Genomic DNA, 56,565 nt, shown 5'->3' on the forward strand with positions numbered 1-56,565 from the left:
GGCTCGCACAAAGCCTAGGATAGGCTCGCCAACAGCGAATCCCGCTGCGCCCGGGAAATGAAGCCGTACTCATGCAGCCGGCGATAGAAGCGCTGCATGCGGCGGTCTATCTTCTGCCGCGCGAACCACGGCCAGACATTGGCCAGGGGCATGAAATCGGGGTTGGAGACACCGTCGATCAGCCACAGCCGGATACTGCCGTCGGCGCGCCGCTGGCACACCACGTTACGATCGTTGATGTCCGAGGGCACGATCCAGTTGTCGCGCAGATAGCGGTAGAGCCGCTCGAGCTCGTCGACGAAGGCCTGGGTCGACAACCAGTCGGCGTCACCACGCTGCTGGAACTGGCGAATATTGAGCGACAGCGAGCCATCGGCATCGGTGACCAGACCGAAGACCAGCCCCTCGCCGAGATCGGTGGTGACCGTGCCGAAGTACTCCGGCACGTAGCGCCAGTCGTGTACGCCGCGCCGCTTGAGCCCCTCGAAGTAGCTCTTCTCGCGCTCGTTCTGGTGGCTGCCGCGGTCGGGGAAGCGCGGTACCTTGATGCAGCGTCCGGCCTCGGCGGGGTGCCGATAGACCGCCCGGTCGTTGCCGTGGGCAAGTTCAGGGGTGAGGGAGAGAGAAACCATGGGGGTCGCTCCAGGGCGCAGGGCAGTAACAGGTATCATCAGCATTTAATCATATCTTAATCAAACGCTGTTTTCCTTAAAGGTCGGCAAAAAAACTTAGCCTGCTATCGCCCTGCTCCGCCAGGCGCCTCACTCGCGGCGCGGTATCACCCCTCCGCAGCGCCCTCCGTCTCGATCCATGCCGCCCATGCCGCCTGGACTCGGGCCCGCTCGGTGTCGAAATCGGCCGCCGGTACGTCGCTGCCGGTCTTGGCCAGGGCGGCACGATGGCTGGCGTCGCGGTAGGCCAGGTAGGCCGCCTGCAGCTCACGCACCTCTTGCTCGGGCAGGCGCTCACTCTGTGCCAGGGCGTCCAGCAGGCGCATGTTGTCGGTGACCTCCAGCAGCGCCGGGGTGGCACTGGACCAGGCCAGCACCGCGTACTGGTTCAGAAACTCGATATCGACCAGACCGCCGGCGTCCTGCTTGAGGTTGAAGGTGTCGGCCTCCCCCGCTGCGCTGCCCAGGTGCTGGCGCATCTTGGCGCGCATCTCGGCCACCGCCCGACGCAGCTCGGCGAGGTCGCGCTCGCGCCCCAGCACCTCACGACGTATCCCCTCGAAGGCCGATGCCAGCGCCGCATCCCCGGCCACCGGCCGCGCCCGCACCAGCGCCTGGTGCTCCCAGGTCCAGGCCTCGCGCCGCTGGTAGTCGGCGAAGGCGTCGAGCGAGGAGACCAGCAGCCCGGCATTGCCCGAGGGCCGCAGACGCATGTCGACTTCGTAGAGCGTGCCGCTGGGGGTGGTCGCCGTGAGCAGATGGATGATGCGCTGGCCGAGCCGGGTGAAGAAGACCACGTTGTCGATCGGCTTGGCGCCATCCGTGGCGCCCTGGGGCGCGGCGTCGTAGAGGAACACCAGATCCAGATCCGAGCCGTAGCCCAGCTCGATGCCGCCGAGCTTGCCGTAGCCGACGATCAGGAATTCGGCCTTCTCCGCCCCCTCCCGCGGGCGCGGCTCCCCGTAGCGCGCGGTGAGCGAGCGCCAGGCGCGCTGCAGCACGCTGTCGAGGATCACTTCGGCAATCGCAGTGAGATAGTCACTGACCTTCATCAGCACCCGTGCCCCGGCGATGTCCGAGGCGGCGACCCGCAGCACCTGGGTCTGCTTGAACACACGCAGGGCGTCGAGCCAGCTCTCCTCGTCCTCTTCGGGAATCCGCGCCAGGGTCTGACGCAGTTCGTCGGCCAGGCGCGCCTTGTCGGCAGGCGAGTAGAGGGTGTCCGGCGTCAGCAGCTCGTCGAGCAGAATCGGGTGGCGCGCCAGCTGCTCGGCGATCCACGGGCTGGCGGCACACAGCCGGATCAGCCCCGGCAGCACCTGGGGATTTTCGCGCAGCAGCGAGAGATAGGCGGTGCGCCGCAGCACCCCTTCGATCAGCGGCAGTACGCGCTCCAGCGCGGTGGTCGGGGTGGCGCTCTCGGCCAGAGCCTCGAGCAGCAGCGGCATCACCGCTTCGAGGCGCTCGAAGCCGATCCGCTGCATCGCCTGCACTCCGCGCGAGTCGCGGAATGCCTTGAGCCGGCGCCAGGCATCAGGCAGCGTGAAACCGGCCGCCTCCAACATCTGCTGGGCCTGGGACTCGTCCAGCTCGTGGCGCCAGAGCTGGCTCCAGCGCTCGAGTTGCGCCTGATCCGGCATCTCCTCGTCGGCGTCCGGCTCCTCCTGAGGGTCAGCCACCACCGCGTCGAAGTGGCCCCGCACACGCTCACGGCAGGCGTCGAGCGCGGCCCGCAGCGCCGTCCAATCGGCCAGGTTCATGGCCATGGCCAGCGCCGCACACGCTTCGGCGTCTTCCGGCAGCTGCTGGGTCTGGCGGTCGTGGCGCGCCTGCAGCGCATGTTCCAGATCGCGCAGGAAGACGTAGTCGTCGCGCAGCTCGTCGACCACCGCCGGCGGCAGCAGCTCCAGCTCGACCAGCCGCGTCAAGGCCAGGCGCAGCGAGGTCACCTGCAGTTCGGTATCGCGGCCGCCGCGGATCAGCTGGAACGCCTGGACCACGAACTCCACCTCGCGAATACCGCCGCGGCCCAGCTTGATGTTGTCGTCGCGTCCCAGCCGCTTCACCTCACGGTGGATCATCGCCTTCATCTCGCGCAGCGACTCGATCGCCCCGAAGTCGAGATACTTGCGATAGATGAACGGTGACAGCGACGCCAGCAGCGCCTGCCCCGCCTCGCGGTCGCCGGCGACCGGGCGCGCCTTGAGCATGGCGTAGCGCTCCCACTCGCGCCCCTGATCCTGATAGTAGGCGGTGAGCGTATTGAAACTGCCGACCAGCGGCCCGCCGTCGCCCAGCGGACGCAGGCGCATGTCGACCCGGAAGGCGAAACCGTCGGCGGTGATCACGTCGAGTGCCGCGATCAGCTTCTGCCCCAGCTTGGTGAAGTACTGCTGGTGATCGTAGGCGCGCTCACCGCCCTGGGTGGTGCCCTTCTCGGGAAAGGCGAAGATCAGATCGATGTCCGAGGAGAGATTGAGTTCACCGGCGCCGAGCTTGCCCATGCCCAGCACCACCAGCCGCTGCGGGGTGCCGTCGGCGCACGCCTGTGGGGTACCCCAACGTGCCGCGTAGTGCTGCTCGAGCCACTTGAGCGCTCCTTCCAGACAGGTTTCGGCCAGATGCGAGACCGCCTGCGCGGTCTGCCACATCTCGGCCCCGGCGAGGTCACGCCATACGATCGCCAGCATGCGCGCCTGGCGGAACCGGCGCAGCGCGGCGTGCAGCGCGTTCTCGTCCGCCGCAGCCGCCAACTGCGTGGCGAGCGTCTGCATCAGTGCCGCTGGCGACAGCGGCGCTTCGAGCTCGCCGCTGTCCAGCCACTCGACCAGGCGTTCGGGATGCGCGCACAGCCCCTCGCGGAAGAACTCGGAGAGCAGGCAGGTGCGTACCAGCGTGCGCCGCTGGTCCTCGTCGAGGCCCAGCCAGGCCTCGCGGCAGGCCGCATCACCCTGCGCATAGGCAGCCTCCAGCGCACTCAGCACCTGGGCATGGGCAGCGCTCAGCGCTTCCGGGATCGGCTGAGAGGGGAACCAGTCGGCGGGCAGGGACATGACGAAACTCCGGTGGAAAGCGGGCCCGCCCAGCATAACCGCAGCCGGCGCCCAGCCCAATCGGAGACGCGTCAGGCCATTTCCCATAGGCAAAGGTTATCGACACCGTTTCAGTATTTAATTTCTGTTATCGAATTAGCCATCGTAATCTCGACGTCAGCCCGAGCCGAGGCACAGCGGCGGCGACGACCACGCCGGGCAGCGATAGCGCGACCGACAAGACCAGAGAGGTGAGAGAAGCGATGTCACAACAAGCCGAATCCAAGTGTCCGTTTTCCGGCCAGTCCGGGACCACCGTCAGCGACGGCGGCGGTACCACCCAGGCGGCCGGTGGCGGCACCAGCAACCGTGACTGGTGGCCGAACCAGCTGCGCGTCGACCTGCTCAACCAGCACTCCGAGCGCTCCAACCCGCTGGATGGCGATTTCGATTACCGCGAGGCGTTCGCCAAGCTCGACTACGCCGCGCTCAAGGCCGATATCGAGAAGACCCTGACCGAATCCCAGGCCTGGTGGCCGGCGGACTGGGGCTCCTATATCGGCCTTTTCATCCGCATGGCGTGGCACAGCGCCGGCACCTATCGTCTGGTCGACGGCCGCGGCGGCGCCGGACGCGGCCAGCAGCGCTTCGCCCCGCTCAACAGCTGGCCCGACAACGTCAGCCTCGACAAGGCGCGTCGCCTGCTGTGGCCGGTCAAGCGCAAGTATGGCCAGCACATCTCCTGGGCCGATCTCATCGTGCTCGCCGGCAACGTGGCGCTGGAGTCCTCCGGATTTCGGACCTTCGGCTTCGCCGGCGGCCGCGAGGACGTGTGGGAACCCGATCTCGACGTCAACTGGGGTGACGAGAAGGCGTGGCTGACCCATCGCGATCCGGCGACCCTGGCCAACAACCCCCTTGCCGCCACCGAGATGGGGCTGATCTACGTCAACCCCGAAGGCCCCAACGCCAGCGGCGATCCGCTCTCGGCGGCGCCGGCGATTCGCGCCACCTTCGGCAACATGGCGATGGACGACGAGGAGATCGTGGCCCTGATCGCCGGCGGCCATACCCTCGGCAAGACCCACGGTGCCGGCCCCTCCGAGGCCATCGGCGCCGATCCGGAAGCCGCACCGCTGGAGTCCCAGGGCTTCGGCTGGCACAACGCCCACGGTAGCGGTGTGGGTGCCGACGCCACCACCTCCGGGATCGAGGTGGTCTGGACCCAGACGCCGACGCGCTGGAGCCACTACTTCTTCGAGAACCTGTTCAACTACGAATGGGAGCAGACCCGCAGTCCCGCCGGTGCGATCCAGTGGGAAGCCAAGGATGCCGAGGCGTCGATCCCGGACCCGTTCGACCCGGCCAAGAAACGCAAGCCGACCATGCTCACCACGGATCTGACGCTGCGCTTCGACCCCGAGTTCGAGAAGATCTCCCGGCGCTTCCTCGAAGATCCGCAGGCGTTCGCCGACGCCTTCGCCCGCGCCTGGTTCAAGCTGACCCACCGCGACATGGGGCCCAAGGCGCGCTATCTCGGCCCGGAAGTCCCGCAGGAAGAGCTGGTCTGGCAGGACCCGCTGCCGGCCCCGAGTCACCAGCCGACCGCTGCGGACATCGACGCGCTCAAGCAGCAGATCGCCGACGCCGGGCTGTCGGTGGCCGAGCTGGTCGGCACCGCCTGGGCCGCGGCCTCGACCTTCCGCGGTGGTGACAAGCGCGGCGGCGCCAACGGCGCACGCCTGGCTCTGGCCCCGCAGAAGGATTGGGCGGTCAATCGCATTGCCGCCGGCGTTCTGCCCAAGCTGCAGGCGATCCAGGCAGCCTCCGGCAAGGCCTCGCTGGCCGACGTGATCGTGCTGGCCGGTAATGTCGGCGTCGAGCAGGCGGCCAAGGCGGCCGGTATCTCGCTCAGCCTGCCGTTCGCCCCGGGCCGGGTCGATGCCAGCCAGGCGCAGACCGACATCCACGCCTTCAGCGTGATGGAGCCGCTGGCCGATGGTTTCCGCAACTACAAGCGCGGCAAGCTCAACGTGCCCACCGAGACGCTGCTGATCGACAAGGCCCAGCAGTTGACCCTGACCGCACCGGAGCTGACCGTGCTGATCGGCGGCCTGCGGGTGCTCGGCACCAACCACGACGGCGCCGACCACGGCGTGTTCACCCAGCGCCCCGGTGTGCTCAGCAATGACTTCTTCGTCAACCTGCTCGACATGGGCACGGAGTGGACGGCAGTCGATGCCGAGGCCGAGCTGTTCGAGGGCCACTCGCGCAGCGACGGTAGCCTGACCTACACCGCCACCCGCAACGATCTGATCTTCGGCTCGCACTCGGTGCTGCGGGCGCTGGCCGAGGTCTACGCCAGCGAAGATGCCCAGGAGAAGTTCGTCCACGACTTCGCCGCCGCCTGGACCAAGGTGATGAACCTGGACCGCTTCGACCTCGCCTGACCGCTGCTCATAACTGTTCCTGCGTACTTTGCCGCCGGCTAAGCCCCGGCGGCTTTTTTTGTGCCCGCCATCCCTGGCGGACACCCTCCGGGCCGTCGCTGCGCGACGTTGAAAACCGCTCCCGGCGGTTCGTTATGCCCGCCATCCCAGGCGGTTACGCTTCGAGCCATCATCTCGGAAGCCGGTGAGAACACAGAGTGTCGCTCACATCGGGTGTCGCTTTCGGTGGGCCAGTCGTCATTGCCGACATCGCGGCGACAAGGAAGACTGGGCATTCACCGCCAGGAGCCGTCGATGACCCATACGCTCGATCTGTTCATCTATCCCGACTGCCAGCTACTGGATGCCAGCGGCCCATGGCAGGTGTTCGCCAGCGCCAACGAGGCTGCCGGCGAGCCGCGCTATCGGCTGCGCCTGCTCGCCGACGAGCCCGGGCCCGTGGTCACCAACGGCGGCATGACGCTGATCGCGACCCACGCCCTCGACGCCACCCCCGCTGGCGACACGCTGCTGATCGCCGGTGGACATGGCGTGCATCGACTGAGCCCCACCACGCTGGATACGCTGGCCGCCCGCGCCGCGCGCACCCCGAGGGTCGGCTCGATCTGCACCGGCGCCTTCGCCCTGGCCCGGGCGGGGTTGCTCGACGGGCGCCAGGCCACCACCCACTGGCGCCATGCTGCGCGGCTGGCCGCCGAGTTCCCCACCATTCAGGTACGTGCCGAGGCACTCTATCTCTGCAGCGGCGGTATCCACACCAGTGCCGGCATCACCGCGGGGATCGACCTGGCCCTCGCCCTGGTCGCCGCTGACCAGGGCGAGGCGCTGGCCGGCCAGGTGGCGCGGGAGCTGGTGATGTTCCTGCACCGGCCCGGCGATCAGGCCCAGTTCAGCGAAGGCCTGCGCTGTCAGCTCGACAGCCACGGGCGCCTGCGCCAGGTCGTCGATGTGGTACTCGGCGACCCGCTGGCGGCGTGGGACACCGAGACGCTGGCCGCGCGCATGGCGGTGACCCCGCGCCACTTCCAGCGCCTGTTCCGGCGCCAGTTGGGGATGACCCCAGGGGACTTCCTCACCCGCCTGCGGCTGGAGGAGGCGCGGCGCCTGCTGGCCGAGAGCGCGGCACCGCTGCCGCGTATCGCCGAGCACTGCCGGCTGGGCGGCGGCGAGCAGCTCCGGCGGCTGTTCCAGCGCCACTACGGCCTACCGCCGAGCCTCTATCGCGCCCGCTTCGGCCCCGGTGAGCGCAGCCAGGCCTCGTAAAAGGCAGTTCACGTAACAGCCGAGGTGCCGTGTGAAAAGTCGACGAGCGAAGGCCAGGCAAGGCAAAAATCGGCGAAAACGGACCGGGCTGGCGCTCCAGTTTACGGAGTGTAAATGAGCATTTTTGACCGGGCTGGCGATCCAGCCGATTTTTAACGCCGCATGGGCGAGCGCAGTACTTTTCATGCAGTGCCTAGAAGCTGACCTGAACCGTGGTCCCCAACACCCAAGCGTTATCGACCGAATCCACCGCCGAGGGCGAAACCACATACTGCAGGTTGGGCCGCAGGCTCAGATAGCCGGTCAGATTGACGCTGTAGTAGAGCTCGGCGTCGTACTCGTGGCCCTGGCGCGGCAGCGGCGTGAGCGAGCCGGCGGGGGTCGCGTTGTAGTAGTCGATGTAGTCGTTGACGTCGTCGTTGACATGCAGATACGCCAGCCCGATCCCGGCGTCGTCCTGGGGGCGGGCATCGAACGGCCCCTGGTAGGTCGCGCCGACCGAGAGATAGCGATCGATCCCCGCGGTGTCGCCATGGTTGACGTTGCCCATGCTGAACAGCGTCAGGCCGCGCTTGGCGTCGCCGCCGCGGGTCGTCACCCGCTGCTGGGCCACGTAGTAGAGCCCGTTGTTGGTATCGCTGGTACGCGTCGCGGGGCCATCGCCATAGGCGCGATTGTCGACGTCGTGGGTATAGAAGCCGAGCTTGTAGCTGCCGGCCATGCCGTCGACCGTGGGCGTAAAGCCCAGCTCGATGGGGTACATCGTCCCCTGAGTGCCGCTGTGGTGCAGGTCCAGGCCGTGGCCGTTGTCGAGGTTGCTGTCGTTGAGATTGAACACGCCGGCCTGGACGTACCAGTCGGCGGCAAGATTGGCGCGGACCACCGCCGCCCACTGGGAGATCGGCCAGTTGTAGATGTCGTTGCCCCAGTTACCGGGCTGGGCACCGCCGAAGGCCAGGTTCTGGAAATGGCTATCGATGGTGGCGAAATCGTCGCCGAAGGGGATGCGCCCCAGCTTGATCGAGAGCGCATCGTCGAAGAAGCGCTGGCGATACCACAGCTGGGTCAGGCGCGTGACCGGGCCGCGCCCCTGGACCTCCTGCACGCTGGAGCCGCCCACCGTGGCGCCGGGATCGCTCAGGCGATCGTTGACGCTATGGCCGTTGCGGTTGGTGAGGGTCACCTGGAACTCGGCATCGGGGATACTCAGCAGGCGCTCGAGATCGAGATGCGCGCCCAGCGCGAACTGATCGGCGTACTTGGTGACATGGCTGTCACGGTAGCCGCCATCGAGAATGGTCGCCGCCTCGCCCACATAGTCGAAGTCGAAGCTGACCCCAGCCGCTTCCAGCGCCGTGCGCTGGCCGCCCCAGTCACCGAACATATGCGGCGAGTCCGCGGCGAAGGCCGAGTAGGCCTGGGCCGCCGGTGCCCCCGCCATCAGCGCCACTGCCGCCAGCGGCAGCCGCCAGCGCCGCCCACCGGCTTGCAGTCTCTCCCTGGCGAACGGCACCCTCATCGCTTCGCCGCCGGCCGTGCCCCTGATGCCGCCCATTGCTCCGTCCATGATTCGCCCTGTCGTTGATTAGCGTGTTATCGATAAGCGATTTATCATAGTCCTAGGAATAGGCAACGGAAATACCCTTGTAGTCGAATAAACCGGCCGAATACACCGATCAAATAAACCGGCCGAGTAGCCGTAGCGCCGAATCAGCGCCGCCGAACAATCTCAGAGGAATGGTCACGAAGGCATGTCCCAGGCCGTATCGCCGCTGGCGAGCGTGGGCATTCTGTCCGGGGAGAGGCGCGGTCGTTTTTGGTGGTACGGGGGTCATTGTGGACCCAGCGCGGGTATCGAAGACTAGCAGTAGAGCCCGCGCGTCAGGAGACACTTATGCGACCCACCTCCCGCTTCTCTTCTCCCCCCTCTGCTCGTCATCCGCGTCTGCCGCCCACCGTGTGGGGGCTGACCCTGTGTCAGGCGCTGCTGATCAGCGGCAACGTGCTGCTGATCGCTACCTCGCCCCTGATCGGGGCGCGCCTGTCACCCAGCGCCGACTGGAGCACCCTGCCGGTGGCGCTGCAACTGCTCGGGCTGACCGCTGCCACACTGCCCGCCGGCTGGCTGACCGCGCGTCTGGGACGCAAGCGCACTTTCGTACTCGGCAATCTGGTCGGGCTGGCGGGCATCGCCGCCTGTCTGCTGGCGCTGGTACAGGCGCACTTCGGCCTGTTCAATCTAGGTACCTTCGCCATCGGCATGAGTATCGGCGTCGGCATGCTCTATCGTTTCGCGGCGCTCGAAGCGGCCCCCGAGCCGTTGCGCGACAGTGCGCTCAGTTGGGTCATGGCGGGGGGCGTGGTGGCGGCGCTGGCCGGGCCCTGGCTGGCCGAACACCTGCGGGACGCCCTGGCGACACCCTTTCTGGGCAGTTTTCTCGGTCTCGGGGGGCTCTATCTCGCGGCGCTGGGGCTACTGGCGACGCTGCGCTTCGCACCAGTGACGGCACGGGCCACACCGCTGCCGCCGCCACGGCCAGTGGGCCAGCTGCTGCGCCAGCCGCTGCTGCCGGCGGCGATCGCCTGCGCCGCCCTGGGCTATGCGGTGATGAACCTGGCGATGACCGCGACGCCGCTGGCGATGAGCCACGCCGGGCACGATTTCGGCGCCGTCGCCGGGGTCATCCAGTGGCATATGCTGGCGATGTTCGCGCCCTCGTTCATCACCGGCCGCCTGACCCGGCGCCTGGGCCATGCGCTGATGATCGCCATCGGCGCGCTGTGCCTGTTCGCCAGTCTGCTGTGTGCCTGGCTGACCCCGGCGGTGTGGGCCTTCACACTCGGCCTGGGGCTGCTGGGCCTGGGCTGGAACTTCACCTTCCTGCCCGCCAGCGCCTGGCTCACCACCCACTACCGCGCCGGCGAGGCGCCACGGGTCCAGGCCATCAACGACTGCGCGGTATTCGCCCTGACAAGCCTCTCGGCGCTGGCCGCGGGCCCGCTGAATGCCTGGCTCGGCTGGCAGCGGCTCAACCTGTGGCTGCTGCCGGCGGTCTTGCTGCTGCTGGTGATCGCCCTCCGTGCGGCGCGGGTACGCCACAGCGACTCATGAGCGCGTACCATTCGCCGCGGCCAGGAACGCCTGCGCGCGCTCGCTAGGCGCGCGACTCAGCAGGCTCACCCCGATGAACAGCGCACTCGCCAGCGGCAGTGCCCAGATCCCCGGCGGCAGCCCCAGCGGCTTGGCCCCGCTGAGGTAGAGCGCGATCACCGCCAGCCCGCCGATCAGGATGCTGGCCAGCGCCCCAGCGGCGGTACCGCGCCGCCAGTAGAAGGCGCCGATGATCGCCGGCACGATCACTACCAGGCCGGTGGAAGCGGCCACCGACAGCACCGCGATCAGGCTCAGCTGCAGCTCGGCGAAGAGAAACGCCAGTACCGCGATGAGCGGCAGCACCCACTTGCCGACACGCAGCTGGCGCGCCTCGCTGGCGCCCTCGGCGAGGTTGGCGTAGACATCCCGCGAGAGCATCGAGGAGAGCGTCAGCATGATCGAGTCGATGGTCGACACCGCCGCCGCCAGAATGCCCACCATCACCACCACCCCGAGCAGCGGTGGCACATGGCTGGAGGCCAGCAGCGTCGGCGTGGCCAGATCCGACTGGCTCAGGTCGGGGAAGGCGACCAGTGCGGAGAAGCCCCACAGCACCGAGACCAGGGTGTAGATGAAGCCGAACACCAGAAAGCCGATCAGCATCTGACGCATCGACTTGAGCGAGGCGGGCATGAACAGCCGCTGGCTCACCTGCGGGTTGGAGAGGCTGAAGAAGAACCACGGAATGGTCAGCCCGAGGAAGGTGGTCAGGCTGAACAGCCCCGGCCCCGGAACCGTCAGCGCCGCCGGGTGCTGCGCCGCCAGGGTGTCGAACAGCGTGGCGAAGCCGCCCAGGGAGTGCACCACCAGCAGGGCCACCAGGGTGGAAGCGACGATCATGAACAGCGCCTGCAGCGAGTCGGTCCACATCACCGAGCGAATGCCGGCGATATAGGAGAAAAGGATCGCCAGCAGCGTCGCCACCACCACGCCGGTGGTGAACGGGATCGCCCCACCGCTGATGCCCGCCAGCAGATAGCCGACCCCGGCGAGCTGTACCGCGGCATACGGAATCAGGAACAGGCAGCTGGCCACCGCGGTGACCACGGCCACCCGGCGATCGGCGTAGCGGTGACCGAGCATCTCGCTGGGGGTGACATAGCCGAAGCGCTTGCCCACCGCCCAGAAGCGCGGGCCGAAGATCGCCACCAGCGAGACCCCGGCAAAGTAGACGATCTCGAAGCCGAAGGCGCCCACGCCACCGGCGTAGGTCAGCCCCGCCAGCCCCACCATCATGAAGGCGCTATAGGTAGTGGCGCTGTAGCTGAGCGCCGAAACGAAGCCGTTCATGCGACGGTTGCCGAGGAAGTAGCCGCTCATATCGACGCCGCTGCCATTGGTGGCGGCGCTGCGCGACAGCCAGGCGATCGCCAGCCCCGCGATCAGATAGACCGCCACCGCCGTCCAGATCAGTTGCAGGCTCATGCTCACGCCTCCGGGCCGTCATGAAAATCGCGGGTCATCATCACGTTGCAGACGATCACCGCCACCCCCACCAGGACCCAGAAGAGAAAGCTGCCGTACCACGCCTGCACCCCGCTGAGCAGCCCATAGGGCACCACGTAGCAAGCCAGTACCAATCCCCAGACCACCCATTTCCAGCCCCGTGCGCGCATCGCGCCTCCTCGTTGTCATTGTGTCTGTCGAGTGAATCAAGCGTGATATTACCCGGAAACCCCCGCCCCGAGTGCGCTACCCTTGGCGACAGCTTGTGATATGCCGCATCTGCCCAAGGAGACTACCGCATGACCACGACGCGGGCCGACCAGCCCCTCGGCTGGCAACTCGACCCCCTGCGCCTGGAGACCCAGCTGCGCGCCTTTCTGACGGAGGATATCGGCCACCTGGACCTGACCGCGACGCTGATGATCGACGCCGACGCCAGCGGCCGCTTCGTCATGCGCGCGCGCGAACCGATGCGCCTGGCCGGCGTCACCGCCGCCGCCCGCGCCTTCACCTGCTACGACCCGCGCATCGCGGTCACCCTGGCGGCCGCCGACGGCGAGCGCGTCGACGCCGGCGCGCCCCTGATGCACGTGGCCGGGCCGGCACGCAGCATTCTGACGGTGGAGCGCACCGCGCTCAATCTGATCCAGCATCTGGCCGGGATAGCCACCCTGACCGCGCGCTATGTCGAGCGGATCAGCGGCACCGGCGCCCAACTGGTCGACACGCGCAAGACCACCCCGGGGCTGCGCATGCTGGAGAAGCACGCGGTCGCCTGCGGCGGTGGCCGCAACCATCGTCTGGGGCTGGATAGCGGGGTGATGCTCAAGGACAACCATATCGCGGTGTGCGGCAGTATCGCCGCCGCGGTGGCCCGCGCCCGCGCGCAGCTGCCGGTCCTGACCCGCATCGAGGTCGAGTGCGACCGCCTCGACCAGGTCACCCAGGCGCTGGACGCCGGGGCCGACGTGATCATGCTCGACAACATGCCGCCGGCCGAGATGCGCCAGGCAGTGAGCGAGGTCGCCGGACGCGCCCTGCTTGAGGCCTCCGGCGGCGTGCGCCTGGAGACCATTCGCGAGATTGCCGAAAGCGGCGTCGACTTCATCTCCGTGGGAAGGCTGACGCAGTCGGCGCCGGCGGTGGATATCGGCCTCGACGAAGACACCGCACCCGCAGGGTGACCCGGCGGCCACCCGCGCACGGTTGGCCCGCGCATGGTTGTACAGGACCCCCACGAGCAGACAGGAGGAAGGCGTGCATGGCGAGCACCGGCATCAACAACGCCGACACCGTGGCGGCCTTCGGCCGGCTGATGGACGAGCTGCTGGCGGACGCCAACGGCCCGCGCAAGCCGCCGGTGGTGACCTTCTGGTGCGGCGCTGGCTTCTCCAAGGCGTGGGACCGGCGTTCACCCACCGACGGCGAGCTGTTCGCCATCGATCTCGACGATATCCGCGACTTCCCCAACCTGCAGCACGTGATGCACGTGATCGGCTGGGAGGACTATCGCCATCTCGACTTCGAGCGCTTCAAGAATCTGCGCTACGTGCTCGACATGCAGGTGCGCTACCCCGATATCCGCAATCGCTACTTCGATGACCAGAACCTGCGCCTGAGCATCCATGAGCTGCGTACCCTGGTGATGCGCCGCTTCACCGCCGCCTGCGACATCCACAACGTCGACGACGCCACGCTGCGCTTCAGCGCCACCGGAGTCAGCCCCGAACAGCGCGCGATAACCGACTTCTTCGCCGCCCTGGAGGATCGCGCCGACCGCGCCGGGCTGGGCGACGCCTGGCCGCTCTACCACTTCCTCACCACCAACTACGACTTCACCATCGAGACCATTCTCGAGCGCGTCTACCGCCAGCAGGCGCCGGTCTTCGGCCGTCTCTATCGCGGGGTCACGCCGCAGCGCATTTGCGGCGGCACCATCTGGGAGCACCTGCCGCGCACGGTCGACCGCAACGTGATCAAGATCAACGGGGGGTTCGAGATCCTGCCCACCCTGGAGGGATTCGACTTCGAGTATCGCCAGCGCAGCGACGCCGAGATTCGCCAGGAGCCGCCGCTGCTGATCCTGCCCTCCCAGGTGCAGGACTACGACGAACCCTACTTCCACCAGGTGTTCCCCAAGGCGGTGAGGCTACTGCGCGAGACCGACGTGCTGGTGGTGGTGGGTTACAGCATGCCGCAGGAGGATTCGCTGGTGCGCTTCATCCTGCGCCAGCTGGCGGAAAGCCCCCACGACGCCCGCGGCAAGCATGTCTTCGTCATCGACACCAAGAACCACGCCACCATCAAGTCGCGACTGGAGGAGATGTTCTTCTACCTGCCACGCATCGGCTGGCCGCGTGAGCACTACTACAGCGGCCGCTTCGAGGATTTCTGCGCCCAGGTCACCGGCGGCACTCGAGCGCCGCCGAACACCTGACGGTTGCGACACGCGTCAGTCAGAAAGACAGGACTCAGGCGTTGATCTTGACCAGCAGATGCATCAGCGCCACCCGCTCGGCGGGATTGAGGCTGCCCATGGTCTCCTCGGAGACCTTGAGCGCGCGCGGGGTCATCGCCGCCAGCAGCTCGCGCCCGGCGCCGGTGAGCTCGACGATCACCTTGCGCTGGTCGCGCGGGTCCGAGGTCAGCGTCACCCAGTCACGCCCCTTGAGCCGCTTGATCACACCACGGATCGTCGCCGGGTCGATCCCGGTGACACGCACCAGCTCGCTCAGCGCACTGGGGCCGCGCTCGGCGAGCTTGCTCAGGGTCACGAACTGGATCGGCGTCAGCTGCTCGTCACAGCTCTCGCGCTGAAAAATCGCGGTGTGGCGCTGATAGGCCCGCCGCAGCAGATGACCGACCTGTTCGCAGAAGTCGATCTCCCCCTGGGCACCGTGGGCCTCGTCTGTGGCAATCCCTCTGGTCGCCGAATGGTGATGCAGCATGGCCTCTGGCTCCCCGATTCCCCGATCGTCGCGGCGGGCGCGTCTGGCCGCAGACGACAACCGCCAAGCCTCCCGCGAGGGCCCGGCCCGGCTGCCTGTCACGTTGGCGCCCATCCTTGGCGCTGGCTGCCGCGAGGTCGCCGACATGAACCGACGCCTGACCGCGACGCCAGGATGATTATCGAATACGTGTTTAGCTACGATGAAATCATAAAAGGTTTTTACACCTATTTCTGTAAGCCATCAGCCTGAGCTTTGTAGGAAAAGTCCACGTGCGCGGCGCGTGTCATCCGCCCCCCACGCCACGGCTATTGTGTAAGCTAGGCACCACAACACGCCGCGCGTTGCCCTGTCCACCCCGGCGGTGACCAGGCCCCGCGCCGCGTCTCAAGGAGGCGTCGATCACACCGTCGACGCCAGTGCAGGAAAGGATTCCCCAACGCATGCAACACCTCGATCTACAAGTGCTCGACACTGCCCTGCGCTGGGCCAACGCCGGCGAAACGGTATGGCTCTGCAGCGTGCTGACGACCTTCGGCTCCTCGCCGCGGGAGCCCGGCTCGCTGCTGGTGGCCAGGGCCGACGGCAGCCATGTCGGGTCGCTCTCCGGCGGCTGCGTCGAAGAGGACTTCCTCGCCCGGGTGGCCGCCGGCGAATTCACCGACACGCTGGAGATCGTGCGCTACGGCGAGGGCGCCGACGAGTCACCCCAGGTGAGTCTGCCCTGCGGCGGCATGCTCGACGTGCTGGTGGAGCGGCTGCCGGCGGATGCCGAGAGCCTGACCCAGTTGGAAGTGATGCACGCGACCCTGCTCGGCCAGCGCTCTCTGGTGCGGGTGATCGATCTGCCGAGCGGCCGGCGGCGCTTCACCACCGCCGACGAGAACGGCCCGCGGGTGGCGCGCGAGGGCGACGAGCTGCGCCTGCGCCTGGGCCCGGCGCTACGCCTGATCATCGCCGGCATCTCGCCGGTCTCGCGCTTCTGCGCCGAGTTCGCCCAGGCCCTGGGGTTCGAGGTGATCGTATGCGATCCACGTGAGGAGGCGCGGCGCGACTTCGCCGTTCCCGGGGTCGAGGTGCAGGCGGTACTGCCCTCGCTGTTCATCGCCAGCGGCGCCTGCCACGCCGCCACCGCGGTGGTGGCGCTGACCCACGATCCGCGGATCGACGATCTGGCGATGATCGAATCGGTACGCACCCCGGCGTTCTATATCGGCGTCATGGGATCGAAGCGCACCTCGCACAAGCGCGCCGAGCGTCTGGCCCGCTCCGGCGGGCTCGATGCCGCCGACATCGCCCGGCTGCACATGCCGATCGGTCTCGACCTGGACAGCAAGACCCCGGCCGAGATCGCCCTCTCGGTGGTCGCCGACGTGCTGCGGGTGCGCCGGGGCAAGGCGCGCGATGCGCTCTGAGCCGACGCTGGTGGCACTGATCATGGCGGCCGGGGTCGGCCGCCGCTTCGGCAGTGACAAACGCCGCCAGCCGCTGGCCGACGGCCGCACCCTGCTCGCCACCACCCTGGCTGCAGCGGCCGCGGCCTATCCGCGCCACTACGTGGTGCTGCGCCCGGACGAAACGCCCGCCGCGCTGGGCCTGGCGCCGAACACGCCGGTGCTGAGCGCCCCCGCGGCCGCCCATGGGCTGGGGGCCAGCCTGGGCGACGCCTTTCGTCAGTTGCTGACAGGCGAGCCCGACGCCACCGCTGCGGCGGTGATCCTCGGCGACATGCCATGGCTGAGCGCGGCGAGCTGTGCGCAGTTGAATGCCCGGGCCAGCGCCACGGCGATCGTGGTGCCCAGCCACGCCGGCCAGCGCGGGCATCCGGTGATCTTCGGCCGCCACTGGTGGCCGGAGCTGGCCCAGCTAAAGACCGGCGAAGGTGCGCGCGCCGTGCTCGCCCGGCGCCAGCACGCGGTGCAGACGGTCGAGCTGGACGACCCCGGGGTTCGCCGCGACGTCGACCGGCCCCAGGACCTGCCCGGCTAGGCGGAATCTGAACGGTGCCGCGTGCGTCAGCCGGCGAACTTGTCCCACGCCAGCAGACCCCAGGTGGTGGCGGCCATGCCCAGCGCCAGCATCACCGCGGCGGAGCCGATATCCTTGGCCCGCCCGGAAAGCTCGTGGTGCTCCGGACCGATACGGTCGACCACCGTCTCCACGGCGCTGTTGAGCAGCTCGACGATCAGCACGAACACACAGCTGCCCACCAGCACCAGCCACTCCACCGGGTCCTTGCCGATCCACCAGGCGAACGGCACCAGGACCGCACACAGCGCCAGCTCCTGGCGGAAGGCGGTCTCATTCCGAAAGGCGGCGACCAACCCCTTGAGCGAGTAACCGGTGGAGTGGATCAGGTGGCGAAAGCCGGTCTTGCGCGAACTTGATTTCATCGGAACCTGTCGCGGTCGCCACGACGACCGCCCTCGATCGAGAACGAAGTGAGCGTCGACGCGCTCCGGTGAAGCGGAGTCGGCCGTCGAGAAAAGTGTCGACGATGGTAGCAGAGCCGCATGACGTCGGCACCGGGCGCCTTTCACGGGGTCGAGGGTCTCTGGCCTCTGATCTCTGGCCCCTGGGTCCACCCGCCCCTTATGCTGGCATGACACGCATACCACGATACCGAGACACTACCGCGTCACTCTGCCAACAGGATCCCTCATGTCCGCACCCCACCCGCTCTATCCGGCACTCGAACCCCACGCCAGCGGTCACCTGGATACCGGTGACGGCCACCAGGTCTATTGGGAGCGTTGCGGCAACCCGAACGGCAAGCCGGTGGTGTTCCTCCACGGCGGCCCGGGCAGCGGCTGCCATCCGATCCACCGCCAGCTGTTCGACCCCGCGCGCTACGACATCCTGCTGTTCGACCAGCGCGGCTGTGGCCGTTCGACGCCGCATGCCAGCCTCGACAACAACACCACCTGGCATCTGATCGAGGACATGGAGCGACTGCGCGAGATGATCGGGGCCGAGCGCTGGCAGGTCTTCGGAGGCTCGTGGGGGTCGACGCTGGCGCTCGCCTACGCCGAGCGGCATCCGGCTCGCGTCAGTGAGCTGGTGCTGCGCGGCATCTGCACCCTGCGCCAGCAGGAGCTGGACTGGTTCTACAAGCACGGGACACGCCACATGTTCCCCGAGAAGTGGGAGCGGCTGGTGGAGATCCTGCCCGAGGCGCAGCGTGACGATGTCATTCGCGCCTTCCACACACGGCTGATGGGCGACGATGTCGAACGCCAGCTCGAAGCCGCCCGACGCTGGAGCGTGTGGGAGGGCGAGACCTCGAGACTGGTGCCCATCGACGCCAGCGCGTCCCATGCCGCCGACCACTTCGCCCTGGCCTTTGCCCGGATCGAGAACCACTACTTCATCAACCAGGGCTTCTTCGAGTACGACGGTCAGCTACTGGCCCAGGCCGACCGGCTGGCGGGCATTCCCGGGGTGATCGTCCACGGCCGCTACGACATGATCTGTCCGCTCCAGAACGCCTGGGAGCTGGCCAAGGCGTGGCCAGACGCCAGCCTGGAGATCATCGAGGCGGCAGGTCACGCCTTCAGCGAACCGGAGATCATGGCCGCGCTGGTGCGGGCGACCGATCGATTCGCCGAGCGCCCCTGAGCCGAGGCCACGAGGTGCGACCGTGAAACGCGCTCAGCGCTCGACCTCGGCGGCCAGATCGAGAATCGTCGCCGCCACCGCCTGGGCCCGGGGCACGCAGGTCTCCAGCCGGCAGTACTCCTCGTCGGTATGCATCTTGGCCCCGACCGGCCCGGTGCCACACAGCGTGGGTACGCCCAGGCTGGCGGTGGTGCCGGCATCCGAGCAGCCGCCGGTGAACTCGCCCTCGACGGCGAAGCCCAGCCGTGCCGCCTGGACCTGGTAGCGTGCGAACAGCGCCGCGCTCATCTCCGGCTCCAGCGGCAGGAAGCCAGAGGTCTGGATGAGCGTGGCCCGAGTACCGGGGATCTCCTCCTCGGCGACGATCGCCGCGATGGCCTGGAACAGCGCCTCGCGCTGGGCGTTGTCGACGAAGCGGGTGTCGAGCTGCGCACTCGCCGCCGGCGCCACGGTGTTGCGCGACACGCCACCCTCGATCACACCGACGTTGGTGGTCACGCCGCTGGCGTAGTCGGTCAGCGCATGCAGCTTGACGATCTTGCGCGCCAGCGCCTCGATCGCGCTGGCGCCATCCTGGTGGCTCACCCCCGAATGGGCGGCGTGCCCGCTCACTTCGATGCGGAAGGCGGCACCGCCCTTGCGCGCGGTCACCACGTTGCCGCTGATCCGCCCGGGTTCGGCGTTGAACACCGCCCGTGCGCCCTCGGCGGCGGCGCGGATGAACGCCGTGCCGTCCAGCGAGCCGATCTCCTCGTCGGCGGTGAACAGCGCATGCACCGCGAACGGCAGCCCGCCGGCACGCTTCAGCGCCCGCAGCACGAAGAGATTGAGCACCAGGCCCGCCTTCATGTCGGCGACCCCGGGGCCATAGGCGAGATCGCCCTGCCGGGTGTAGCCGCGCTCCGCCACCGTGCCACGCGGGAAGACGGTGTCGCGGTGCCCCATCAGCAGCACGTGGCCGCCGGCGCCATCGGTGGCAGCCGGCAGGCGCGCTTCGAGAATGTCCCCGGCATTCTCACGTGGCGTGCGTTCGAACGCGATGCCATCGGCCTCGCACCAGCCGGCAATGGCGTCGGCGACGGCATCGGTGCCGGCCTTGTCGTAGCTGTTGGAGTCGATGTTGACCAGCGTCTCCAGGCAGGTATCCATCGCCGCGCGCTGCGCCGCCAGCCAGTCTTCGGCAAGCGCCAGGCGGGTGTCGTGGGTCATCTCGCTCATGCATTTCTCCTGGCGGCCGTGCGCGCGGCATGCACGCTCGCGCCCTGTTCGCCCAGATCCCACCACAGCCCGGCCATGATGCCCAGCCCCTCACGCAGGATGCTGGCCAGGGCGTGCTCGTCGGGGGCGTGCTGCGAACACGCCGGGTAGGAGTGCGGCACCCACAGGGTGGGCAGCCCGAGTGTCTCGGCGAAGACATCGTTGGGCAGCGAACCGCCCAGATTGGGCAGCAGCGTCGGGGCCTTGCCGCTGGAGGCGTGGATCGAATCCAGCGCCCAGCCGACCCAGGGATCGTCCGGGTCTAGCCGGGTCGCACGCATCTGCGACACCCGCGCGGCGCTCACCTCGACGTCATCGAAACCGCAGGCATCCAGATGCAGGCGCAGATGCCGCAGGAAATTCTCCTGATCGCTGCCGACCACGTAGCGCAGCTGGGCGTGGGCGTAGGCTTCGCCGGGGATGGCGTTGGCCGGGGCCTCGGGGTTGCCGGCCTTGAACGCCAGGAGCTCCAGGGTGTTCCAGGCGAACAGGCGCTCGGCGGGGGTCAGCCCCGGCTCGCCCCAGCCCTCGGCCAGCGCCGGGTCGCCTGGGGTGGTGCCGACTTCCAGCGCCGCCAGCGCCTGCTTCACCGCGGCGGGGATGGCCGGCGGGCGCAGTCCCGCGACCAGAATCCGGCCATCGGCATCGACCAGCGAGGCCCAGGCGTTGGCCAGGCGCGTGGCGGGATTGGCCAGTACCCCGCCCCAGTTGCCCGAGTGGTGGGCCCCGTCGCGGGCATGCAGGCGCAGATCGAAGTTGAACGAGCCGCGGGAGCCGAGGAACAGGGTCGGCGCGTCCGCCGCCAGCCGCGGGCCGTCGGAGGCGATGAACAGGTCCGCCGCCAGGCGTTCCCGGTAGGCCTCGCAGATCGCCTTGAGACCCGGCGAGCCGGTCTCTTCGCCCATCTCCAGCACCAGCTTGATGGTGTAGCCCAGGCGCCCGCCGCGCGCTTCGATGACCGCCGCCAGCGCAGCCAGGTTGACGCTGTGCTGGCCCTTGTTGTCAGCGGTGCCACGGCCGTACCAGCGCTCTCCCTCCACCGTCACCTGCCACGGCGACAGCCCCTCGCGCCACTGGGCGTCATAGCCGCGCACCACGTCACCGTGGCCATAGGTGAGTACGCACAGGGCCGCATCGGCTTCGCGACGTTCGGCCAGCAGCAGTGGGCCATAGCCCGGCTCCGGGTTGGCGACGATCTCCCAGGTGAAGCCGAGCCGCTCGAGATCGGGGATGATGCACTCGGTCAGATAGCGCTCGAGTTCGGCGTTACCGTCGCCGCTCTGGCTGTCGCTGCGCACCGCGACCCGGGCCGCCAGCTGGCGGCGAAACTCGCCCTCGTCGAATCCCTTGTAGACGCTGGCGAGCGCTTGTTGACGTGACATTCAGTGTCCTCGCATTGAATAAAAAAGAGCCTCGACTGCCCTGCTGCGCCCCGCTCAGGCCGAGGCGAAGTGACAGGCGACGCGAGTTGCGCCGGCAGTGTCGGTGACGAGCGCCGGACGAGTCTCGCGGCACAGCGCCTGGGCCTTGGGGCAGCGCGGATGAAAGGCACAGCCGCTGGGCGGGTTGCTGGGGTCGGGCATGACGTCGCCCAGGCCGATGTCCGGCACCCCCAGCCCGGGCTCCGGCGTCAGTGCCGAGGCCAGCAGCGCCTGGGTGTAGGGGTGGCGCGGGGCGGCGAAGATCTGCTCGCGACTGCCCTCCTCGACGATCCGCCCCAGATACATCACCGCCACCCGGTCGACCAGATGCTCGACCACCGCCAGGTCGTGGCTGATGAACAGATAGGTCAGCCCGAACTCCTGCTTGAGATCGAGCAGCAGATTGAGAATCTGTGCCTGCACCGACACGTCCAGCGCCGAGGTGGGCTCGTCGCAGATCACGATGTCAGGACGCATGATCAGCGCTCGGGCGATCGCCACGCGCTGACGCTGGCCCCCGGAGAGCTGCCCCGGGAACTGTTCGGCGGCCCGCTTGGGCAGGCCCACCAGGTCGAGCGTCTCAGCAACCCGCCGGGCACGCTCGCGCGGGGTGCCGATGCCATGCACGCGCAGCGGCAGCTCGACGATCGCGGCCACCCGCTTGCGCGGATTGAGCGACGAGTAGGGGTCCTGGAAGATCGGCTGGATATGCCGCGCCAGCGCCTTCTGCCCGGCGTCCCCCAGCGGGCGGCCGTCGACGCGCACCTCACCGGCACTGGGCGTGGTCAGCCCCAGCAGCATCTTGGCCAGGGTGCTCTTGCCGCAGCCGGACTCGCCGACCAGCCCCATCACCTGGCCACGCGGGATCGCCAGCGAGACCTCGCTCACCGCCTGCAGCGCGCGGCCGCGCTTGAACAGCCCGCCACCCAGGGTGAAGCGCTTGGAGAGCGCGCACAGTTCCAGCGCTGGCATGGTATCGATGTCGGCATCGGTGTCAGGGCCGCCGCCAGCCAGATCGGCCAGTGCGCCGGCGGACGATAGCGCGTTCATGGGCTCACCTCCGGTTGGGCAACGCGCGTGGCCGCGCGGTGTTCAGCGTAATGGCAGCGCGCCTGGTGGTCGCCGGTGAGGCGGCGCAACTCGGGCGTGTGCTCACAGCGCGCGGCGTCGACCTCCCCCTCGCGCACCAGCGGGCAGCGGTTGCGGTAGGCGCAGCCCTCGACCTCGCCGACCAGGCTCGGCACCACCCCGGGGATCGCCTGCAAGCGACTGCCGGGTGGCGTCTTCCCGGGCGCCGGGATGCAGCTCAACAGCCCGCGAGTATAGGGGTGGCTGGGGTTGGCATAGAGCGCCTGGGTGGGCGCGGTCTCGATCACCTCGCCGGCGTACATCACCGCCACGCGATCGGCGATCCGCGCCACCACGCCGAGATCGTGGGTGATGAAGATCACCGCGGTACCCATCTCCTGCTGCAGGTCGCGCAGCAGCCGCAGGATCTGCGCCTGGATGGTCACGTCGAGCGCCGTGGTGGGCTCGTCGGCAATGATCAGATCGGGGTCGCACATCAGCGCCATGGCGATCATCACGCGCTGGCGCAGACCGCCGGAGAGCTGGTGTGGGTACTGCGCCAGACGCTCGGCGGCGGCGCTGATGCCGACCCGTTCGAGCAGCTCGATGGCGCGTTCGCGGGCCTGGCGGCGGTTGCCCAGACGGTGGCGCAGGAACGCCTCGCACAGCTGGTTACCCAGCGTGTAAGCCGGGTTGAGCGCCGTCATCGGCTCCTGGAAGATCATCGCCATGCGACGCCCGCGCAACTGGCCGCGCCGCCGCTCGGAGAGCGCCGTCAGCGACTCGCCGGCGAAGTCGAGGCGCCCGGCGCTGAGCTGGGCTCGCCTTGGCAGCAGCCCCATCAGCGCCAGCGAGGTCATCGACTTGCCGCAGCCGGACTCCCCCACCAGGCACAGCATCTCGCCGCGCTCGACGCTTAAGTCGATACCGCGTACGGCGTGCAGGGTGCCGGCTTCCACCGGCAGATCGACCCGCAGGTCCTGAACATCGAGCAGTGGCATCAGTTACGCCCTCCCGGTGCGTTGAGGTCGCGCAATCCGTCACCCAGCAGGTTGATCGCCAGCACCAGCACGAACAGCGCCACGCCGGGAATCGCGATCACCCACGGCTGAAAGAACATGTAGGCCTTGCCCTCGGCGACCATCAGCCCCCAGGAGGGCAGCGGCGGCTGCACGCCCATGCCCAGAAACGACAGCGTCGCTTCGAGCAGGATGGCGTGGGCCATCTCCAGGGTGATCACCACGATCAGCGCCCCGGCGATGTTGGGCAGGATTTCGCGCACCAGGATGTAGGGCAGCGAACAGCCCAGGGTGCGCGCGGCATAGACGTACTCGGCATCGCGCAGTTGCTGGGTCACCGAGCGCGAGACCACCGCGAAACGGTCCCACAGCAGTAGCCCCAGCAGCACGATCACGGTGGTCAGCGAGCCACCGGTGAGCGAGGCCAGCGCCAGCGCCACCAGCACCACCGGCATCGCCAGCCGGGTGGTGATGATGTAGCTGATGAAGGCGTCGACACGGCCACCGAAGTAGCCGGCGAGCACCCCCAGGGTGGTGCCGATCACCCCCGAGATCAGTGCGGCCACCAGCCCGATGGTGAGCGAGATGCGGGTGCCGTAGATCAGTCGGCTGAGATAGTCGCGCCCCAGCTTGTCGGTGCCCAGCACGTGGGTCCAGCTGCCCTTGTCGTGCCATACCGGTGGCACCATGCGGTTGGAAATGTCCTGGAAGTACGGGTCGTGGGGCGCCAGCAGCGGCGCGAACAGCGCCACCAGCACCGCCAGCCCGACGCAGACCAGGCCGATCGCCAGGCCACGGTGGCCGAACATCTTGCGGGTCACCCTCGACCAGGCCGGTCGTGGCAGCGGCAGCTCGCCCAGGGCGCGGGCACGGCCACCGGCGGCGGGGGCCCGCGAGGGGCGAGACGTCGTCGAAGTCGAAACGGTCATGGCGAGCTCCTCAGCGGGTACGGATGCGCGGATCGAGCGCCGCGTTGGCGACATCCGCCAGCAGCGTCAGCACGATGTAGAACAGCGCAATGATCAGCACCACCGCCTGCACCACAGGATAGTCGTTGCGCGAGATGGCGTCCCAGGCAAGCTGCCCCAGCCCACCGAGGGAGAACACCGACTCGATCACCACCGAGCCGCCGAGCATGAAGCCGAGCTCCACCGCGGCCAGCGCCACCACCGGGATGATGGCGTTGCGCAGGGCGTGCTTGAAGATCACCGAGGTGGTCGAGAGCCCCTTGGCACGGGCGGTGCGGATATAGTCCGACTCCAGCACCTCGAGCATGCCGGTGCGGGTCAGGCGCATCATCGCCGGGGTGGCGTAGTAGCCGAGCGCGATCGCCGGCAGGATGAAGTGCTCCAGCCCCCCGCTGCCCGCCGCCGGTAGCCACTTGAGCGTGACCGCGAAGACCACGATCAGGGTCAGGCCGAACCAGAAGCTCGGCATCGCCTGCCCCACCACCGCGAACAGCAGCGCCAGGCGGTCGACCCAGCTGTCGCGCTTGAGCGCGGCGACCACCCCGAGCGGAATCGAGATGCACACCGCCAGCCCCAGCGCCAGGCCGCCCAGGGTCAGGGTGATCGGCATGCGCTCGACGATCAGGTCGATCACCGTGCTCTGGTAGTAGTAGGAGCGCCCGAAATCGAACTGCAGCGCCCCGCCCAGCCAGTCGAGATACTGGCTCACGATCGGCCGGTCGAGCCCATACTCGACACGGATCTGCGCGACCTGTTCGGCGGTCGCCTCCGGCCCGGCGATCGAAGTCGCCAGATCCCCCGACAGATGCAGCAGCATGAAGCTGACCACCGAGATGGTCAGTGCCACCCCCAGCGCCACCAGCAGGCGGCGCACGATGAATGTGCCCATAAGCTAAACGCCTCTCCCCGTCTCTCCTGACGCCTGTCGACGCTCGCGTCGACCCTTGCGCCCCCCAATCGTCACCCAGCGCGTCGCGACGGCTCTCAAACGCCCCGGCGCTGACCGGGGCGCGGCCTCACGACAGCCGGATCACTTCCAGCTCGCCTCGACGAAGCGCGGCAGCTCGTCCGGATAGGGGGTGAAGTTGAGATCCGAGGTGTAGGCGTAGTAGGTCGAGTAGGAGAACAGCGGCGCCCAGTAGGCCTGCTCGGAGATCCGTGCCAGCGCCTGACGATAGTTCTCGCGGCGCACCTCGGGGTCGACCGAGGTATCGGCGGTCTTGAGCCACGCCTCGACCTGAGGGTCCTGCCACAGATCGTCGGCACCGCCGCCGAAGTAGACGCTGGTGAAGGCCGAGGCGTCGTTGACCGAGTAGGAGCCCCAGGTCTTGAACGACATGTCGGTGTTGCCACTACGCTGCTGATCGAGCAGCGCCGCCGAGGTCATGAAGCGCAGATTGGCGCGGATGCCCACGTTGCGCAGGTCGCCGATCATCGCCTCGGCGTAGTCGCGCTCGCGGTAGGCGTAGAGATCGATCTCGAAGCCGTCCGGGTAGCCGGCGTCGGCGAGCAGCGCGCGCGCCTTGTCCGGATCGTAGTCGTACTTGACCACGTCCTGGGTCTCGCAGCCGAACTGGGCCGGGAAGCACGGCGCGTAGAGCGGCCGGCTACCGCCGCGCACCAGATTGTCGGCCATGCCCTGGCGGTTGATGGCGTAGTTGATCGCCTGGCGCACCTTGACCTTGCTCAGCGGCGAGGCTTCGCGCCGGGCGGCATCGAAGGAGAGATAACCGACCCGCATGGTTTCGCCGCTGGCCACGGTGATGCCGGGCATGCCCTGCATCTGCTCGGCCTGATCCGCGGGCACGCGCCAGATCCAGTCGACCTGCCCGGTCATCAGCTGGGCCACGCGGGAGTCCTGATCGGGGATCACCTTGAACTCGATGTTGCCGATCTGCGGCTGGCCCAGCGGGCTGTCGGCGAAGTAGTCCGGGTTACGCGTGAGTTTGACGCCCTCCCCCGGTTTCACCTCGGTGATGCGATAGGGGCCGGTACCGATCGGATGGCGACTGAACTCCGCCAGGCCGACCTTCTGGAAGTACTCGTCGGGATAGACCGGCGTCGGCCCGGAGAGATACTCCAGCGCCGCCGGGAACGGCTGCTTGAGATGGAAGCGCACCTGGAAGTCGCCACGCTTCTCGACGCTCTCGATCCAGTCGACGTTCTGGCGCGTGACCACCTTGGAGTCGGGCGAGACCACGTAGTTGAAGGTGAACACCACGTCGTCGGCATCGAACGGCTCACCGTTCTGAAAGGTCACCCCCTGGCGCAGGGTCATGTCCAGGGTGGTGGGATCGACCCAGTGCCATTCGGTGGCCAGCTGCGGCTGATACTGATTGGTCTGCGGATCGCGGTAGATCAGGGTATCCCAGGCCAGGTGGGAGAGGATCACCCCTTCACGCACGTTGTTGTGGTAGGGGCTGACGTTCTCCGGCTCGGTATCGGAGGCGTAGACCAGGGTGTCGTTGGCCTTGCCGGCCAGAGCGGGCAGCGAGAGGCAGCACAGGGTGGTGCCGACCAGCACGCGTTGGAGCACGGTGGTGGAGCGCATATCGACCTCGTCTTGTTGTAGATGTCGTCGTTGATGCTGTCGTTTTTGATGCGATTGTCGTGGAGTTTGTCGTTATTGATGCCGCCGTCTTGAATGCCGTGATGGGTTGCCGTCGGGTGATGAGCCAGCGGCGCCGGCGCGCGCACCCGTTCGAGAGGGAGCCTGAAAATCAAGCTATCGAAGGGAAAAACATGCCACAAGTATCATGTTTCGATGGCATCCTTGCCGTATCGGCAAACCTTAATAAAAACAGGGCAACACACTATGGCCAGCTCCCATCGCGCGTTGCAGGAGACCGCCCTGCGCTACTTCCTGGCGGTGATCAAGTGGGGCTCCATCAGTGAGGCATCGGCGCATCTCAACGTCGCCGCCTCCGCGATCAGCCGTCAGATCGCCCGGCTCGAGACCGAGCTCGACACCCAGCTGTTCGAGCGCCGCGCCCGCGGCATGATTCCCAGCGCGGCAGGTGAGCTGCTGGCGCTGCATGCACGGCGCCAGCAGTTGGAGAGCGAGCGTGTGGTGGGCGAGATCCAGGGCTTGCGGGGGCTGCAGCGCGGCACCGTGCGGCTGGCCAGTTCGGAGGGGTTCGCGGTCGATTTTCTGCCCAAGGCGATCGCCGAATTCCGCCACGACTACGCCGGCATTCTGTTCCGGCTCAACGTGGCGTCACCGGCCGAGGTGACCCGCCAGGTGCGCGAGGGCGAGGTCGATATCGGGCTCACCTTCAGCCTGGCACCGCAGCCCGACGTACGTGTCGAGCATCGCCAGCGCTCGCCGATCCTGGCGCTGATGTCTCCGGCACATCCGCTCGCAGGAAGGCGGCATCTCAAGCTGGCCCAGCTGCAGCCCCACGCCATGCTGCTGCCCCCACCGGAGACCACCCTGCGCCAGCTGTTCGATATCTGCTGCGGCCAGCAGAATCTGATTTTCACCTCGGTATTCACCAGCAACTACATCGAGTCGATGCTCAACTGCGCCATCTTCGGCGGCGGCATCGCACTCGCCGGAGAGCTCTCCATCCGCCAGCGGCTGGCGCAGCAGCGACTGGTGGCGATCCCCATCGTCGACGCCGGCATGGATGCCCGCCATATCGAGGTACAGACTCTGACCAACCGCACCCTGCCAGCGGCCACGGCAGCCTTCGTGGCGCACCTCAAGCAGGCGATGGCCGCCCCCGCCTGAAGCGGCGTGGCGCAATATGTCAGCCGCTCTTGCCATGCGCGCGACTGCGCCGTTTATGAGTGTGCAACGACCATGCCTGATACAGGCTGCCGAGCGCCACTGACAGCACCATGGCCGTCAGTGACACACTCTGCGTCATCCAGAAATGGATGACGCCCATGACGAACAGCGGCAGATAGAGCAGGCATCCGGTAACCACACCGGGTGAATAGCGCTTCCCGCGAAACGTGGCGACCAGGTGGAACAGCGCGTTGTTGGCGAGAATCGACATCAACACGAGCCACCCAGAGATGATGGCACCGGCGGAAGCCGGCCCGGTGTAACCGACCCAGACCGCCACCAGAATCATGATCACGTTGATTCGGAGTAGAAAACCCGGGGTCAGGCTGGCGGCGATATCGGGCCGATACCAGGCATACCACTGGCGAAAACCGCCTGGCCAAGCGAACTCTTCGATCAGATGACAAAGGGCGACGCCCAGCGGCGCCCAATACAGTAAGGACATGCGCTCGATTCCCATGACAGCAGACGTTCCCACCAGCCTGCGTGAAGGTACTCAGCGGACGGCTCGAGCCACATCATTGCCGCCACGCCGAAGGTCACCGGCCCGCCCCCTTGTTCTTGATCCCGACCCTGTCAGCTACTTGAGTTCGATCTCGACGAACACGAACTCCTCGTCGTTGGGGTTGATCACGTTGTGTTCGACGCCGCGCTCGCGGTAGTAGGAGACCCCACTCTCCAGCGTCGAGAAGGTGTGGCCGTCCAGGGTCTCGAGATCGAGCTTGCCGGTACACTGCGGCACCACCACGTAGTCGCAGTCATGCACGTGCCAGCCGGTCTCGGCGCCGGGGGCGAAGCGCCACTCGGTGACACGCACGCGGGCGTTGTCGATCTGGACGCTGGGCTGGGCCTGGGGGCGGTCGGTGGACATATGACGAACCTCATGGAAAAAAGTGCCCGGGCGCAGCCCTGCGCCCGGGAATCAAGTGGAAAGACTCAGCGCCATCCTACCCGGATAGCGCCTGGGGGTGATGAATCCTAGAAGCCTTCGCGGGTCAGGATAGCCCCCTGATCGCCCACCGGGCGGCCGAGAAACTCGAGCAGCGTTGCGGGGCGGTTGGTGAAGAAACCGTCGACGCCGTTGTCGCGATAGCGGGCGAAATCCGCCGGCTCGTCGACGGTGTAGACGTGGACCAGCAGGCCGTCGTCATGCGCCAGGCTCACCATCCACGGCGCCGCCAGCTCCATGTAGCTGAACTGGCTGCTGAAGGGCCCGTCGTGATCGTGCTGCACGGTGGAGGGCCCGACGCCGATGGCGCCATGCGCCTTGGCCACATCGAGCCACGCCTGATAGGCCGCCGGCGAGGCGACCTGCTGGCGCGCGTAGTAGTCGGCATCGCTCTCGTGCTCGCCCTGGGGCTCGCTCGGCGCCGCGTCGATACCGCCCTCACCCAGCCACAGCAGCAGTACTCGCGGTACCTGGGGCATGGTCTCCTCCAGCGCCGCGAGACTGGCCTTGGAGAAGGTCTGCAGCACCACCCGGCCCTTGCCATCGGCGACCTTGACCGCCTCGCCGCTGGCCGGAGCCCAGGCGCCAGCGCCCTCACCCAGCCAGCCCCGCGCCGTGAGCTTGTCACGCAGATCGCGCTCGATCCCGGGGAACTGCTCCGGCACCTTGGTCTCGATGTAGAGCCCGGGATGATTGGTGCCACCCTCGGCGATATCGATCACCTCGTCGAGGGTCAGGATCTCGAGCCCGGCGTAGGCGTCGCGGGCCCGCTCGGGGTAGTGCGCATTGAACCAGCTGCCGGCATCGAGCTGCTTGAGTTCGGCCAGGGTGAAGGCGGAGATTGGCGCATCGGCGCGCTCGGGGAAGACCTCGGCGACGTTGGTGTTACGTCCCAGGGTGTTGTCGTGGAAGGCGACCAGCTTGCCATCGCGGGTGCGCTGCAGGTCGAGTTCGAGATAGTCGGCGCCCAGGTCGCGGGCCAGCAGATAGGCCGGCCGGGTCGACTCGGGGGCCTGATAGGAAGCGCCACGATGCGCGATCACCGCGTTGCAGGGCACCGGAATCTTGGTGCACAGCGTCGCCCCCGGCGTAGCGGATTGGGCCATGGCGAGCGGCGCCACGCTCGCCCCCAGGCTCAGGCCCAGCGCACCCAGGGCCAGGGCGGATTTCCAGCGAATCGACATATCCTGTTCTCCTTGTTTGATTCCTTTCCGCAACGCGCAGTGCGCGTCCGACAGGCACTCTAGTGTAGCCCGTCACCACGACAGCAGGGGCGGCGAAGCGTGACCGGGATAGCGGTGGACGCAGACATACGTTAAGCTGCCGGCCATCGCCATGACCTGTCTGGCCGTCGTCACGCGAAGCGGATAACTCTGACGACCCATCTGATCGGCGCCTCAACGGCGCACCTGCCAGCACTGGCTTTTCCCCGGCAGCGCGTAGCCGCTTCGCTACGCCATCCGCCGCGACCTAGAGATTACCGAATGTCTTTTGATTCACTGGGCCTGAGTGCCCCGTTGCTGAAAGCCGTGGCCGAAGAAGGCTACGACACCCCCTCGCCGATCCAGGCCCAGGCCATCCCTGCCGTACTCGACGGGCGCGACGTGATGGCGGCAGCGCAGACCGGCACCGGCAAGACCGCCGGCTTCACCCTGCCGATTCTGCAGCGTCTTTCCGAAGCCCAGCGCCCCAACGGCCGCCCGGTGCGTGCGCTGATCCTGACCCCGACCCGCGAACTGGCAGCCCAGGTCGGCGAAAGCGTCGCGACCTACGGCAAGCACCTGCCGCTGACCAGCGCCGTGGTCTTCGGCGGGGTCAAGATCAATCCGCAGATCGCCAAGCTGAAGTCCGGCGTGGATATCCTGGTGGCCACCCCCGGGCGTCTGCTCGATCTGCACCAGCAGAAAGCGGTGTCGTTCGAAGCACTCGAGGTGCTGGTGCTCGACGAAGCCGACCGCATGCTCGACATGGGCTTCATCCACGACATCCGCCGTATTCTCAAGGTGCTGCCGGCGCAGCGCCAGAACCTGCTGTTCTCGGCCACCTTCTCCCAGGAGATCCGCAACCTGGCCAAGGGCATCGTCAACGACCCGGTAGAGGTCTCGGTGACCCCGCGCAACACCGCGGCGGCCACGGTGACCCAGTGGGTGCATCCGGTCGACAAGAGCCGCAAGCCGGCGCTACTGTCGCACCTGATCGAGACCCACCAGTGGCAGCAGGTGCTGGTCTTCACCCGCACCAAGCATGGCGCCAACCGCCTGACCAAGTATCTCGAAGGTCAGGGCATCGAGGCCGCGGCGATCCACGGCAACAAGAGCCAGAACGCGCGCACCAAGGCGCTGGCCGACTTCAAGAATGGTGATGTCCGCGCCCTGGTCGCGACCGATATCGCCGCCCGCGGCCTGGATATCGACCAGCTGCCGCAGGTGGTCAACTTCGAGCTGCCCAACGTGCCGGAGGATTACGTCCACCGCATCGGCCGTACCGGGCGCGCCGGGGCCAGCGGCCAGGCGGTCTCGCTGGTGAGCCTGGACGAGAAGAAAGAGCTGGCCGGCATCGAGCGGCTGATCAGCCAGCGTCTGGAGAGCCAGACGGTGAACGGCTTCGAGCCGACGCCGGGCGGCGGCCCCAAGGTCGACGAGAACGAAGGTCGCGCACCGCGTCCGCCGCGTCGCCAGGGTGGTGGCCGTAACGGCTCAGGGCCGCAGCGCAGCGGTGGCGGTCAGCGCAGTGCGAACAGCCAGCGCCAGAACGGCGAACCGCGCGGCAACGATAACCGCAGCAACGACAACCGTAGCAGCGAAAACCGTGGCAACGAGTCGACGGCGCCGCGGCGTCGCCGCTCGCGGGGCGGCCGTAGTCGCACCGGCGGCAACGGCGGCGCGGCCAGCGGCAACCGCTGAGCCCACCCCGCTAGACGCGCTATACCACAGACGCCACCGCACTTGCGGTGGCGTCTGCGTTTCAGGCCCGGTATGGAGGTATGACAGTATGGATGAGCGAATCGCGAGAGCCGGATAGCGGCAGCTCGACCGCTCACTCCAGCACGATCAGCCGGTTGGGCAACTCGTTGCGCTCATGGGTCGCCGGCAGGTGGACCTTGAGACGCTCGCCGCAGGCCTCGATGCAGTCGAGGAAGCCCGCGAGCGTGCGCCCGCCCTGCACCTGTGCGGTGAAGCGTTCGACGATCTGCCCCCACTCGCCGTCGTCGAGGCGTTGAGAGATGCCATGATCGACCAGGATCTCCACGTAGCGCTCCGCCTCCGAGACGAAGATCAGCATGCCGGTCCCGGCCTCGGTACGGTGCAAGTTCTGCTCCAGAAACTGCCGCCGGGCCAGATTGGCCGCGCGCCAGAAGCGCACCCGGCGCGGGATCAGCCGGGTCAGCAGCGGCGGCCAGCGAAACGCCACCGCCAGCAGGCTGAACAGCACCCACTGCACCAGCAGCAGGGACCAGGCACCGAAACCGGCGATCAGCCCCAGCCAGCTGGCTACCACCGCCACGGCCCCCGGCACCAGCAGCGCCGCCAGCCCGGCCCACAGCAGCGGAATATAGGTGTAGTCATCCGCCTGGCGCGCCAGCACGGTGACGATCTCGGCGTCGGTATCACGTTCGATGCGGGTGATCGCCTCGCCTACCTGCTGCCGCTCGCGTTCATTGAGTAGCGTCATCTGCCCTCGCCTCGCTCGTTACCAGCCACCGGAGGCGCCACCGCCCCCGAATCCGCCACCACCACCACTGAAGCCACCGCCGCCGCCGCCAAAGCCGCCACCGCCGAAGCCACCACCCAGACCGCCGCCCAGCAGCACGCCGCCCATGGCGCCGCGCCGACGCCGCCGGCGACTTCCGCCGCCACCCCCACCACCGCCACGCACGATCAGCATAACGATGAAGAACAGCAGCCCGAACCAGAGCCCGGCGCCGCCCAGGTGGTGCGATTCGTCACGCTGGGGTTTGGGTGTGCTGGCGCGGGCCCCCGGGTCGCCGCCCAGAGTCTGGATGATCGCCCGGCTGGCGTCGACGATGCCGGCGGCGAACTGGCCCTGCTTGAACGCCGGCAGCAGCACCTGGTTGATGATCCGCGAGGACTCGGCATCGGTCAGCCGGCCCTCGAGCCCGTAGCCAACCTCGATCCGCGCCTTGCGCTCGGCCATCGCCACGATCAGCAGCGCGCCGTTGTCCTCACCCTTCTGGCCGATGCCCCAGTGGCGCCCCAGCTGATAGCCGTACTGCTCGATGGTCTCGCCCTGCAGATCGGGCAGCGTGACCACCACCACCTGCTCGCCGGTGGCCTCTTCATGCGCCTTCAGCATCGCGTCGAGCTGGCTCGTGGTGCCGGCATCGAGCAGCTTGGCGTTGTCCACCACGCGCCCGGTGAGTTCGGGGAAATCCGGCGCTGCCACCGCGACCGCGGCGAACAGCGCCAGCCAGACGGCGAGTGTCAGCGAGATCGCGTGTCGCATGGGCGCGCTCCTGTGGCAGTAAGAAAGGCGGGCTCGAAGGTCCACTGGCACCTCAGAACTTGACCTGGGGTGCCTGGTCGGCGTTCGGGCTGGTGGCCTCGAAGGTCTCGCGGATCGGCATGTCGCTGTAGAGCAGGCTGTGCCAGATCTTGCCCGGGAAGGTTCGAATCTCGGTGTTGTAGGCCTGCACCGCCTGGATGAAGTCGCGTCGCGCCACGGCGATGCGATTCTCGGTCCCTTCCAGCTGCGACTGCAGGGCCAGGAAGTTCTGGTTGGACTTGAGATCCGGATAGCGCTCGGAGACCGCCATCAAACGGCTCAGCGCCCCGGTCAGCTGGCTCTGGGCCTGCTCGAAGCGCTTGAGCGTCTGCGGGTCGTTGAGAGTATCGGCATCGACCTGGATCGAGGTAGCCTTGGCGCGCGCCTCGGTCACCGCGGTCAGCGTCTCTTTCTCCTGCTGGGCGTAGCCCTTCACCGTCTCGACCAGATTGGGGATCAGATCCGCCCGGCGCTGGTACTGGTTCTCGACCTGGGCCCAGGCCGACTTCACCTTCTCGTCCAGGGTCGGGATGTTATTGACGCCGCAGCCCGACAGGGCCAGCACCAGACACAAAAGCGCCAGCCAGCGCCACGAGTAGGCCACGGCAAAGCGACGGGGATCAGCAGGATGGGACATGAGATACGCTCTCGCAGACAGGACAGGAAAGGATCAAGGATAAGGAGGCCCTACCGTACCCGCGGCAGCCGGCGCTGTACATCTCCCCGACTCACTCCCCCTGAGTGTCGCTGTCGGCCTCACGAATAAACGCCGCAAGCCGGGCCAGTTCGGCATCGTCGGCACGCCGGTAGTCGTGGGAGGAGAGATATCCTTCGTAGCGCTCGAAATACTTATCCACCCGCGACTCGATCGGCTGGAAGCCCGCACCGGCGCCGGTACCGTGCATGGGAAACAGCTTGGCGTGGAGATGGTCGACGCCGTAACCCTCGAAGAACATGCCGCAGCGGGCCACGCCCTCCAATGCCCGATCCAGCCGCCTGGCCACTTGCTTGGTCGCCACGATCAGCTCACGCAGCACCGCATCTTCCTGGTCGAAGGCATAGCTACCGCGATGCGCCTTGGGGATCACCACGCTGAAGCCACGGGTATTGGGGAAGATGGAGAGAAAAGCGAGATGCCGCTCATCCTCCCAAATTCGATGACAGGGCGCGCGCCCGGCCACCATGTCACAAAAGAGACAGCTCATGAGGGTTTAGTCCTTTCATCTCGGCGCGAACGCACCGATCTCTGGCGATGAGGGACAAGATAGACCATGGCGCTTTGGGAGCAGACGCCCGGTGGCCAAGCGCGAAGCCATAACGTTTGATTAAGGAACAGGCTTTAGCGCGTCCCAGCGAGTGCAGCGAATGGTTTGAACCACTAGTTAGGCTTCACTACTCGTCCAGTTCCCACTGCGTTGTATCATCAACAGGTTGTAGCATGCGCCCTTCGAGCCATTTAGCAATAGCACCGGGCTTGAAATCTTTGTCTGAGCACTCAATTACCCAAGATAAAAAATCTCTTGGACCACCATTCAAGCACGGCGGTGGCGAAACAGGTTTAAATACCGCAGGAAGACGCTCATTCAATGGAAAGTAATTCAACATGCGACCCAACTCTTGCACGACTTGCCAAGAATATGGATTATCAATATCGATAGTGAACTTAACCTACCATTGACCGTCTGACGAGTATCCGTAACTGAGCGGAGAAGAGATGCCCGGAATCTTCCGCAGGAATATTTCGAGGCCTTGAAATGCACGATCATCCATAGTGAGACCTAACGCCGCGCTTTGCGGCAAATTTGAAGCGCAGCGAAAAATTTGTCCGACAACAGCGCTTTGTTATGTGTTGTTCGATTCAACTTTCTTCACCGCCATCAGACTCTATATTCAACGGTATAGGTGTGCCATGAGATATCATCGAAGTGCTTTCAGACCCAATTCCATGTAGGACATATTCTTTCAAATTTGAACAATCCGAATAATCCGAATTTCCACCATACCCATACATGCCTGATTCATATTCTATATGAGGTATTTTTTTACCATCTTTTTTTAATTCCTCTATCCAGAAGCACGTATTGCTATTTGCTTTTGGCTTAATTGAACACTTAAACCCTCGAATACGAGAATACGCCTGCTCAGCATAACCCTTCATAAAGAAGTTCCCGTCAGGCTCAATATCCTGTACCAGCCAAGTCAATATATGACCCATAAATTCTTCAGCATGGCTTTCAGCAGGAATCAAGCAGCGAGACCAAAAGCAGCCTATTTTCAAGTTTCTAGCCAGTCGGCCTAACTGAACAATGGACTCAAAAACAGCCACAACCGTCTGCGTGGACTTTAATTTAGCAGAATTGCATCCAAGATACGAAAGGCTTTCCATGCATCTATATGCAAAATGAGAATTACCATTATTAAGAGCAGAGACACCTAGCTCCTTAATATCATAAGCGTAAGCTGATATGTTGTATTTATCGAGCTGTTCCAGATCATTCTCAGAAACTGCATTCTCCATCTCGTAAATATTAACTTCAGCCATTCTATGAATAGTGTTCAGTACTTTTATCGGCTCTACAACACTATGTGATTCGAGCATTTTTTTAGCAATCCATACGGAATCAGACGCAATAGATCTTGCTAAATCTGAACATGGCTTGTGAAGCACCTCATCTTTCATTAAAAAATCACACAGATCACTCGATAGTGATTGGAAAAATATACCGCTCTGATCCTTCTCAACCACAGAAACGATAATTGAACGCAGTCTTTTTCTGGCTATATATTTTATTCCAGCATCTATTTTATAAGAATCCGCGCCTTTAAATTTGAACGAGTAGAATCTTACGACAAGCTTTAGGATTGCATTTAATGACTGCCGAAAAATTGGATAGTCATTATTCTCGACGGCCAAGTTTGTTATGATAGTCGTTGAGTCCCATATATCATTTGGCTCAATCCCTAGCGTGCTGGGCTCGAAATCATAGGCATGTATGGGTATTTGATACTTACCCCCATCTTTCAAATAACCCTGATGTATTTCTACTTCAGACTTTATTTGTATAGACAGCTGCTCTAGGTATCGGGATATGGTGTTTTCGCTGATAGAGTCTTCAATAAATTTTTTAGCGCTTAGGTATCTAGTTGTCAGAACTGCATTATCTATAGAAGAGAAAATCAAGATAGGAAGTACCCACAACGCTATTTTTCCAAAGTGTTCGGGCATGATTAAAAAACAGATTAGAGGAAAAAGGGGAAAAGTCAATAACGCAACAACGTTGAACCACTGTCTTGTCGTTATCTCGCTGTATATCGCTTTGTATTTGGAAAGCTGATAACCAAAAAAAGTAAAGTTAATAGAAAATATCGCTATCGTAAAGTTAATACCCAAAAGCCACGGGGTGATCTTGCCCACATCAGCACTCACCGACCCAAGCATCAGTAACGTCATTACGATTAGCAGGATTATATATCTCAATTCAAATCCCTAGACCTAACTTAAGTGAATGTTTAAACTTTTTAATATGCTCGAATGGTGCTTCATTCAGACTCATACCGCGGAGCACAGCGGCGGCCCGTCAGGGACGTCCGGCGGCCATAGGCCGCGAACTGCTGCGAATTGTTAGGAGGTTTGCGCACGGACAAGGCTCCCGTCATGTTGAATGCACCAATCACTAACTGTTTTTGCACAGTTCAGCATTGCCTCTGGAGGATAATGCCGCACTGCACTTCCATAACGTATCTCGTTTGGATAAACGGAACCGCCCGACATCTCTGACTCAAGTAACGTCCCGACTGTGCCATTAGCGGTCTCTGGAATCACCCTTTTCGACCTGATGTAAGAAGCCCTTTCGCCAGTTGAGGCAACAGTGCAAGAACTGACTTCATACAATAACCTCGATAGGTCGTGAGACAACTTCTTCAACTCCTTTGATGAGTAGCCAGAGTGTTCGAGAAGAGCTTTTAGGCTGATTTCACATGACAAACAGCTCAAATACAGAACAGTGCGGCCAGCCTCATCCTTTTCGGCTCCATCACGGAACATCGACTCTGCTGCCTCGATGAGCCTCTTTGCGAACTCAAAGCTATAGAGCAAAACTCATCTCCTAACGTAAAGGTAAGGCACGCGGCTTTTGGCGCGCCCCACTTAAGCGAAGGGTTAGCGCTTCCGCCACCTAAGTACAAAGCTTAGAATTTCTGTGTCGTTCCCTGAAGCTCGCGGGATTTCAAACGTTTTTCCGTCAAATGTTTCTATCTTTACGTATTCTTTTTTGGGGCCAGCTATTGACATGCCACCAACATCAATAGGATGTACACCAAAGCATTCTTGAAGATTCTTTACGTTTTTATAGGGAATTTTAATTTCCTTTCCGTCATAAACAGTTACGATAATTTCACTATCATCAAACATATTCATGTGCTCTCCTAACGCCTTGCTCACCGGTAAATTATGAGCGCAGCGAGTAATTTATCCGCGTGCAGCAACTTGTTATGCCTAATCACGCCTATGCCGACCAATCAGCTGGTTTAATACCCATGGTTCCAGTTTTTCCCATAGCAGGCCGACCAAACGGTTATGCTGCTCTTCGGTTATTACTTCACCTTCTTTTGCTCCGCAATTGGCAAATGCGTACCGAACCGCCTCCTCCAAAACTCTTTCCCTTTCTTCTTTATGTTGGGCTTCCAGTGCCGGGCCTATAACTGCACCCATAGCCTTCTCAACGGCATTGCCATCCCACTTCTCATAGTCATATGCCTTCCGAATGTCAGCGGATGTCAAGTCTAAGTCAACATCGAGATCCAGCTCCTTACCTTTGGTTGGATCAATCGAATAAGTTGCCGAGAATGCATTTCCTGCGTAACTGCTCGACAGACACATGACAACACGCATTACACCGAAGTATTCGACGTATCCACGAATGAGATTGCTTTCTGGATCGCCATTAACATGGACAATGTGAATTGGAACTCCATCGGGCCTTTTGAGCACTAAATCCTTCTCGTAGTAATAGCCAAAACACGACTCAGATTCTTTTTCCTTTAGAAACTGGATGGCATGCTCGCATTCTCTCACGCTCACGCCAGTTGTAGAGATCAACGCAAGCGCTGTTTTGACAAATGAGCGTCCTGCATCTAGACCACCGAAGGACAAGTTGAACTTAATTGGATCCTGAGAATAACTGGATTTCGCCTGAGCTTTCTTAAGTAGTTCATCAGCATCAAGTTGAGGGTATTTCCTAGCGACACCTTTCAGCATCCTTTTTGCTTCATCCATGTTCCTCGCGGAAATGTTAATCTCTACGCCCTTTTCATTCTTCTACTCTTTGAAAATAGGTTTTGGCAAATCGAGTGACCCATCAACATTGAGCACCCATTCATCTTCGCTGGTGGTTTGAAACTTCTGAGAAGGTGCATCACCACGCTCTCTGTTAATGCGGAAAAACAGACTCAATGGGTTCATTTGGCGCGCCAGTACAGAATCCCAGTTATCACCAGATTTTGAGTTGCAGCCCACACACAGAAAGCCTGAGACCTTTTTCCTCCCACCAATAGAGTTGGGGATCAAGTGTTCACGAGAATCGGTTTCTGCGGAAATCACTTCGTCACAAAGCAAACATCGTTTTTCCAAATCGCTTCTCAAAAGGTCAACTCCATTTTGCATAACAGTGATTATACAGCGCGCTCGCTTAGTGACTTGAACGCACCAGCACGTTCAACAACATTATCGAGCGCACCATTTGTACCTAACCCCTTGATAAAAAGGCTTCTCCAAACAGCTCGGCCACCCATGCCGAATTCGCGCGCTTACGCATCTTGCCAGACCCAATAATACTGTATACAAACACAGCAACTCGGGCATCAATGTATGGATGCGCAGAGCAAACCACCCAAGCTGATAGATCTTGTGAAGGCCATCATGCGGGTAAAACGCTACAGCCCGCGCACCGAGAGAATCTAATGCCTGGCCACGCTACCGCCCCTACCTGGGCATGAGGTGATGGCGCCTTGCCATTCATGCAGTAGTGCTAGCATTCAGCTAAGAGACTATTCCACCTAGCCACGCAAGAGATCTTGAACAACAAGATTATTCACTCATCATGACGGATGCAAAACGTTGTGGGTCGTAATAGACGCACAATGCGCCGCTTTGAGATCCAGCCTCCAGGGACTCCGCAACGCAAGCGGATACCGGCTCAGCGAAAACGCCCCAAAAAGAGAAAAGCCCCGAGCTAGTGGCCCGGAGCTTCCCCTGATGACGCGAGTTTTCTAGCCGAATCTTACCTTTAGCTACTGACCCACTGCCCGCCACAGTAAGCGAGTACTTCGCCACTCTGATCATCCAGCGCGAACAGATGCAACCAGCCGTTGTGCGTCAGCGATGTCAACACCTCATGGCACGCGACGATCTCGGCGATAGCTTCCGGGGGCGCGGCGAGGTAGGCGCTCAGGCGCAGCGGTTCGTGATGCCAGCGTTCGCCGTCGTGCAGCGATTGCAGCGGCAGGCCGATGCGCAGATCGCCGCCGTTGCCTTCGAACACCCCGATATGCCCGCCGACCACGTTGTGCAGCACCTTGTTGCCACTGCCGAACTTGCGGTTATCGGTGACCGAGGCGTTGTACTGCATGTTGATCCAGTGGGCGACCACAAGGGGTGCGGTCATGATCGCTTCCAGCCGGGCGAAGTCGCTATCCGTGCGCCAGTCGTAGTCGTGCAGGAAGCTGCGCCCGGCGAGATCGAGCAGCGCGGTGCAGCGTCGCGGGGCGGCGATGAAGCTGGCGTTGTTAGCCAGCCCCCACTCGGGGCGGGTCTGCGACCAGTCGGCGCCACGGCGGTCCAGGGTCTGCTCGAGTTCGGGGGTATCGGCCGCGAGGCCGAGCTGCGGGGCGCGCTCGCGCCGGGCCTGCTCGCCGGCCCGTTGGAGCCAGGTGCGCATCTCTTCACCCAGCACCTGGGCGTCCGTCTCGGCCTCCAGCAGTTCGAGCCGGTCGGTGATGGTGTGGTGCAGCGCCGGCACGAAGCGCGTCTCCTGGGGGATGACCAGTCCGTCTTCCGCCAGCGCCTCGCGCAGCGCGGGGTCGTTGAGCAGCCGCGCCAGGGCGCGCACCGAGACCTCCCCGGACTGGCCGCCGCAGGCGCCGCACTCGAGCCCCGCGGCGTGCGGGTTGTTGCTACTGTGGCTGCCGTGCCCCACCAGCAGTACCCGAGAGGCGATGTGCTCGGTCAACCCCATGCCCACCAGCACGCTGCGGGCGAGCGCGGCCTTGTCGGCCAGGCTCAGAGACTCACCGCTGCCGCGCCAGTGCCAGCTCAGCGTATCCATGGCGAGCGGCTGGCGCCGGGACTTGGCTTCCAGCGAGCGGCGCAGCAGCTTGCCGGCATAGAGCAGCCCGCCCGCCTCCACCGCGGTGAAACTGGCGCTGGCCGTGCGGCTCCAATCCTGCAGGCGTGCCTGCCAGTTCAGCCGTTGCGCCGTATATGTCGTACCCGTGTTCGGTTCGCTCTTGAGCATCACCTGGGGCGCCAGCAGCCCCGGCAGATGCGGCTGGGCCAGCGCGGTACCGCCCTGCTGGTGCGCCAGCGGCAGGCCGAAGAAGCCGGCGAAACCCAGGGTCTGGATCGCCGGGCTCTGGCGCTCCAGTGACCGGCGCATCGGTTCCGAGCGCACATCGATACAGAACACCGCCTGCAGCCGCGGCGTCTGCGCCTGTTCGGAGGCGACCCCCGCGGCCTGCCGCAGCGCATGATGCAGCGGCTGCTGATAGGCCAGCTCGCTGGCGAGCTGCCACACCCACAGTGGTTGCTGCGCGCGCTGGTGGTGCTCGATCCGCGATGGCAGCGCCACCAGTTCAGCGTGCCATAACCGATTCAGGCGCTCGGCCTGCTCCGGCTGTTCCGCCCGGGTATAGCGCCACAGCACCAGCTCCCAGGCCAGGCGTATCGCCAGCAGGCTGCGCATATCCGACGGCGGGCCCGCGAACTGGCCCTCGTGCTGAGTCTCCTCTTGCCCCTCACGGGGGGACGCCTCCAGCCCCTGCTGCCAATCCTGATAGGCGACCCAACTGGCCCAGCCGTTGATATCGAGCAGCAGCGCCTGGGCGTAGCTCTCGAGCTGGCCGGTGGCCACATCCAGCTCGGCGATGGCGGCCTGGAACAGCCTCTCTTCGCTCTCCGGCAGGGTCTGGAAGTAGCGCCGCAGCCGCGGTTCGCCCATCAGGATGGCGATGCCGCGATCCTTGAGGGTCATCTCGCGCCAGTGCTGATAGAGCCGCATGTCGCTGGGCGCCTTCAAGCGCTCGGCGTTGAGCGGCCCGTCCGCCTGATAGTAGGCGGCGCAGAACTGGCTGATCTGATGGGTGATCTCGTCGCGCCAGGCCATCTGGTTCAGGCGGTCACGGCGGGCATCGATCAGATCGCTGATGTTGTGCCAGTGGGGCAAGCGGCTCAGCTCGTCGACCACCGCCAGCAGATTGCGATAGGGGCCGCGGTAGTCGAGCCTTGCGGCGGCCTCGCTCAGGTGCGCCTCGGTGATCTCACCGCGCTGCCACGCCGCCAGATAGTGGCTCGGCGGCATCAACCCCTGGACGTTGCCCAGCGCCGAGAGGCGCGCCGAGACCGTGGCAGCATCTTCACCGCGCTGGGTCCAGTAGGGGCTCACCGCGATCAGCCGATCCAGCGGCCAGCTCGGAGCGATACGCGCACAGGCACGATCCAGCGCGGCGATCTGATTCTCGGTGAGCGGCGCGACGTCGTCCGCGCCGGCCATCCGTGCGATTCGAGAGGTATCGAGACTCATCATAGGGAACTCCCGCGAGAGACGGTGTGATGCTGCTTGGCCTTGATTCGGCCGGGCAGCGCGTGGGGCCAGAGCTTGAGGGTTTTACGGGTGACCCATTCATCGAGGTAGAAGCCTGCGTAGCAGTAGCGGTTGAGCGTCTGCGAGGCGCGGTAGTGCAGCCCATGGCGCTGTAGCCAGTAGCCGGCGAAGAGCAGCACGAACAGCACGCTCACCCACAGATCCGCCCAGGGCGAGACGCTGTGCCCGGTGGCGGGGAGCAGCGTGACGAACAGCGTCTTGAGGCCGACATAGGCGAGCACCACCAGCACGGCCAGGCCGAGGAAGCTGCCGAGGGCGTCCGCACTGCGTTCGCTGCGGCGCTCAGCCAGCATCACGGTCAGAGCCAGGGTGACCAGCACCCAGGGGCTATAGGCGGCGAAGGCAGGCGATGTACTGAGGCTGCGCGCCAGCACCACCACGCCGCTCACCAGCGCGGCGCTGATCAGGAAGGCCGCGAGCCACTGGCCCGGAGAGGGGCTGCGGGCGGGGGCCTGGCGGCGCAGCAGATCCTCGGCCACCGCCTCGCCGGAACTGAGGAAGGCGTAGGCCTTGTAGCAGGAGTGGGCGAGCAGGTGCAGTAGCGCCAGTTCGGTCAGCCCGAGGGCGATCTCGACCAGCATCAGACCCATCTGGGCGCTGGTCGACCAGGCCAGGCGCACCTTGACGCTGACGCGGGTCATCATCACCAGTGCCGCCAACACGCTGCTGACGCCAGCCACCGCCAGCACCAGCGCCTGGGCCGGGGCCGACTGCAGCAGCAGCGGCGAGAACAGCAGCAGCAGGTAGCCACCGAGGTTGATCACCCCGCCGTGCAGCGTCGCCGACACCGGGGTCGGCGCCTCGACCACCTGGATCAGCCAGCCGTGCAGCGGTAGCTGGGCGCACTTGATCAGCGCCGCCAGCCCGATCAGGCAGGCCGCGGCCTGGTCGGCGAGGCTCAGGGCATGGCCGGGCACGGCATAGGCGGCGGTGATGACGCTGATCCGCGCGCTATCGTGCTCCAGGTAGAGGATGACAAAGGCAGCCACGGCGCAGAGCTCGGCGGCGCGGGCGAAGAGGAACTTCTTGTGCGCCGCCAGGGCCGCGCGGGGGCGATCGGGGTAGAACATCAGCAGCTGGTGCATGGCCAGGCTGATGCCCAGCCAGGCGAGCAGGAACAGCGGCAGATAATCGCTGAGCACCGCCACGCTGACCGCGGCGAAGAGCGCCTGGACGAGCGCGACGAAGCGCCGCTGGCGTGGCTCGCCCTGCAGATAGGTCGCGCTGTAGCGCACCACCACGAAGGCGATGAAGTTGGCCAGCGCCAGCATGCTCAGTTGCAGCACGCCGCTCTGCCACCAGCCGGCCAGCGCTGGCAGGCCATGTACCAGCCCCAGCGCCAGTAGCGCGGCTGCCAGCATCACACTGGCGCTGGTGGTGACCTGGCCGATGCGCCAGGCCCGCGCGGTGGCGCCGCGAGCGCTGACCACGGCCCCCAGCGCCAGGATGAGCGGCACCAGGGTGAACAGAAGGGTGAAAAATGGCTCGTTGCCGTGCATGAGTAGGCTCCGCTGATCCAGGGAGCGTGCAGTATCCGGCGAGCCGTTTTTTAATTAAAATAGATATTAATTGACGAATGGTTCTACAAAAGAGAACGAAATGAGCCGCCTCAACTATCATCACCTCTACTACTTCTGGCGCGTGGCCCGGGAAGGCAAGCTGACCCAGGTGGCGGACTCCCTGCACCTCTCCCAGAGCGCGCTCTCGGCGCAGATCCGCAAGCTGGAAGAACGGATGGACAAGCCGCTGTTCGAGCGCCGCAACCGCGCCCTGGTGCTGACCGAGGCGGGCCGCCGGGTGTTCAACTATGCCGAGGTGATCTTCACCAAGGGCGAGGAGCTGGAGTCGCTGATTGGCCGCGGTATCGAGCCCGAGTATCAGCGCCTGCGCATCGGCACTCTCTCCACCATGTCGCGTAACTTCATCGAGAGCTTCGTCGCCCCCCTGCTCCACCAGCCGACACAGCGGGTGCACTTCAGCCTGCACGCCCGCGGCATGGCTGATCTGCTCGATGGCCTGGCCCGCCACGAACTCGACATAGTGCTCACCAACACCCAACTGCCGTCGTCTCATTCGCAGGCCGCCGCCTGGCAGAGCCAGCTACTGGCACGCCAGCCGCTCTCGATCATCGGCCCCCCCGGCGCCTCCCCCGGCAAGCCCTTCCCTAACGGCTTCGAACACAGCCGCTGGGTGCTGCCCGGTGAGCACCACGAGATTCGCCGCGCCTTCGACGGCCACTGCAGTCTCTACCAGTACCGGCCGACGATTCTCGCCGAAGCCGACGACATGGCCATGCTGCGTCTTCTGGCCCGTGATAGCGGTGCGCTGAGCGTGCTGCCGGAGGTGGTGGTCAAGGACGAGCTGCAGCAGGGGCGCCTGACGCGCCTGGAGCAGCTCCCCAACGTCTTCGAGAACTTCTACGCCATCACCCTGCCGCGGGAGTTCATGCCGGGAGTGGTCTCGGAGCTGCTGGCCGGGCCACTGGGGGATATGGCCTAACGGTTCGCCAACGTTGAACGTCTAAACCTACCGCTCATCTTGAAACCGTCTCGCATGTTCATGCCCATCAAGACGAGATTGGTCGCACCGGCCAGCAATTCAGCGCCTTGCACCAGGTAGAAAGCCGTATCGAACGCGCCTGCGGATGCCCAGCGATCCAGGAACACGGCGCAGGGAATGAGCACCAATAAGCCATTGATGGCAATAAAGGGCATTCTCATCTTCTTGCGTCGTACGAGCTTCCCACTTCTGGATTTCGCCAAGGCAAAACCGCTACCGCCGGTCAGGGCAATGGAAGGCACCAGCACCCACAAGCCTGGCCACACGATGAGGCTTTTGACGGTCGCGATGGATGCTGACGTACCGAACAGCTCGACGAGAATCGTCGACGAGAAGAACGTGGCAATGCACAAGATGGCGAGGGTGGCTGCCAGTCGATGGAGCATGAGCATTCTGGTTTCCTCCGGCGGGGCAAGTTGGTAACATGTTGTCATCATGCGAGCGACAACCGAGGTTGTCAACATGTTGTCAATTCGCCAGAGGAATCGCCGATGAGCGACGCTCAGAAAGGCCCGGTGTTCACCGAGATTGTTCTCGAAGTCTTCAAGCTGGGCGGGCTCCTCGTCAGTGAGGGCGACCGTATGGGGTCGGAATATGGCATCACCAGTGCCCGCTGGAAGATCCTGGGTGCCCTTTCCCTGGCGGGAGAACCACAAACCGTGCCGCAGATCGCCGGCAGCATGGGGCTGACAAGACAAGCCGTACAGCGGCTCGTGGATGCCATGCAGAAGGATAACCTTCTGTTATTCCAAGACAATCCGGGGCATAAACGTGCAAAACTGATCAGCCTCTCGGACCTCGGGAAAACGGTCTATTCAAAGCTGTACGACAAGCAGTCGGGCTGGGCCAAGACATGCTCTGCAGGCATCACCCAGGCGGAACTCGAGACAACACTGTCTGTGCTCGAGCGCATCTCCGGCGCGATTGACCGCTGACGAAGCTTTAGATGCCCCCAGATGGCGTAGGCCCACATCAGGATCGCGCCAGCGATCGAGAGCCCCAACCGGCCGAAAGCCGATATGGCGCGGCAACTAGAGGAACACCACGCCACGAAAACCAAAAAGCCCCGAGTCAGTGGTCTGACTCGGGGCTTGTCACGATAGGCAAGACTGGCAGTGATGATGGATGCAGGAGTGTCTGGCTTACTCACCCACCTCCTCACCGTTAGCTATGGCATTGATGTTAAAAGCCCTCTTGACCATCCGTTCCTACTTATCTTTTTCTCGTCACACTCTTGTGAGAAATTGATACGCGCTCCGTGAGAAACTGATACATCATCCAAGGCACTGCAGAGACTCTACAGCCTCTGTTGATAGTCTTCTAAATTCAAGCCCAGGAAGTGTGTGCCTGGTACGGGATTGTGCGTGACGGGAGGATGCTCAACGAACCCATATGAACGGTATAGCTTCAGGGCCGCCTTGAACTCTGGCAAAACATCCAAACACATCTTCTTGTATCCACTAATCACGGCCTCTTGCAAAACCCTGTCAATCAGATTAGCCCCCTGATGACTCCCGCGGGCGTTTGGACGGATATACACTCGCTTCATTTCGCAGGTGGTATCATTCAGCTTCCGAAATGCCGCACACCCGACCGGTTCGCCATCTTTTTTCAGCAGAAAAATCTTTGATTCGTCGCCGCCATACTTTTCAGCCAGTCGGCTGAACTCCTGGTCATTACCCTGAAAAGAAAGATCGACGGAGGTGCTGTTCACATACTCACGGTAGAGATCAAGCACATCCTGCAGGTCATCAGGAAAAACAGCTCTCACCACCTCAAACACGATATACTCCTAGCGATATCATTGTTGGCACCACGACGCGTGGAGACCAGTACTCGGAAATTTCTGAATGCCTCGGCCAGATCGACCACATCCGATAGCATTGGTACCTATCTCTGTCTTCCCGCTGTTGCAAGACGTCGTCATATTCGGCTTAGCGAGCCTTCTTTTCATTTGCATCTTCGGCAGGCGGGTAGACTCGCAAACCGCCGGCAAACGAGATCGTTCGCTGGGGGAAGGGAATCTCAATGCCGGCCTCATCGAAGCGGCGTTTTACATTGGCGTAGCTGTCGCACTGCAACACGAAGCCGTTTGCAGGGCTATCTGCCCAGGCCCAGGCTCTGAGCGTGATGGAAGAGTCACCGAGCGCCGTGACTCGCACCGGGACGATCGGGGTGTTATCTCGTATCTGCTCTGCTGTGCGCTGGTCAATGATCAGCGGATGCTTGACGATTTCGTCTTGCATCATCGCCATCGCCTGCTCCAGGTCCGATGAGTAGCCGACGCCCACCTCAATGATCTTGCAGATTTTATTGTCGGTATGGTTGGCATTGACCACCACTTCACTGCTGATCTGTGAATTCGGGATAATGATTCGATTGTTCTCGGCATCTCGGAGAATGGTTTCTCGTAGCGTGATGTCTTCGACGGTTCCGGTGTAATTGCCAGAGACGGTGATGCGGTCACCGATCCGGAATGGGCGGAAGAAGACGATCATGAAACCGCTGACAATATTCCCAAGCACTTGCTGCGATGCCAGACCACCGACCAGCGTGAGAATACCGGCACCCGTCAGCAGTGAATGCCCCACGATATCGAGTTCGGGGATGCGTGTCAGGCATGCGCCAATGCCGACGCCATAGATCACGACAGAGATGAGACGCTTGGCGAAATTGAGTGCGGTCTTGTCGACAGAGGCGGTGGCCAACTTGGATGATTCCAGTCGATTGATGATCGCAATTACCGCCCAGTTCACCAGAGCCGCAATACTGATGATGGTCACCAGTATCGCTAAAAGCCGAAAGTCCGAAGGCACACTGTCGAATATTGACTTCATCTAAGAGACCCTAGCGACCAAAAAATAATGCACGGCCTTGCGGCAATCTCGAGGCCGTGCAGCCATGAAAACATTGACCGGCAGCGGCGGCTGATCAGACATGATTTTCATCCGGAATCAGCGCCAGCAGATCAGTGACACCCACCTCCTTGCCGGCCTGTGACAACAAGGTAGATGCCTGGCCGCGATGGTGGGTTTGATGATTGAAAAAATGAAGAACCAGGCTCGAATACCGCTTGTTGAAAGTCATCCCTTTGCTATTGCGATAAGTGAGAATGAGTTCCAGATCATCGCCAGACAAGCCGGCTATCCAACCGATGATCTTCTGGTCCAACCAAACTCGGCGCTCGGCCAGCCGATCGAGGTCGTCAAAGACCATCTGATCCAGACCGGTCGGCTGTGGCAGATCAATCACCTCGCGTAACGAAATCGAGCAGGCGGGATGTTCAGCAAACCTCTTGAGCCAGATGGTGTCAGCAACGAGGAGATGATTCAGCGTTCCCAGAAGGGAGCCGAAAAAGGCCCCTAGATCCTCGGCTAAATCGGTGGCAGAGAGAAGGCCCGCAGCCTCATAGACCTTCGCGTTCATCCACTGATTGTAGGAAGCCAGCAACCCAAAGTGATCTTTCAGTGTCATCACAGCGTCTTCTCGAATAGAACCGTCAGACATGAGCGCACCGGAAGACCCGAAGCCCGCGGGGTCAAAGCTCAAGCAAGGCATCCTGCGACGCTACCGCCCCTACCTGTGCATGCAGTGATGGCCGGCTGCCATCCATGCAGTAGTCCCTTGCGCGTGAATCACGGTCGTAGCGCCCTCTTGAGTACGGCCGTTGCCCGACAGTAACCAACCGTCACGTCAAGAACAACGCCAACCCAAGCGGGAGCCCCCCACCGGCCATCTTTCTTGATGTGAATGTACGCCCCGCGCCCCTCTTCACACGTTTTGCGTGCCACACCTGCCCCCATGGACAACGTGTTGTATTTACGTGATATTCGAATACCGACTCGAAAGGCGTGCGACTTTTCAGGTCGATCTCGTACCGGGTTTGGCCATCCGACAGGTGGCGGCGTTGCTCGCGGATTCGCGGAATACGCCCGAGGCAGTGTCCGCCTTCCCATCGCGTGCCGCATGCGGCACGCTGTCCGGGTGGGGCGCATGCCGCCCGCACCAACAACAATCGTTCAGCACCGATAACAACCTCACAACTTCAAGGATCTCTCCGTGACACCACGTTTCTCCGCCCCTCGCGAGCTGGCTTGTCTTGCGTTCTCCGCCGTGGCTCTGTTCGGCGCGCAACTATTCACCGCCCCCCTCGCCAGCGCCGACACCAAGACCGAAGCCGGGCAGCACGTGCGCATCGCCGTCGATGTACCCTATCCGCCGTTCGAGTATCGCAACGCCGCCGGTGAACTAGAGGGCTTCGAGATCGATCTCGGCAACATCCTGTGCCAGCGTGCCAAGCTCGACTGCGAGTGGGTGGTCCAGGGCTGGGATGGCATCATCCCTGGCCTGCTCGCGCGCAAGTACGACGCCATCATGTCGTCGATGCGCATCACCCCGGCGCGGGAGCGCCAGGTGCGATTTACCCGCCCCTATGCGATGTCGCCCAAGGTCTGGGTGGCGCGCCGCGGCGAGACGATCGATCTCGACGACCCCGCCTCGCTGAAGGGGCTGAGCGTCGGCGTCCAGCGCGGTACCACCCAGGACAACTACATCACCGAACGCTATGCCGACAAGCTCCATATCCAGCGCTACGCCACTGCAGCGGATGTGGCCCTGGACCTGGAAGCCCAACGGCTCGATCTGGCCTTCCTCAACTATCCGGTGGCGCTGGACGCGCTGGAACTCGGCAAGCCGGAAAGCCAGTACGTGCAGGTGGGGCCGCGCATCGATCAACCGGAGTCGATCTTCGGCCGCGGTAATGCCATCGCCGTGCGCCCGCGGGACAAGGCCCTGGCCGCGGCCTTCGACCAGGCGCTGGATAGCGTCTACGCCGATGGCACCTTCGTCGAGCTGATGCACCAGTACTTCGATTACGACCTGCGCCCGCCCTCGCGCAAGTGAGATCAACAGCGCCCCTGCGTTCAGGCCCATGCCAGCGCGCAGGGGCCTGAACGACAACGCCGCCGGAGAGCTCTCCGGCGGCGTTGTCGTTTGGCAGTGGCATGAACTTGGGAGTGGTGCTCAGAATTCGAGGCAAATCTTGCCAAAGTGCTTGCCCGACTCCTGATAGCGGAAGGCATCCGCAATCTCGCCGAGGCCGAAGCTGCGGTCGATGATCGGCTTGAGACCGGTGACCTCGAGGGCGCGGATCATCTCGATCTGATCCCGCCGGCTGCCGACGATCAGCCCCTGCAGCTTGGCCTGCTTGGCCATCAGCTTGGCGGTGGGCACCTCGCCGCCAACCCCGGTGAGCACGCCGATCAGCGCGATATGGCCAGCGATCGCCACGGCATCGATCGACTGCGGCAGCGTGCCGGGGCCGCCGACCTCGATCACGTGGTCGACACCGCGCCCGTCGGTGAGCGCCTGGACCCGCTTGCCCCACTCGGGCTCGTCGCGGTAGTTGATGGTGTGATCGGCGCCCAGCTCACGCAGCCGTTCGAGCTTGGCATCCGACGAGGAGGTCGCGATCACCTGCGCCCCCATCGCCTTGGCCAGTTGCAGGGCGAAGATCGACACACCGCCGCTGCCCAGGGTGAGCACGCTGTCTCCCGGCTTGAGGCTGCCGTCGACCACCAGTGCACGCCAGGCGGTAAGCCCGGCGGTGGTCAGCGTGGCGGCTTCGGCGTGGCTGTAGCCGGCCGGAGCCAGGGTGAAGTAGTGGGAGGGGCGCACCACCTGCTCGCGGGCGTAGCCATCGATGCCATCACCGGGCACGGTCTTGAAGTCACCGACTCGCGCCGGTCCTTCCAGCCATTGAGGGAAGAAAGTCGAGACTACATGATCGCCGACGGCGAACTCGTCGACACCCTCGCCGACCGCCTCGACCACCCCGGCACCGTCGGACATGGGGATACGCCCATCCTCGGTCGGCGAGACGCCGCTGGCGACAATGTAGTCATGGAAGTTGAGCGAGCTGGCGTGAATGCGCACACGAATCTCGCCCGGCCCGGGGGCGCTGGGGGCGTCAGTGGTGCCGAGTGAGAGCTTGTCGAGCCCGCCGGGCGCGGTCAGATGAACGACCTGCATGAAGTCAGCCTCCTGGTTTGGTTGACGTCTGGGAGTGGACATCGATGAACGTCCTGGCGCCAAGACCAACGGCGAAGCGCCGCCAGCCAGGCACCACCGACGATGAACCACCCCACGACGATGTGCCCCCAGTGTAGACACCTCACCCCGCACCCGCCTCACCAGTCGTCGGCGTCTTCCTGCTGGCGGGCATCGCGCTCAGCGGCCTCCTCGCGGGCGGCGTCGATCACACGCATCACGTCGCTGACATCGACCCGCGAGGCATCCGGCGTGAAGCGCCCCGTCAGCACGCTCTCCGGGTGCAGCTCGCCGGCTTCATAGGCGGCCCAGATCTCCTTGGCGTAGTCGGTCGCGAGCAGCTCAGGGGCGAAGCGGCCGAAATAGTGGCGCAGGTTGTCGACGTCGCGCACCAGCATCCAGGGCGCGTTGTTGTTGCCGGCGGCATCCACCGCCTGGGGCAGATCGATGATCACCGGCCCTTCGGCACCGACCAGGATATTGAATTCCGACAGATCGCCATGGACCAGCCCGGCGCAGAGCATGCGCACCACCTCGCCAATCAGGCGCTGGTGGTAGTCGAGCGCCTGCTCAGGGGTGAGTTCGACATCATCCAGCCGCGGGGCGACATCGCCGTCGGCATCGGCAATGCGTTCCATCAGCAGCACGCCGTCGACGAAACCGTGGGGCGTGGGCACCCGCACCCCGGCGGCGGCCAGACGGTAGAGCGCCTCGACCTCGGCATTGAGCCACGCCGACTCTTGCTCGCGCTGGCCGTAGCGGGTCTTCTTGGACATCGCCCGGGCGCGGCGGCTGTTGCGCACCTTGCGCCCCTCTTGATAGGTCACCGCCTGCTTGAAGCCGCGGCTCTTGGCCTCCTTGAAGACCTTGGCACAGCGCAGTTCGTCGCCACAGCGCACGACGAACACCTGTGCCTCCTTACCGCTCATGAGCTGGCTGACGACCTCGTCGATCAGGCCATCCTCCACCAGCGGCTGCAATCGTTTGGGTATCTTCATGCGGCCTCGCTCTCAGCGCTTTCCACAGTTATCGACCATCAGCATCGACCACCAGACGAGCACGACAGCGCCGCCCTTTCAACTTGCCGGCGTTCAATACCGCCAGGGCCCGACGCGCGAGCTCACGCTCCACCGCCACGAAGGCGACGCGATCCGTCACCTTGATCTTGCCGACCCGGCCGGCGTCGATGCCCTCGTCATCGCCGCCGCGGGTCAGGGCGCCGAGAATATCGCCGGGGCGGATCTTCTGCTGCTTGCCGGCATCGATCTCGAGGGTCGCCATGGCCGGCTGAAACGGCGTTTCGTCGCCGCCCTTGGGTAGCGGCTCGAACTCGGGCGGCTCGGCGAGCAGCGCCGCCAGCCGCTCCAGACGATGCGTCTCGCGCTCGCTCACCAGGGTGCAGGCGGTGCCCTGTTCGCCGGCGCGGCCGGTACGCCCGACCCGGTGCACGTGGGATTCGAGTTCCCGCGCGAGCTGATAGTTGAACACCGCATCGAGGGCTTCGATATCCAGACCCCGAGCCGCCACATCGGTGGCGACCAGAATCGACAGGCTGCCCTGGGCGAAGCGGATCAGCAGGCGGTCACGCTCACGCTGATCGCGCTCGCCGTGCAGCGCCTCGGCGCTGAACCCCGCCTGTGCCAGCGCCTGGGCCACCGTCTCGGTCTCCTGGCGGGTATTGCAGAAGACGATACTGGAACTGGGCCGGTAGTGGCGCAGCAGGCGCATCAGCGCCGGCAGCCGCGCGGTCTCGTCGGCGATGCGGTGGAAGTGCTGATGGATACTCTCCTGGCCGTGCGTCTCGGGCACGCTCAGGCTGACCGGGTTGCGCAGCAGGCGCTCGGCGACCGGGCGTACGGCATCGGCATAGGTGGCGCTGAACAGCAGCGTCTGCCGCGATCTCGGCGTGGCGGCGACAATCGCCTCCAGCGTCTCCTGGAAGCCCATGTCGAGCATGCGGTCGGCCTCGTCGAGCACCAGCACGCGCAGCGCATCCAGATCGAGCGCGCCCTTGCACAGATGCGCCTCGAGCCGGCCGGGGGTGCCGACCACCACATGGGCGCCGTGGGCCAGCGAGTTCAGTTGAGGGCCCATCGGTGTCCCGCCGCACAGCGTCAGGATCTTGACGTTGGCGAGCTGTCGCGCCAGCCGGCGCAGCTCTTCGGCGACCTGGTCGGCCAGCTCGCGGGTCGGGCAGAGCACCAGCGCCTGCACCTCGAAGCGCGTGATATCGAGCGCCTGGAGCAGGCCGAGGCCGAAGGCGGCGGTCTTGCCGGAGCCGGTGCGCCCCTGGCCGATCACATCGCGTCCGGCGAGGATCGCTGGCAGCGCCAGCGCCTGGATCGGGGTCATGGTGTGATAGCCCAGCGAGTCCAGGTTGTGCTTGAGCGCCGGGGTCAGCGCCAGTGCGCTGAAGTCGGTCGAGGTCGCGGTGTCGGACACGAGCGGGATTCCTGTACAGAGGGCGGATCGCGGCTTTCCCGCCGCGCGTGGCGCCGCGCAGTGGCGGTCGTCGGAGGGCGGCAGGATACCAGAGCCCGCCGCTACGCGTCGGCATCCCGCAGCGTCACTGGCACGAAAGCGTAAATAAACCTGCAACATCCCCGCCAGGTTGAGTAAAATCGCGGCCGTCGTAGACAACCTGATCGTAGACAACCTGATAGGTGTGACTGATGGGAAGGGCCTTCCAGAACCGCAAGGAATCCATGGCCAAGACGGCCGCCGCCAAGACCAAGGTGTACAGCAAGTATGGCCGCGAGATTTACGTCTGCGCCAAGTCGGGCGGTACCGACCCCCACGGCAACCTGACCCTGCGCGGCCTGATCGAGAAGGCCAAGAAGGACCAGGTGCCCTCTCACGTTATCGAGAAGGCGCTGGACAAGGCCTCCGGGGCCGGCGGCGAGGACTTCTCCACCGCCCGCTACGAAGGTTTCGGCCCGGGCAACTGCATGGTCATCGTCGACTGCCTGACCGACAACCCCAACCGCACCTACGGTGACGTGCGCGGCTGCTTCACCAAGAACAAGGCCAAGATCGGCACCCAGGGCACGGTCAGCCACATGTTCGATCACTGCGCGATCTTCGCCTTTGCCGGCGATGACGAAGAAGCGGTGCTCGAAGCGCTGATGGAAGCCGATGTCGATGTCACCGATATCGAGAGCGAAGACGGCCGTATCACCGTGTTCGCCCCGCATACCGAGTATGCCAAGGCCAAGCAAGCGCTGCTCGACGCCTTCGGCGAGATCGACTTCGAGGCCGACGAGATCCAGTTCCTGCCGCAGACGACCACGCCGCTGGAAGGCGACGACGTCGCCCAGTTCGAGAAGTTCATCGACATGCTCAACGATCTCGACGACGTCCAGAACGTCTACCACAACGCCGAGCTGCCCGAGCAAGCCTGACCCGAGCGTCTCGCCCAGGCCTGACCGAGCCGGCGCCATGCCCAACCCCCTCCGGCGAACCGAAGGGCATGGAACATGGCGCCGGCTCAGCGCATCACGGGCGTTCTTTGGAGATCTTGGCGCCGTTGAGCGAGACGCCGCCCTGGAGGCCCTGATTGTTCATGACGAACGCGATCACCTCCTGATTGGCAGTGTTGTTGGTGATCTGGCCGTTGGCGCCGATATCCGCCACCGCGACGCCGGCGCTGGCACCCACTGACCAGTCGTTGTTACTGCGCACGCGGTTGAGCGCCTTGTCGGTCATCAGCAGATAGACCACCGCCTGTGACTGAGCCCCGGCCTGGAAGCCGATCGAGCCGCTGGTGGTGGTGTAATAACCGGCCTTGCTGCCGTCCACGAGCAGTTCGCCCTCGCCATGGCTGGCGCCGACGATGAAGCTGGCACCGAGCACCCCGGGGAACACCAGCACGCCCTTGGCCTGATCCACCAGCGACCGCGACTGCGGCGCCACGCGATAGAGCCGGTCGAGGGTATTGGCTACGTCCTGATCGAGCTGACGGCGCTCGGCGCGCTGACTCTCGCGATCCTGCGGCGAGGTGGTGGTACACGCCGAGAGCAGCGTGGTGCCCAGCATGGCGGCGAGCAGCAGCACGCTGGTGCGGCTGGTGATCGTCGAGAGGGACATGAAACGTGGCATGGAGCGTGGCATGGATGAGCCTCCTGGCTTGATGACGCCAGCGGCCCGCGCGTGGGTAACGAGCGGGCCGCACCGGTAAGGGCGCCGGCGCGTCAGCGGTCTATGAAATTTCCGTGTATGACAGTGTCGTTATAGACGACCGCGGCACATTGCGCCTGTCTGTGCCTGCCTAGCGACTGGCGGATGCGGGTCCAGTCGAGACGTGTTTTCGCCTACAATGGTCACCTTTCACGCCACGATGTTGCCACTCATGAGTCACCCCACAGCCACAGTGTCATCCCCGGCGACGGCCAGCAGCGCGCCTGCCGCCGAGCCCGCGCCGGTGATCGAGATCATCGGTCTCTCCAAGCGCTACGACTCCGGTTTCGAAGCGCTCAAGCAGGTCGATCTCGAGATCCGACGTGGCGAGATCTTCGCCCTGCTCGGCCCCAACGGCGCCGGCAAGACCACCCTGATCAGCATCATCTGCGGCCTGGTCAACGCCAGCGCCGGCCAGGTGCTGGTGGATGGCCACGACAACGTCAGCGCCTACCGCGCCGCCCGCGCCAAGATCGGCCTGGTTCCGCAGGAGCTGACCAGCGACGCCTTCGAGACCGTGTGGAACACGGTGCGCTTCAGCCGCGGCCTGTTCGGGCGCAAGCCCGATGACGCCCATATCGAACGGGTGCTGAAGTCGCTGTCACTCTGGGACAAGCGCAAGAACAAGCTGATCACGCTCTCCGGCGGCATGAAGCGCCGTGTGCTGATCGCCAAGGCGCTGGCCCACGAACCCGAGATCCTGTTCCTCGACGAGCCCACCGCCGGGGTCGACGTGGCGCTGCGCCGCGACATGTGGGAGGTGGTACGGGAGCTGCGCGCCAGCGGCGTCACCATCATTCTCACCACCCACTACATCGAAGAAGCCGAGGAGATGGCGGATCGTATCGGTGTCATCAACGGTGGCGAGATCGTGCTGGTGCGGGAAAAACAGGCGCTGATGCGTCAGCTCGGCAGCAAGCAGCTCACCCTGCAGCTGCAGCAGCCGCTGGCGAGCGTGCCGCCGGCGCTTTCGCACTACCCGCTGGCGCTGGATGAAGGGGGCAGCGTGCTGGTCTACACCTACGATGCCAGTGACCCGAACGCCCAGGGGCAGGTGCCGATCAGCACCCTGCTCAACGACATCGAAGCCGCCGGCATTCGCTTCAAGGATCTGCATACCAAGCAGAGCTCACTGGAAGAGATCTTCGTCAAACTGGTCAGAGAGCGCCAATGAACCTTCAAGCCGTACGCGCCATCTACTGTTTCGAGATGGCCCGGGCCGGTCGTACCCTGCTGCAGAGCCTGGTATCGCCGGTCATCTCCACCTCGCTCTACTTCGTCGTCTTCGGCGCCGCGATCGGGTCGCGCATCCAGGAGGTCGAAGGGGTCAGCTACGGGGCCTTCAT

The 56,565-nt window shown here is 64.5% G+C and carries 52 protein-coding genes (1 of these 52 running past the window's edge); 16 read left to right on the forward strand and 36 right to left on the reverse strand.

The window, feature by feature from the left end:
- Positions 1–14: 14 nt before the first annotated feature.
- Both DOM67_RS07000 and glnE read right to left on the reverse strand, forming a co-directional pair.
- Positions 15–632, reverse strand: coding sequence for a YrbL family protein (locus DOM67_RS07000; protein WP_157958806.1), 618 nt, complete (start codon positions 630–632; stop codon positions 15–17).
- A 146-nt stretch (positions 633–778) separates the two neighbouring features.
- Positions 779–3,724, reverse strand: coding sequence for a bifunctional [glutamate--ammonia ligase]-adenylyl-L-tyrosine phosphorylase/[glutamate--ammonia-ligase] adenylyltransferase (gene glnE / locus DOM67_RS07005; protein WP_110674925.1), 2,946 nt, complete (start codon positions 3,722–3,724; stop codon positions 779–781).
- 242 nt (positions 3,725–3,966) lie between these two features.
- Here glnE and katG point away from each other — a divergent pair, with 242 nt between their 5' ends.
- Both katG and DOM67_RS07015 read left to right on the forward strand, forming a co-directional pair.
- Positions 3,967–6,153 carry a catalase/peroxidase HPI gene (gene katG / locus DOM67_RS07010; RefSeq protein ID WP_110674926.1) on the forward strand — a complete coding sequence of 729 codons (2,187 nt, stop codon included), beginning with the start codon at positions 3,967–3,969 and terminating at the stop codon, positions 6,151–6,153.
- Between the two features lie 294 nt (positions 6,154–6,447).
- Positions 6,448–7,416 carry a helix-turn-helix domain-containing protein gene (locus DOM67_RS07015; RefSeq protein ID WP_110674927.1) on the forward strand — a complete coding sequence of 323 codons (969 nt, stop codon included), beginning with the start codon at positions 6,448–6,450 and terminating at the stop codon, positions 7,414–7,416.
- A gap of 193 nt (positions 7,417–7,609) precedes the next feature.
- Here the strand turns inward: DOM67_RS07015 and DOM67_RS07020 are convergent, their stop codons facing one another.
- On the reverse strand, positions 7,610–8,983 hold the full coding sequence (locus DOM67_RS07020) for a carbohydrate porin (RefSeq protein WP_198651744.1): 1,374 nt from the start codon (positions 8,981–8,983) through the stop codon (positions 7,610–7,612).
- A gap of 327 nt (positions 8,984–9,310) precedes the next feature.
- Here DOM67_RS07020 and DOM67_RS07025 point away from each other — a divergent pair, with 327 nt between their 5' ends.
- On the forward strand, positions 9,311–10,528 hold the full coding sequence (locus DOM67_RS07025) for an MFS transporter (RefSeq protein ID WP_232825164.1): 1,218 nt from the start codon (positions 9,311–9,313) through the stop codon (positions 10,526–10,528).
- Here DOM67_RS07025 and DOM67_RS07030 read toward each other — a convergent pair.
- Together DOM67_RS07030 and DOM67_RS07035 are read right to left on the reverse strand one after the other, a co-directional pair.
- Positions 10,523–11,995, reverse strand: coding sequence for a sodium:solute symporter family protein (locus tag DOM67_RS07030; protein ID WP_110674928.1), 1,473 nt, complete (start codon positions 11,993–11,995; stop codon positions 10,523–10,525). The genes DOM67_RS07025 and DOM67_RS07030 overlap by 6 nt on opposite strands.
- A gap of 2 nt (positions 11,996–11,997) precedes the next feature.
- Positions 11,998–12,186: a hypothetical protein gene (locus DOM67_RS07035; protein WP_110674929.1), complete on the reverse strand. Its 189-nt coding sequence runs from the start codon at positions 12,184–12,186 to the stop codon at positions 11,998–12,000.
- Positions 12,187–12,315: 129 nt separating this feature from the next.
- On the opposite strand from DOM67_RS07035, the gene nadC reads away from it, so the two are divergent.
- Both nadC and DOM67_RS07045 read left to right on the forward strand, forming a co-directional pair.
- Positions 12,316–13,200, forward strand: coding sequence for a carboxylating nicotinate-nucleotide diphosphorylase (nadC, locus tag DOM67_RS07040; protein ID WP_110674930.1), 885 nt, complete (start codon positions 12,316–12,318; stop codon positions 13,198–13,200).
- A 77-nt stretch (positions 13,201–13,277) separates the two neighbouring features.
- Entirely contained in the window at positions 13,278–14,453 is a 1,176-nt protein-coding gene (locus DOM67_RS07045) for an SIR2 family protein (RefSeq protein WP_110674931.1), read from the forward strand.
- 34 nt (positions 14,454–14,487) lie between these two features.
- Here DOM67_RS07045 and DOM67_RS07050 read toward each other — a convergent pair whose 3' ends face one another.
- The gene (locus tag DOM67_RS07050; RefSeq protein WP_110674932.1) at positions 14,488–14,964 is read right to left on the reverse strand and encodes a MarR family transcriptional regulator; all 477 of its coding nucleotides are present in this window, start codon (positions 14,962–14,964) and stop codon (positions 14,488–14,490) included.
- Between the two features lie 443 nt (positions 14,965–15,407).
- Between DOM67_RS07050 and DOM67_RS07055 the strand changes: the two genes are divergently transcribed.
- Positions 15,408–16,379 carry an XdhC family protein gene (locus tag DOM67_RS07055; protein ID WP_110674933.1) on the forward strand — a complete coding sequence of 324 codons (972 nt, stop codon included), beginning with the start codon at positions 15,408–15,410 and terminating at the stop codon, positions 16,377–16,379.
- Entirely contained in the window at positions 16,369–16,953 is a 585-nt protein-coding gene (locus tag DOM67_RS07060; RefSeq protein ID WP_110674934.1) for a nucleotidyltransferase family protein, read from the forward strand. Before DOM67_RS07055 ends, DOM67_RS07060 begins: the two co-directional genes overlap by 11 nt.
- A 26-nt stretch (positions 16,954–16,979) precedes the next feature.
- Here the strand turns inward: DOM67_RS07060 and DOM67_RS07065 are convergent, their stop codons facing one another.
- Positions 16,980–17,357 (reverse strand): diacylglycerol kinase, encoded by a 378-nt coding sequence (locus DOM67_RS07065; protein WP_110674935.1) that lies wholly within the window; start codon positions 17,355–17,357, stop codon positions 16,980–16,982.
- 268 nt (positions 17,358–17,625) lie between these two features.
- On the opposite strand from DOM67_RS07065, the gene pip reads away from it, so the two are divergent.
- Complete coding sequence (pip, locus tag DOM67_RS07070; protein WP_110674936.1) at positions 17,626–18,582, forward strand: prolyl aminopeptidase; 957 nt, start codon at positions 17,626–17,628, stop codon at positions 18,580–18,582.
- Between the two features lie 33 nt (positions 18,583–18,615).
- On the opposite strand, the gene DOM67_RS07075 is transcribed toward pip, so the two are convergent.
- From DOM67_RS07075 to DOM67_RS07105, 7 genes are all read right to left on the reverse strand, one after another.
- Entirely contained in the window at positions 18,616–19,800 is a 1,185-nt protein-coding gene (locus DOM67_RS07075; RefSeq protein ID WP_232825165.1) for a M20 family metallopeptidase, read from the reverse strand.
- Positions 19,797–21,221, reverse strand: coding sequence for a M20 family metallopeptidase (locus DOM67_RS07080; RefSeq protein ID WP_110674937.1), 1,425 nt, complete (start codon positions 21,219–21,221; stop codon positions 19,797–19,799). The genes DOM67_RS07075 and DOM67_RS07080 overlap by 4 nt, the downstream gene beginning before the upstream one ends.
- Before the next feature lie 54 nt (positions 21,222–21,275).
- Complete coding sequence (locus DOM67_RS07085) at positions 21,276–22,310, reverse strand: oligopeptide/dipeptide ABC transporter ATP-binding protein (RefSeq protein WP_232825166.1); 1,035 nt, start codon at positions 22,308–22,310, stop codon at positions 21,276–21,278.
- Positions 22,307–23,329 (reverse strand): ABC transporter ATP-binding protein, encoded by a 1,023-nt coding sequence (locus DOM67_RS07090; protein WP_232825167.1) that lies wholly within the window; start codon positions 23,327–23,329, stop codon positions 22,307–22,309. Before DOM67_RS07090 ends, DOM67_RS07085 begins: the two co-directional genes overlap by 4 nt.
- On the reverse strand, positions 23,329–24,276 hold the full coding sequence (locus tag DOM67_RS07095; RefSeq protein ID WP_110674939.1) for an ABC transporter permease: 948 nt from the start codon (positions 24,274–24,276) through the stop codon (positions 23,329–23,331). The genes DOM67_RS07090 and DOM67_RS07095 overlap by 1 nt, the downstream gene beginning before the upstream one ends.
- Positions 24,277–24,286: 10 nt before the next feature.
- Positions 24,287–25,204 carry an ABC transporter permease gene (locus tag DOM67_RS07100; RefSeq protein ID WP_106419615.1) on the reverse strand — a complete coding sequence of 306 codons (918 nt, stop codon included), beginning with the start codon at positions 25,202–25,204 and terminating at the stop codon, positions 24,287–24,289.
- A gap of 141 nt (positions 25,205–25,345) precedes the next feature.
- Positions 25,346–26,866, reverse strand: a complete 1,521-nt coding sequence (locus tag DOM67_RS07105; RefSeq protein WP_110674940.1) for an ABC transporter substrate-binding protein — start codon at positions 26,864–26,866, stop codon at positions 25,346–25,348.
- Positions 26,867–27,130: 264 nt separating this feature from the next.
- Between DOM67_RS07105 and DOM67_RS07110 the strand changes: the two genes are divergently transcribed.
- The gene (locus tag DOM67_RS07110; protein ID WP_110674941.1) at positions 27,131–28,048 is read left to right on the forward strand and encodes a LysR family transcriptional regulator; all 918 of its coding nucleotides are present in this window, start codon (positions 27,131–27,133) and stop codon (positions 28,046–28,048) included.
- Positions 28,049–28,067: 19 nt separating this feature from the next.
- Here the strand turns inward: DOM67_RS07110 and DOM67_RS07115 are convergent, their stop codons facing one another.
- From DOM67_RS07115 to DOM67_RS07125, 3 genes are all read right to left on the reverse strand, one after another.
- A complete protein-coding gene (locus tag DOM67_RS07115; protein WP_157958807.1) occupies positions 28,068–28,553 on the reverse strand; it encodes an HXXEE domain-containing protein in 486 nt (161 codons plus the stop codon).
- A 135-nt stretch (positions 28,554–28,688) separates the two neighbouring features.
- Positions 28,689–28,979, reverse strand: coding sequence for a cupin domain-containing protein (locus DOM67_RS07120; RefSeq protein ID WP_110674943.1), 291 nt, complete (start codon positions 28,977–28,979; stop codon positions 28,689–28,691).
- Between the two features lie 107 nt (positions 28,980–29,086).
- Positions 29,087–30,241: a glycerophosphodiester phosphodiesterase gene (locus tag DOM67_RS07125; RefSeq protein ID WP_110674944.1), complete on the reverse strand. Its 1,155-nt coding sequence runs from the start codon at positions 30,239–30,241 to the stop codon at positions 29,087–29,089.
- Between the two features lie 300 nt (positions 30,242–30,541).
- On the opposite strand from DOM67_RS07125, the gene DOM67_RS07130 reads away from it, so the two are divergent.
- Positions 30,542–31,960, forward strand: a complete 1,419-nt coding sequence (locus DOM67_RS07130; protein ID WP_110674945.1) for a DEAD/DEAH box helicase — start codon at positions 30,542–30,544, stop codon at positions 31,958–31,960.
- 133 nt (positions 31,961–32,093) lie between these two features.
- Here the strand turns inward: DOM67_RS07130 and DOM67_RS07135 are convergent, their stop codons facing one another.
- The 11 genes from DOM67_RS07135 to DOM67_RS07170 form a co-directional block, all read right to left on the reverse strand.
- Positions 32,094–32,729, reverse strand: coding sequence for a TPM domain-containing protein (locus DOM67_RS07135; RefSeq protein ID WP_110674946.1), 636 nt, complete (start codon positions 32,727–32,729; stop codon positions 32,094–32,096).
- Positions 32,730–32,747: 18 nt separating this feature from the next.
- Positions 32,748–33,521 (reverse strand): TPM domain-containing protein, encoded by a 774-nt coding sequence (locus DOM67_RS07140; RefSeq protein ID WP_110674947.1) that lies wholly within the window; start codon positions 33,519–33,521, stop codon positions 32,748–32,750.
- A 52-nt stretch (positions 33,522–33,573) separates the two neighbouring features.
- Positions 33,574–34,197: a LemA family protein gene (locus tag DOM67_RS07145; RefSeq protein ID WP_110674948.1), complete on the reverse strand. Its 624-nt coding sequence runs from the start codon at positions 34,195–34,197 to the stop codon at positions 33,574–33,576.
- A 91-nt stretch (positions 34,198–34,288) separates the two neighbouring features.
- Entirely contained in the window at positions 34,289–34,765 is a 477-nt protein-coding gene (locus DOM67_RS07150; RefSeq protein WP_110674949.1) for an HIT family protein, read from the reverse strand.
- A 187-nt stretch (positions 34,766–34,952) separates the two neighbouring features.
- Entirely contained in the window at positions 34,953–35,165 is a 213-nt protein-coding gene (locus DOM67_RS19965) for a hypothetical protein (protein ID WP_198651745.1), read from the reverse strand.
- Positions 35,166–35,418: 253 nt separating this feature from the next.
- Positions 35,419–36,975, reverse strand: a complete 1,557-nt coding sequence (locus tag DOM67_RS19770) for a hypothetical protein (protein ID WP_157958808.1) — start codon at positions 36,973–36,975, stop codon at positions 35,419–35,421.
- 744 nt (positions 36,976–37,719) lie between these two features.
- The gene (locus DOM67_RS19775) at positions 37,720–37,977 is read right to left on the reverse strand and encodes a hypothetical protein (RefSeq protein WP_157958809.1); all 258 of its coding nucleotides are present in this window, start codon (positions 37,975–37,977) and stop codon (positions 37,720–37,722) included.
- 78 nt (positions 37,978–38,055) lie between these two features.
- Positions 38,056–38,835, reverse strand: a complete 780-nt coding sequence (locus DOM67_RS07160; protein WP_198651746.1) for a hypothetical protein — start codon at positions 38,833–38,835, stop codon at positions 38,056–38,058.
- Between the two features lie 42 nt (positions 38,836–38,877).
- Positions 38,878–39,201 (reverse strand): HNH endonuclease, encoded by a 324-nt coding sequence (locus DOM67_RS19970; protein ID WP_198651747.1) that lies wholly within the window; start codon positions 39,199–39,201, stop codon positions 38,878–38,880.
- Between the two features lie 643 nt (positions 39,202–39,844).
- The gene (locus DOM67_RS07165; protein WP_110674950.1) at positions 39,845–42,358 is read right to left on the reverse strand and encodes a DUF2309 domain-containing protein; all 2,514 of its coding nucleotides are present in this window, start codon (positions 42,356–42,358) and stop codon (positions 39,845–39,847) included.
- Entirely contained in the window at positions 42,355–43,935 is a 1,581-nt protein-coding gene (locus DOM67_RS07170) for an NADH-quinone oxidoreductase subunit L (RefSeq protein WP_110674951.1), read from the reverse strand. The genes DOM67_RS07165 and DOM67_RS07170 overlap by 4 nt, the downstream gene beginning before the upstream one ends.
- A 100-nt stretch (positions 43,936–44,035) precedes the next feature.
- Here DOM67_RS07170 and DOM67_RS07175 point away from each other — a divergent pair, with 100 nt between their 5' ends.
- Entirely contained in the window at positions 44,036–44,935 is a 900-nt protein-coding gene (locus tag DOM67_RS07175) for a LysR substrate-binding domain-containing protein (protein ID WP_110674952.1), read from the forward strand.
- Here the strand turns inward: DOM67_RS07175 and DOM67_RS07180 are convergent.
- Complete coding sequence (locus DOM67_RS07180; RefSeq protein ID WP_110674953.1) at positions 44,932–45,387, reverse strand: hypothetical protein; 456 nt, start codon at positions 45,385–45,387, stop codon at positions 44,932–44,934. The genes DOM67_RS07175 and DOM67_RS07180 overlap by 4 nt on opposite strands.
- A gap of 99 nt (positions 45,388–45,486) precedes the next feature.
- Here DOM67_RS07180 and DOM67_RS07185 point away from each other — a divergent pair, with 99 nt between their 5' ends.
- Positions 45,487–45,930 (forward strand): MarR family transcriptional regulator, encoded by a 444-nt coding sequence (locus tag DOM67_RS07185; RefSeq protein WP_110674954.1) that lies wholly within the window; start codon positions 45,487–45,489, stop codon positions 45,928–45,930.
- Between the two features lie 362 nt (positions 45,931–46,292).
- Here the strand turns inward: DOM67_RS07185 and DOM67_RS07190 are convergent, their stop codons facing one another.
- The 3 genes from DOM67_RS07190 to DOM67_RS07200 form a co-directional block, all read right to left on the reverse strand.
- Positions 46,293–46,778: a GNAT family N-acetyltransferase gene (locus DOM67_RS07190; protein ID WP_110674955.1), complete on the reverse strand. Its 486-nt coding sequence runs from the start codon at positions 46,776–46,778 to the stop codon at positions 46,293–46,295.
- 151 nt (positions 46,779–46,929) lie between these two features.
- Positions 46,930–47,832, reverse strand: a complete 903-nt coding sequence (locus DOM67_RS07195; protein ID WP_110674956.1) for a mechanosensitive ion channel family protein — start codon at positions 47,830–47,832, stop codon at positions 46,930–46,932.
- 94 nt (positions 47,833–47,926) lie between these two features.
- A complete protein-coding gene (locus tag DOM67_RS07200) occupies positions 47,927–48,544 on the reverse strand; it encodes a DinB family protein (RefSeq protein WP_348627295.1) in 618 nt (205 codons plus the stop codon).
- Positions 48,545–49,054: 510 nt separating this feature from the next.
- Between DOM67_RS07200 and DOM67_RS07205 the strand changes: the two genes are divergently transcribed.
- Positions 49,055–49,897 (forward strand): transporter substrate-binding domain-containing protein, encoded by an 843-nt coding sequence (locus DOM67_RS07205; RefSeq protein ID WP_232825168.1) that lies wholly within the window; start codon positions 49,055–49,057, stop codon positions 49,895–49,897.
- A gap of 120 nt (positions 49,898–50,017) precedes the next feature.
- Here DOM67_RS07205 and DOM67_RS07210 read toward each other — a convergent pair whose 3' ends face one another.
- The 3 genes from DOM67_RS07210 to dbpA all read right to left on the reverse strand — a co-directional run bounded on the left by DOM67_RS07210 (position 50,018) and on the right by dbpA (position 53,485).
- Complete coding sequence (locus DOM67_RS07210) at positions 50,018–51,025, reverse strand: NAD(P)-dependent alcohol dehydrogenase (RefSeq protein WP_110674958.1); 1,008 nt, start codon at positions 51,023–51,025, stop codon at positions 50,018–50,020.
- A gap of 158 nt (positions 51,026–51,183) precedes the next feature.
- On the reverse strand, positions 51,184–52,041 hold the full coding sequence (locus DOM67_RS07215; RefSeq protein ID WP_110674959.1) for a PA4780 family RIO1-like protein kinase: 858 nt from the start codon (positions 52,039–52,041) through the stop codon (positions 51,184–51,186).
- A gap of 28 nt (positions 52,042–52,069) precedes the next feature.
- Entirely contained in the window at positions 52,070–53,485 is a 1,416-nt protein-coding gene (dbpA, locus tag DOM67_RS07220; protein WP_232825169.1) for an ATP-dependent RNA helicase DbpA, read from the reverse strand.
- A 230-nt stretch (positions 53,486–53,715) separates the two neighbouring features.
- Between dbpA and DOM67_RS07225 the strand changes: the two genes are divergently transcribed.
- The gene (locus DOM67_RS07225; protein WP_110674961.1) at positions 53,716–54,444 is read left to right on the forward strand and encodes a YebC/PmpR family DNA-binding transcriptional regulator; all 729 of its coding nucleotides are present in this window, start codon (positions 53,716–53,718) and stop codon (positions 54,442–54,444) included.
- Positions 54,445–54,538: 94 nt separating this feature from the next.
- On the opposite strand, the gene DOM67_RS07230 is transcribed toward DOM67_RS07225, so the two are convergent.
- Positions 54,539–55,153, reverse strand: a complete 615-nt coding sequence (locus DOM67_RS07230) for a lipid-binding SYLF domain-containing protein (RefSeq protein ID WP_198651748.1) — start codon at positions 55,151–55,153, stop codon at positions 54,539–54,541.
- A 238-nt stretch (positions 55,154–55,391) separates the two neighbouring features.
- Here DOM67_RS07230 and DOM67_RS07235 point away from each other — a divergent pair, with 238 nt between their 5' ends.
- On the forward strand, positions 55,392–56,393 hold the full coding sequence (locus tag DOM67_RS07235; RefSeq protein ID WP_110675304.1) for an ABC transporter ATP-binding protein: 1,002 nt from the start codon (positions 55,392–55,394) through the stop codon (positions 56,391–56,393).
- A protein-coding gene (locus DOM67_RS07240; protein WP_110674962.1) for an ABC transporter permease crosses the window boundary here: on the forward strand, positions 56,390–56,565 show its beginning. Its footprint extends 586 nt past the window's final position; 176 of the gene's 762 nt are visible here — the first part of the coding sequence; its start codon is at positions 56,390–56,392; its stop codon lies beyond the right edge, outside the window. Before DOM67_RS07235 ends, DOM67_RS07240 begins: the two co-directional genes overlap by 4 nt.

Source organism: Salinicola sp. RZ23, from assembly GCF_003206675.1.
Lineage (GTDB): Bacteria > Pseudomonadota > Gammaproteobacteria > Pseudomonadales > Halomonadaceae > Salinicola > Salinicola endophyticus.

Excerpts from the sequence above, each read along its gene's own strand:
- DOM67_RS07025 (WP_232825164.1), top strand. The coding sequence starts at position 9,311 with ATGCGACCCACCTCCCGCTTCTCTTCTCCCCCCTCTGCTCGTCATCCG.
- DOM67_RS07080 (WP_110674937.1), bottom strand. The coding sequence starts at position 21,221 with ATGTCACGTCAACAAGCGCTCGCCAGCGTCTACAAGGGATTCGACGAG.
- DOM67_RS07210 (WP_110674958.1), bottom strand. The coding sequence starts at position 51,025 with ATGCAGGTCGTTCATCTGACCGCGCCCGGCGGGCTCGACAAGCTCTCA.
- DOM67_RS07090 (WP_232825167.1), bottom strand. The coding sequence starts at position 23,329 with ATGCCACTGCTCGATGTTCAGGACCTGCGGGTCGATCTGCCGGTGGAA.
- nadC (WP_110674930.1), top strand. The coding sequence starts at position 12,316 with ATGACCACGACGCGGGCCGACCAGCCCCTCGGCTGGCAACTCGACCCC.
- katG (WP_110674926.1), top strand. The coding sequence starts at position 3,967 with ATGTCACAACAAGCCGAATCCAAGTGTCCGTTTTCCGGCCAGTCCGGG.
- DOM67_RS07225 (WP_110674961.1), top strand. The coding sequence starts at position 53,716 with ATGGGAAGGGCCTTCCAGAACCGCAAGGAATCCATGGCCAAGACGGCC.
- glnE (WP_110674925.1), bottom strand. The coding sequence starts at position 3,724 with ATGTCCCTGCCCGCCGACTGGTTCCCCTCTCAGCCGATCCCGGAAGCG.
- DOM67_RS07160 (WP_198651746.1), bottom strand. The coding sequence starts at position 38,835 with ATGGATGAAGCAAAAAGGATGCTGAAAGGTGTCGCTAGGAAATACCCT.
- DOM67_RS07165 (WP_110674950.1), bottom strand. The coding sequence starts at position 42,358 with ATGATGAGTCTCGATACCTCTCGAATCGCACGGATGGCCGGCGCGGAC.
- DOM67_RS07145 (WP_110674948.1), bottom strand. The coding sequence starts at position 34,197 with ATGTCCCATCCTGCTGATCCCCGTCGCTTTGCCGTGGCCTACTCGTGG.
- DOM67_RS07140 (WP_110674947.1), bottom strand. The coding sequence starts at position 33,521 with ATGCGACACGCGATCTCGCTGACACTCGCCGTCTGGCTGGCGCTGTTC.
- DOM67_RS07065 (WP_110674935.1), bottom strand. The coding sequence starts at position 17,357 with ATGAAATCAAGTTCGCGCAAGACCGGCTTTCGCCACCTGATCCACTCC.
- DOM67_RS19775 (WP_157958809.1), bottom strand. The coding sequence starts at position 37,977 with ATGAATATGTTTGATGATAGTGAAATTATCGTAACTGTTTATGACGGA.
- DOM67_RS07045 (WP_110674931.1), top strand. The coding sequence starts at position 13,278 with ATGGCGAGCACCGGCATCAACAACGCCGACACCGTGGCGGCCTTCGGC.
- DOM67_RS07130 (WP_110674945.1), top strand. The coding sequence starts at position 30,542 with ATGTCTTTTGATTCACTGGGCCTGAGTGCCCCGTTGCTGAAAGCCGTG.
- DOM67_RS07060 (WP_110674934.1), top strand. The coding sequence starts at position 16,369 with ATGCGCTCTGAGCCGACGCTGGTGGCACTGATCATGGCGGCCGGGGTC.
- DOM67_RS07000 (WP_157958806.1), bottom strand. The coding sequence starts at position 632 with ATGGTTTCTCTCTCCCTCACCCCTGAACTTGCCCACGGCAACGACCGG.
- DOM67_RS07185 (WP_110674954.1), top strand. The coding sequence starts at position 45,487 with ATGAGCGACGCTCAGAAAGGCCCGGTGTTCACCGAGATTGTTCTCGAA.
- DOM67_RS07105 (WP_110674940.1), bottom strand. The coding sequence starts at position 26,866 with ATGCGCTCCACCACCGTGCTCCAACGCGTGCTGGTCGGCACCACCCTG.
- DOM67_RS07020 (WP_198651744.1), bottom strand. The coding sequence starts at position 8,983 with ATGGACGGAGCAATGGGCGGCATCAGGGGCACGGCCGGCGGCGAAGCG.
- DOM67_RS07125 (WP_110674944.1), bottom strand. The coding sequence starts at position 30,241 with ATGTCGATTCGCTGGAAATCCGCCCTGGCCCTGGGTGCGCTGGGCCTG.
- DOM67_RS07035 (WP_110674929.1), bottom strand. The coding sequence starts at position 12,186 with ATGCGCGCACGGGGCTGGAAATGGGTGGTCTGGGGATTGGTACTGGCT.
- DOM67_RS07095 (WP_110674939.1), bottom strand. The coding sequence starts at position 24,276 with ATGACCGTTTCGACTTCGACGACGTCTCGCCCCTCGCGGGCCCCCGCC.
- DOM67_RS07180 (WP_110674953.1), bottom strand. The coding sequence starts at position 45,387 with ATGCTCATGCTCCATCGACTGGCAGCCACCCTCGCCATCTTGTGCATT.
- DOM67_RS07050 (WP_110674932.1), bottom strand. The coding sequence starts at position 14,964 with ATGCTGCATCACCATTCGGCGACCAGAGGGATTGCCACAGACGAGGCC.
- DOM67_RS07015 (WP_110674927.1), top strand. The coding sequence starts at position 6,448 with ATGACCCATACGCTCGATCTGTTCATCTATCCCGACTGCCAGCTACTG.
- DOM67_RS07085 (WP_232825166.1), bottom strand. The coding sequence starts at position 22,310 with ATGAACGCGCTATCGTCCGCCGGCGCACTGGCCGATCTGGCTGGCGGC.
- DOM67_RS07115 (WP_157958807.1), bottom strand. The coding sequence starts at position 28,553 with ATGTCCTTACTGTATTGGGCGCCGCTGGGCGTCGCCCTTTGTCATCTG.
- DOM67_RS07075 (WP_232825165.1), bottom strand. The coding sequence starts at position 19,800 with ATGAGCGAGATGACCCACGACACCCGCCTGGCGCTTGCCGAAGACTGG.
- DOM67_RS19965 (WP_198651745.1), bottom strand. The coding sequence starts at position 35,165 with ATGTTGAATTACTTTCCATTGAATGAGCGTCTTCCTGCGGTATTTAAA.
- DOM67_RS07100 (WP_106419615.1), bottom strand. The coding sequence starts at position 25,204 with ATGGGCACATTCATCGTGCGCCGCCTGCTGGTGGCGCTGGGGGTGGCA.
- DOM67_RS07230 (WP_198651748.1), bottom strand. The coding sequence starts at position 55,153 with ATGCCACGCTCCATGCCACGTTTCATGTCCCTCTCGACGATCACCAGC.
- DOM67_RS07120 (WP_110674943.1), bottom strand. The coding sequence starts at position 28,979 with ATGTCCACCGACCGCCCCCAGGCCCAGCCCAGCGTCCAGATCGACAAC.
- DOM67_RS07215 (WP_110674959.1), bottom strand. The coding sequence starts at position 52,041 with ATGAAGATACCCAAACGATTGCAGCCGCTGGTGGAGGATGGCCTGATC.
- DOM67_RS07135 (WP_110674946.1), bottom strand. The coding sequence starts at position 32,729 with ATGACGCTACTCAATGAACGCGAGCGGCAGCAGGTAGGCGAGGCGATC.
- DOM67_RS07175 (WP_110674952.1), top strand. The coding sequence starts at position 44,036 with ATGAGCCGCCTCAACTATCATCACCTCTACTACTTCTGGCGCGTGGCC.
- DOM67_RS07110 (WP_110674941.1), top strand. The coding sequence starts at position 27,131 with ATGGCCAGCTCCCATCGCGCGTTGCAGGAGACCGCCCTGCGCTACTTC.
- DOM67_RS07195 (WP_110674956.1), bottom strand. The coding sequence starts at position 47,832 with ATGAAGTCAATATTCGACAGTGTGCCTTCGGACTTTCGGCTTTTAGCG.
- DOM67_RS07055 (WP_110674933.1), top strand. The coding sequence starts at position 15,408 with ATGCAACACCTCGATCTACAAGTGCTCGACACTGCCCTGCGCTGGGCC.
- DOM67_RS07150 (WP_110674949.1), bottom strand. The coding sequence starts at position 34,765 with ATGAGCTGTCTCTTTTGTGACATGGTGGCCGGGCGCGCGCCCTGTCAT.
- pip (WP_110674936.1), top strand. The coding sequence starts at position 17,626 with ATGTCCGCACCCCACCCGCTCTATCCGGCACTCGAACCCCACGCCAGC.
- DOM67_RS07170 (WP_110674951.1), bottom strand. The coding sequence starts at position 43,935 with ATGCACGGCAACGAGCCATTTTTCACCCTTCTGTTCACCCTGGTGCCG.
- DOM67_RS07030 (WP_110674928.1), bottom strand. The coding sequence starts at position 11,995 with ATGAGCCTGCAACTGATCTGGACGGCGGTGGCGGTCTATCTGATCGCG.
- DOM67_RS07235 (WP_110675304.1), top strand. The coding sequence starts at position 55,392 with ATGAGTCACCCCACAGCCACAGTGTCATCCCCGGCGACGGCCAGCAGC.